General features: G+C 41.5%; 51 protein-coding genes, 2 tRNA genes and 3 rRNA genes (2 of these 56 cut by a window edge). 26 read left to right on the forward strand and 30 right to left on the reverse strand.

Annotation, left to right across the window (positions count from 1 at the left end; genetic code table 11):
• From ACR63T_RS12005 to ACR63T_RS12020, 4 genes are all read left to right on the forward strand, one after another.
• Positions 1-283: the end of a DUF72 domain-containing protein gene (locus ACR63T_RS12005; protein ID WP_472784131.1), read on the forward strand. Its footprint begins 575 nt before the window's first position; 283 of the gene's 858 nt are visible here — the last part of the coding sequence; its start codon lies beyond the left edge, outside the window; the stop codon is at positions 281-283.
• A gap of 171 nt (positions 284-454) precedes the next feature.
• Positions 455-1,609 (forward strand): metal-dependent hydrolase, encoded by a 1,155-nt coding sequence (locus ACR63T_RS12010; RefSeq protein WP_472784132.1) that lies wholly within the window; start codon positions 455-457, stop codon positions 1,607-1,609.
• A 186-nt stretch (positions 1,610-1,795) separates the two neighbouring features.
• On the forward strand, positions 1,796-2,845 hold the full coding sequence (locus ACR63T_RS12015; RefSeq protein ID WP_472784133.1) for a ParA family protein: 1,050 nt from the start codon (positions 1,796-1,798) through the stop codon (positions 2,843-2,845).
• On the forward strand, positions 2,846-3,718 hold the full coding sequence (locus ACR63T_RS12020; RefSeq protein ID WP_472784134.1) for an SIR2 family protein: 873 nt from the start codon (positions 2,846-2,848) through the stop codon (positions 3,716-3,718).
• A 109-nt stretch (positions 3,719-3,827) separates the two neighbouring features.
• On the opposite strand, the gene ACR63T_RS12025 is transcribed toward ACR63T_RS12020, so the two are convergent.
• Positions 3,828-4,457: a superoxide dismutase gene (locus ACR63T_RS12025; protein ID WP_472784135.1), complete on the reverse strand. Its 630-nt coding sequence runs from the start codon at positions 4,455-4,457 to the stop codon at positions 3,828-3,830.
• Between the two features lie 418 nt (positions 4,458-4,875).
• On the opposite strand from ACR63T_RS12025, the gene rdgB reads away from it, so the two are divergent.
• The 6 genes from rdgB (at position 4,876) to ACR63T_RS12055 (ending at position 12,241) form a co-directional block, all read left to right on the forward strand.
• Entirely contained in the window at positions 4,876-5,526 is a 651-nt protein-coding gene (gene rdgB / locus ACR63T_RS12030; RefSeq protein ID WP_472784136.1) for an RdgB/HAM1 family non-canonical purine NTP pyrophosphatase, read from the forward strand.
• A 329-nt stretch (positions 5,527-5,855) separates the two neighbouring features.
• Positions 5,856-7,202 carry a trigger factor gene (tig, locus tag ACR63T_RS12035; RefSeq protein WP_472784137.1) on the forward strand — a complete coding sequence of 449 codons (1,347 nt, stop codon included), beginning with the start codon at positions 5,856-5,858 and terminating at the stop codon, positions 7,200-7,202.
• Between the two features lie 393 nt (positions 7,203-7,595).
• Complete coding sequence (clpP, locus tag ACR63T_RS12040) at positions 7,596-8,216, forward strand: ATP-dependent Clp endopeptidase proteolytic subunit ClpP (protein WP_305900336.1); 621 nt, start codon at positions 7,596-7,598, stop codon at positions 8,214-8,216.
• A 149-nt stretch (positions 8,217-8,365) separates the two neighbouring features.
• Entirely contained in the window at positions 8,366-9,643 is a 1,278-nt protein-coding gene (gene clpX, locus ACR63T_RS12045) for an ATP-dependent protease ATP-binding subunit ClpX (protein ID WP_472784138.1), read from the forward strand.
• Between the two features lie 417 nt (positions 9,644-10,060).
• Positions 10,061-10,891 (forward strand): SDR family NAD(P)-dependent oxidoreductase, encoded by an 831-nt coding sequence (locus ACR63T_RS12050; protein ID WP_472785281.1) that lies wholly within the window; start codon positions 10,061-10,063, stop codon positions 10,889-10,891.
• Positions 10,892-11,272: 381 nt separating this feature from the next.
• Positions 11,273-12,241: a c-type cytochrome gene (locus ACR63T_RS12055; protein ID WP_472784139.1), complete on the forward strand. Its 969-nt coding sequence runs from the start codon at positions 11,273-11,275 to the stop codon at positions 12,239-12,241.
• An 83-nt stretch (positions 12,242-12,324) separates the two neighbouring features.
• On the opposite strand, the gene ACR63T_RS12060 is transcribed toward ACR63T_RS12055, so the two are convergent.
• From ACR63T_RS12060 to argS, 3 genes are all read right to left on the reverse strand, one after another.
• Entirely contained in the window at positions 12,325-13,416 is a 1,092-nt protein-coding gene (locus ACR63T_RS12060; protein WP_472784140.1) for a PTS sugar transporter subunit IIC, read from the reverse strand.
• 148 nt (positions 13,417-13,564) lie between these two features.
• On the reverse strand, positions 13,565-14,398 hold the full coding sequence (locus ACR63T_RS12065; protein ID WP_472784141.1) for an SPOR domain-containing protein: 834 nt from the start codon (positions 14,396-14,398) through the stop codon (positions 13,565-13,567).
• 154 nt (positions 14,399-14,552) lie between these two features.
• Positions 14,553-16,385 carry an arginine--tRNA ligase gene (gene argS, locus ACR63T_RS12070; RefSeq protein ID WP_472784142.1) on the reverse strand — a complete coding sequence of 611 codons (1,833 nt, stop codon included), beginning with the start codon at positions 16,383-16,385 and terminating at the stop codon, positions 14,553-14,555.
• A 347-nt stretch (positions 16,386-16,732) separates the two neighbouring features.
• Between argS and ACR63T_RS12075 the strand changes: the two genes are divergently transcribed.
• Positions 16,733-16,954 (forward strand): DUF2788 domain-containing protein, encoded by a 222-nt coding sequence (locus ACR63T_RS12075; protein ID WP_201570305.1) that lies wholly within the window; start codon positions 16,733-16,735, stop codon positions 16,952-16,954.
• Between the two features lie 80 nt (positions 16,955-17,034).
• On the opposite strand, the gene ACR63T_RS12080 is transcribed toward ACR63T_RS12075, so the two are convergent.
• From ACR63T_RS12080 to cmoA, 4 genes are all read right to left on the reverse strand, one after another.
• A complete protein-coding gene (locus ACR63T_RS12080; protein WP_472784143.1) occupies positions 17,035-18,264 on the reverse strand; it encodes a DUF1176 domain-containing protein in 1,230 nt (409 codons plus the stop codon).
• Positions 18,265-18,417: 153 nt separating this feature from the next.
• A complete protein-coding gene (cmoB, locus tag ACR63T_RS12085; protein WP_472784144.1) occupies positions 18,418-19,485 on the reverse strand; it encodes a tRNA 5-methoxyuridine(34)/uridine 5-oxyacetic acid(34) synthase CmoB in 1,068 nt (355 codons plus the stop codon).
• A gap of 196 nt (positions 19,486-19,681) precedes the next feature.
• The gene (locus ACR63T_RS12090) at positions 19,682-20,242 is read right to left on the reverse strand and encodes a hypothetical protein (protein WP_472784145.1); all 561 of its coding nucleotides are present in this window, start codon (positions 20,240-20,242) and stop codon (positions 19,682-19,684) included.
• 31 nt (positions 20,243-20,273) lie between these two features.
• Positions 20,274-21,104, reverse strand: a complete 831-nt coding sequence (gene cmoA, locus ACR63T_RS12095) for a carboxy-S-adenosyl-L-methionine synthase CmoA (protein WP_472784146.1) — start codon at positions 21,102-21,104, stop codon at positions 20,274-20,276.
• A 204-nt stretch (positions 21,105-21,308) separates the two neighbouring features.
• Here cmoA and msrA point away from each other — a divergent pair, with 204 nt between their 5' ends.
• From msrA to ACR63T_RS12110, 3 genes are all read left to right on the forward strand, one after another.
• Positions 21,309-21,830 carry a peptide-methionine (S)-S-oxide reductase MsrA gene (gene msrA, locus ACR63T_RS12100; protein ID WP_472784147.1) on the forward strand — a complete coding sequence of 174 codons (522 nt, stop codon included), beginning with the start codon at positions 21,309-21,311 and terminating at the stop codon, positions 21,828-21,830.
• 138 nt (positions 21,831-21,968) lie between these two features.
• Positions 21,969-22,652, forward strand: coding sequence for a thiopurine S-methyltransferase (gene tmpT / locus ACR63T_RS12105; RefSeq protein ID WP_201570312.1), 684 nt, complete (start codon positions 21,969-21,971; stop codon positions 22,650-22,652).
• On the forward strand, positions 22,649-23,374 hold the full coding sequence (locus tag ACR63T_RS12110; RefSeq protein WP_472784148.1) for a DUF1499 domain-containing protein: 726 nt from the start codon (positions 22,649-22,651) through the stop codon (positions 23,372-23,374). Before tmpT ends, ACR63T_RS12110 begins: the two co-directional genes overlap by 4 nt.
• A gap of 35 nt (positions 23,375-23,409) precedes the next feature.
• Here ACR63T_RS12110 and darG read toward each other — a convergent pair whose 3' ends face one another.
• Both darG and darT read right to left on the reverse strand, forming a co-directional pair.
• The gene (darG, locus tag ACR63T_RS12115; RefSeq protein WP_201570315.1) at positions 23,410-24,489 is read right to left on the reverse strand and encodes a type II toxin-antitoxin system antitoxin DNA ADP-ribosyl glycohydrolase DarG; all 1,080 of its coding nucleotides are present in this window, start codon (positions 24,487-24,489) and stop codon (positions 23,410-23,412) included.
• A gap of 133 nt (positions 24,490-24,622) precedes the next feature.
• Entirely contained in the window at positions 24,623-25,267 is a 645-nt protein-coding gene (gene darT / locus ACR63T_RS12120; protein WP_305898999.1) for a type II toxin-antitoxin system toxin DNA ADP-ribosyl transferase DarT, read from the reverse strand.
• Between the two features lie 395 nt (positions 25,268-25,662).
• On the opposite strand from darT, the gene ACR63T_RS12125 reads away from it, so the two are divergent.
• Complete coding sequence (locus ACR63T_RS12125) at positions 25,663-27,105, forward strand: lytic murein transglycosylase (RefSeq protein ID WP_472784149.1); 1,443 nt, start codon at positions 25,663-25,665, stop codon at positions 27,103-27,105.
• Between the two features lie 137 nt (positions 27,106-27,242).
• On the opposite strand, the gene ACR63T_RS12130 is transcribed toward ACR63T_RS12125, so the two are convergent.
• The 4 genes from ACR63T_RS12130 to ACR63T_RS12145 form a co-directional block, all read right to left on the reverse strand.
• Positions 27,243-27,542, reverse strand: a complete 300-nt coding sequence (locus tag ACR63T_RS12130; RefSeq protein WP_201570321.1) for a hypothetical protein — start codon at positions 27,540-27,542, stop codon at positions 27,243-27,245.
• A gap of 115 nt (positions 27,543-27,657) precedes the next feature.
• On the reverse strand, positions 27,658-28,701 hold the full coding sequence (locus tag ACR63T_RS12135) for a DUF4062 domain-containing protein (RefSeq protein WP_472784150.1): 1,044 nt from the start codon (positions 28,699-28,701) through the stop codon (positions 27,658-27,660).
• A 263-nt stretch (positions 28,702-28,964) separates the two neighbouring features.
• Positions 28,965-29,933, reverse strand: coding sequence for a glutamate racemase (murI, locus tag ACR63T_RS12140; RefSeq protein WP_472784151.1), 969 nt, complete (start codon positions 29,931-29,933; stop codon positions 28,965-28,967).
• Positions 29,934-29,987: 54 nt separating this feature from the next.
• The gene (locus ACR63T_RS12145; protein WP_472784152.1) at positions 29,988-30,722 is read right to left on the reverse strand and encodes a DUF1285 domain-containing protein; all 735 of its coding nucleotides are present in this window, start codon (positions 30,720-30,722) and stop codon (positions 29,988-29,990) included.
• A gap of 509 nt (positions 30,723-31,231) precedes the next feature.
• On the opposite strand from ACR63T_RS12145, the gene ACR63T_RS12150 reads away from it, so the two are divergent.
• Positions 31,232-33,217 carry an electron transfer flavoprotein-ubiquinone oxidoreductase gene (locus ACR63T_RS12150; RefSeq protein ID WP_371747888.1) on the forward strand — a complete coding sequence of 662 codons (1,986 nt, stop codon included), beginning with the start codon at positions 31,232-31,234 and terminating at the stop codon, positions 33,215-33,217.
• A 79-nt stretch (positions 33,218-33,296) separates the two neighbouring features.
• Here the strand turns inward: ACR63T_RS12150 and ACR63T_RS12155 are convergent, their stop codons facing one another.
• Positions 33,297-33,500 (reverse strand): hypothetical protein, encoded by a 204-nt coding sequence (locus ACR63T_RS12155; RefSeq protein WP_472784153.1) that lies wholly within the window; start codon positions 33,498-33,500, stop codon positions 33,297-33,299.
• Between the two features lie 789 nt (positions 33,501-34,289).
• Between ACR63T_RS12155 and ACR63T_RS12160 the strand changes: the two genes are divergently transcribed.
• The 3 genes from ACR63T_RS12160 to ACR63T_RS12170 all read left to right on the forward strand — a co-directional run bounded on the left by ACR63T_RS12160 (position 34,290) and on the right by ACR63T_RS12170 (position 37,150).
• Positions 34,290-34,550, forward strand: a complete 261-nt coding sequence (locus tag ACR63T_RS12160; protein WP_201570327.1) for a DUF4212 domain-containing protein — start codon at positions 34,290-34,292, stop codon at positions 34,548-34,550.
• A gap of 4 nt (positions 34,551-34,554) precedes the next feature.
• Positions 34,555-36,423: a sodium:solute symporter family protein gene (locus tag ACR63T_RS12165; protein WP_305899003.1), complete on the forward strand. Its 1,869-nt coding sequence runs from the start codon at positions 34,555-34,557 to the stop codon at positions 36,421-36,423.
• A 181-nt stretch (positions 36,424-36,604) separates the two neighbouring features.
• The gene (locus ACR63T_RS12170) at positions 36,605-37,150 is read left to right on the forward strand and encodes a hypothetical protein (protein WP_305899004.1); all 546 of its coding nucleotides are present in this window, start codon (positions 36,605-36,607) and stop codon (positions 37,148-37,150) included.
• Here the strand turns inward: ACR63T_RS12170 and ACR63T_RS12175 are convergent.
• The 3 genes from ACR63T_RS12175 to ACR63T_RS12185 all read right to left on the reverse strand — a co-directional run bounded on the left by ACR63T_RS12175 (position 37,128) and on the right by ACR63T_RS12185 (position 39,242).
• Positions 37,128-37,742 carry a rhomboid family intramembrane serine protease gene (locus ACR63T_RS12175; protein ID WP_472784154.1) on the reverse strand — a complete coding sequence of 205 codons (615 nt, stop codon included), beginning with the start codon at positions 37,740-37,742 and terminating at the stop codon, positions 37,128-37,130. The two genes, ACR63T_RS12170 and ACR63T_RS12175, sit on opposite strands and share 23 nt — an antisense overlap.
• A gap of 29 nt (positions 37,743-37,771) precedes the next feature.
• On the reverse strand, positions 37,772-38,824 hold the full coding sequence (locus ACR63T_RS12180; protein WP_472784155.1) for a 5'-nucleotidase: 1,053 nt from the start codon (positions 38,822-38,824) through the stop codon (positions 37,772-37,774).
• A 199-nt stretch (positions 38,825-39,023) separates the two neighbouring features.
• Positions 39,024-39,242, reverse strand: a complete 219-nt coding sequence (locus ACR63T_RS12185; RefSeq protein WP_305899007.1) for a dodecin family protein — start codon at positions 39,240-39,242, stop codon at positions 39,024-39,026.
• 213 nt (positions 39,243-39,455) lie between these two features.
• On the opposite strand from ACR63T_RS12185, the gene ACR63T_RS12190 reads away from it, so the two are divergent.
• Positions 39,456-39,668 carry a DUF1289 domain-containing protein gene (locus ACR63T_RS12190; RefSeq protein ID WP_472784156.1) on the forward strand — a complete coding sequence of 71 codons (213 nt, stop codon included), beginning with the start codon at positions 39,456-39,458 and terminating at the stop codon, positions 39,666-39,668.
• Positions 39,669-39,713: 45 nt separating this feature from the next.
• On the opposite strand, the gene ACR63T_RS12195 is transcribed toward ACR63T_RS12190, so the two are convergent.
• The 8 genes from ACR63T_RS12195 to ACR63T_RS12230 all read right to left on the reverse strand — a co-directional run bounded on the left by ACR63T_RS12195 (position 39,714) and on the right by ACR63T_RS12230 (position 47,729).
• Positions 39,714-40,613 carry a hypothetical protein gene (locus tag ACR63T_RS12195; RefSeq protein ID WP_472784157.1) on the reverse strand — a complete coding sequence of 300 codons (900 nt, stop codon included), beginning with the start codon at positions 40,611-40,613 and terminating at the stop codon, positions 39,714-39,716.
• 65 nt (positions 40,614-40,678) lie between these two features.
• A complete protein-coding gene (locus ACR63T_RS12200) occupies positions 40,679-40,894 on the reverse strand; it encodes a hypothetical protein (RefSeq protein ID WP_472784158.1) in 216 nt (71 codons plus the stop codon).
• A 221-nt stretch (positions 40,895-41,115) separates the two neighbouring features.
• Positions 41,116-41,230, reverse strand: a 5S ribosomal RNA gene (rrf, locus tag ACR63T_RS12205).
• A gap of 121 nt (positions 41,231-41,351) precedes the next feature.
• A 23S ribosomal RNA gene (locus tag ACR63T_RS12210) occupies positions 41,352-44,214 on the reverse strand.
• Positions 44,215-44,539: 325 nt separating this feature from the next.
• Positions 44,540-44,615, reverse strand: a tRNA-Ala gene (locus tag ACR63T_RS12215).
• 9 nt (positions 44,616-44,624) lie between these two features.
• A tRNA-Ile gene (locus ACR63T_RS12220) sits at positions 44,625-44,701 on the reverse strand.
• 82 nt (positions 44,702-44,783) lie between these two features.
• Positions 44,784-46,322: ribosomal RNA gene (locus tag ACR63T_RS12225) — 16S ribosomal RNA — on the reverse strand.
• Together the 16S, 23S and 5S rRNA genes with 2 tRNA genes alongside form the textbook arrangement of a ribosomal RNA operon.
• A gap of 837 nt (positions 46,323-47,159) precedes the next feature.
• Entirely contained in the window at positions 47,160-47,729 is a 570-nt protein-coding gene (locus ACR63T_RS12230; protein ID WP_472785282.1) for a DNA glycosylase, read from the reverse strand.
• Between the two features lie 236 nt (positions 47,730-47,965).
• Between ACR63T_RS12230 and upp the strand changes: the two genes are divergently transcribed.
• Positions 47,966-48,634 carry a uracil phosphoribosyltransferase gene (upp, locus tag ACR63T_RS12235; RefSeq protein ID WP_201570341.1) on the forward strand — a complete coding sequence of 223 codons (669 nt, stop codon included), beginning with the start codon at positions 47,966-47,968 and terminating at the stop codon, positions 48,632-48,634.
• A gap of 41 nt (positions 48,635-48,675) precedes the next feature.
• Entirely contained in the window at positions 48,676-49,422 is a 747-nt protein-coding gene (locus tag ACR63T_RS12240) for an SDR family NAD(P)-dependent oxidoreductase (protein WP_472784159.1), read from the forward strand.
• Positions 49,423-49,466: 44 nt separating this feature from the next.
• On the opposite strand, the gene ACR63T_RS12245 is transcribed toward ACR63T_RS12240, so the two are convergent.
• Positions 49,467-50,132 (reverse strand): hypothetical protein, encoded by a 666-nt coding sequence (locus ACR63T_RS12245; protein WP_472784160.1) that lies wholly within the window; start codon positions 50,130-50,132, stop codon positions 49,467-49,469.
• A gap of 141 nt (positions 50,133-50,273) precedes the next feature.
• On the opposite strand from ACR63T_RS12245, the gene ACR63T_RS12250 reads away from it, so the two are divergent.
• The 3 genes from ACR63T_RS12250 to ACR63T_RS12260 all read left to right on the forward strand — a co-directional run bounded on the left by ACR63T_RS12250 (position 50,274) and on the right by ACR63T_RS12260 (position 53,205).
• The gene (locus ACR63T_RS12250) at positions 50,274-51,185 is read left to right on the forward strand and encodes an ABC transporter substrate-binding protein (protein ID WP_472784161.1); all 912 of its coding nucleotides are present in this window, start codon (positions 50,274-50,276) and stop codon (positions 51,183-51,185) included.
• The gene (locus ACR63T_RS12255) at positions 51,169-52,152 is read left to right on the forward strand and encodes an alpha/beta fold hydrolase (RefSeq protein ID WP_472784162.1); all 984 of its coding nucleotides are present in this window, start codon (positions 51,169-51,171) and stop codon (positions 52,150-52,152) included. Before ACR63T_RS12250 ends, ACR63T_RS12255 begins: the two co-directional genes overlap by 17 nt.
• A gap of 216 nt (positions 52,153-52,368) precedes the next feature.
• Positions 52,369-53,205 (forward strand): alpha/beta fold hydrolase, encoded by an 837-nt coding sequence (locus ACR63T_RS12260; protein ID WP_472784163.1) that lies wholly within the window; start codon positions 52,369-52,371, stop codon positions 53,203-53,205.
• A 79-nt stretch (positions 53,206-53,284) separates the two neighbouring features.
• Here ACR63T_RS12260 and ACR63T_RS12265 read toward each other — a convergent pair whose 3' ends face one another.
• Entirely contained in the window at positions 53,285-53,515 is a 231-nt protein-coding gene (locus tag ACR63T_RS12265) for a DUF1653 domain-containing protein (protein WP_472784164.1), read from the reverse strand.
• Positions 53,516-53,611: 96 nt separating this feature from the next.
• On the reverse strand, positions 53,612-54,823 hold the full coding sequence (tyrS, locus tag ACR63T_RS12270) for a tyrosine--tRNA ligase (protein WP_472784165.1): 1,212 nt from the start codon (positions 54,821-54,823) through the stop codon (positions 53,612-53,614).
• 119 nt (positions 54,824-54,942) lie between these two features.
• On the opposite strand from tyrS, the gene ACR63T_RS12275 reads away from it, so the two are divergent.
• Positions 54,943-56,292 carry an anhydro-N-acetylmuramic acid kinase gene (locus tag ACR63T_RS12275; RefSeq protein ID WP_472784166.1) on the forward strand — a complete coding sequence of 450 codons (1,350 nt, stop codon included), beginning with the start codon at positions 54,943-54,945 and terminating at the stop codon, positions 56,290-56,292.
• A gap of 49 nt (positions 56,293-56,341) precedes the next feature.
• Here ACR63T_RS12275 and ACR63T_RS12280 read toward each other — a convergent pair whose 3' ends face one another.
• On the reverse strand, positions 56,342-57,671 hold the 3' portion of the coding sequence (locus ACR63T_RS12280; protein ID WP_472784167.1) for a WG repeat-containing protein. Its footprint extends 62 nt past the window's final position; the window shows 1,330 of its 1,392 coding nt (coding positions 63-1,392); its start codon lies off the right edge, out of view — the gene reads right to left on this strand; it ends in the stop codon at positions 56,342-56,344.

Here is a 57,671-nt window from a genome sequence, read left to right on the forward strand (position 1 = left end):
GAATGGTCTACCGCCATCAAGGCTAATATTTACCGAGCGCACAGGCTATCTGCGCATGCATGGCAATAACTTAGACTGGTGGGGCGCGATGAGTGCATCTGATCGTCATGATTATCGCTATAGCAAGCCTGAGATGCAGGACTGGGCACAGACGATTGCCAATCAACGCGAGCACTTCGATACGCTGTATATATTCTTTCAAAACACAGTTAATGCTCATGCTTATTATAATATTGCGATGTTGCGAGAGGCTTTAACAGCGTATGATTTTAAAGTTTTATAAAATTATAAATAAATTTTTTTGTAGGCTGTGGCTTTAGCCCAGCAAACCATTGTGCAAATTAATGATGTTTGATAATAGAAAATAGATTTAAGAAAAATTATGTAGCGTTCTATACACTTTACTAGCCGACAGCCGACCCTATAAAAACTATAAAAGAGCCAACTCAAACCTATGGATTCACTCAGTCAAATCGTCTTAGGTGCCAGCGTCCAAGGGACAATACTCGGTAAATATCAAGGCCGTAAAGCCTATCTATATGGCGCAATGCTCGGAACTTTACCTGATTTGGATGTGCTTATTCGTTATGGCGATCCTGTCAGCAACATGACTTATCATCGCGGCTTTAGTCATTCGCTAATTGTCTTGACTATAGTGGGAACATTAGGCTCTTGGCTAATCACCAGTTACCATCGATGGCGTGACATGCCTTTGCCCTACTCGGGTAAACGCTTAGCGCTGGCGATGACTTTGGCGCTCACTACCCATCCAATTTTAGACAGCTTCACGGTCTATGGCACTCAGCTATTTTGGCCGTTACAAGACCCCTTGCAAATTACTCCTATCAGTATCGCCTCAATATTTATTATCGATCCGCTTTACACTTTGCCGCTGCTTTTTGCGATGATCTTTGGACTAGTAAAAGGGCGTAGTCTTAGTGTTTTTAAACAGGGTTTATTAGCGAATTTTCAGCGTTTGGCAGTAATAATGCTTATGGTAAGTAGTAGCTATTTACTACTATCACTAGGTCTAAAATATCATGCACAAGATAAAGCCGAGCAAACCTTAGCAGCGGCTAATATTGATAATATCGTCCGTATCAAAACTATGCCTGTATTACCGACTATCCTGATGTGGCGTACTCTCGCAGAAGATAAGCAAAATAGATTTATTGAGCTGCGTGGTAGTGTTTTAGATAAGCGTTTGCCTGAATATCGTTATCTGACTCAATACAATAATTCGACTAGGCTAAATGCAAATTTACCAAGCGCTAGCCAGCCCTATGCAAAGAGGCTGGATTGGTTCTCTGGGGAATGGACAGGGTATCGAACGCAAACGCTTGCTGATAACTCTGATAAAAAAAGTACACAATTGGTCGTTGATGATTTACGGATGATGGCAGGCGATACGGCTTTCTTTAGTTTTGTATTAGCGGCTAAAGAAGCTAACAATAAGCAATGGCAAGCGGTTACACCGATAGATGCACCAGTGATCAATATCGATAATAAACCTGAACCTTCGCGCTTTGAGCTAATCAAGCAAGGCTTTAAAAGGGTGTTTGATGAGTCGGTTGTGGATGATGGTTGGGAGTTGGTTGATGAAGATTGAGAATTGGAATTTGGCGTAGGGTGCGCCATGCGCACCGATAACTATCCGAAATGTTATTATATATGAGTAGTAAAACTATCCTGAGATATATAATGACTCAATTTGAGCATTTATTTTTATAAATGGTGTGCAGGTCGCACCCTACGTAAACTAAAATTTAAGGCATTTTATTTAAGGAACAGAAAAATGGAAACTATTGCAATATTTAATAATAAAGGTGGCGTTGGTAAAACTACTTTTTGTGCTAACTTAGCTACACATTTTGCTATGAAGCACAATAAAAGAGTTTTAGTCCTAGATTTGGATCCACAAGCTAATATAACTCACTATATGTTAGGTGATGAGTTAGCGAGTGAAGTCATTGCACCATACTATGACCGAGAAATTCAAAAAAAGGAAAATACTATAGTTGATGCATTTGATAACTACGAAATGGGTGAGAGCACAATTAACATAGATGTTAAGCCAATATATTGTGAGAGATTTGAGGCATCAATCATTGCAGGAAATCCTTTTCTGGCCTCATACGAAGATATACTCAGTAAGAAGTGGAACGAATTATCTGATCCTGATAGTGTAAGTGGAATGAGAATATCAAACTGGATTAATACTCTTCTAAATACAGAAAAAGAAAACTATGACTATGTTCTTATTGATCTAAGTCCTAGCCTTGGTGCTATCAATCGAACTGCATTACTTGCTTCGGACTATTTTATTTCACCAATGAGCTGTGACATATTTAGTTTGGTAGCAATAAAAAATATTAAACAGTGGTTTGATAAATGGGTACCTTACTACAACTCCAAACATGAAGTATTTAAAAAGGAAAAAAGCCATATTTGGGAAAAAATTAAAGATGAAATTAAATCAGAGGTCACTGTGGATAAAGGATTTCTTGGTTACACAATACAGTCTTATATCTCTCGTAAGCATGCAGATGGTACGATTAGAACTACGCAGTCGTATCAGACTATTATTGATAACTTTGAGCCTGAAGTTAATAAAAATTTAAGCATATTTAGAAAACCAGAAATAACAGAACTTACTGAGTTAAATCTAGGTGAGATACCTCATATGTTCGGCATATTAGCTCTATCTCAATTCGTAGGTGCTCCAATCGCCAACTTGAAATCAACAGATGGAATGGCTGGTTCACAATACACTCAGGCAAAAAACTATATAAAGGCATTTGATACTATATCTGATAGGATTATGCAAAACTTGGGAGATGTTTAAATGTGGCCTGACTCTCTTGTTAGAGAAATAGTTGAAAAACGCTGTATTATTCATCTTGGTGCTGGAATGTCATGCCAAGCTTCAAATGAGGACGGTAATAGACCACCTAGTTGGGAGTCTTTGTTATATATACTGAAAGATTCAACTTTGAATAATAGTGAAGATAAGGCTCTAGTAAATGAGTTTATCTCTCAAAAAAGATATCTTGATGCAGCAGAAGTTATTAGAACAAAAGGAAGTCCAGCTGAATACAATGCTAAAATACGAGAAATATTTATCGATAACAACTTTCTTCCTTCCGATGCGCATAAGGACTTAGTAAATATTTCGCCAAGAATATTCTCAACTACTAACTATGATACTTTGATAGAGGGAGCCCTAATTGAAAATGCTGGCCATAATTCATTCACTCAATATGAACATACGCGAGATGGGTTACTTGATTCAATAAGGTCTCCAAGTACTATTTTAATAAAAATGCATGGCTGTGCTAAGCATGCATCAGATACTATACTTAGCCGTTCCGATTATTTCAATTTACGAAAAAAGAATAGGTCATTTTTTGAACTTACATCTTCGCTCTATAAATTAAATACAGTAGTTTTCATTGGTTGCGGTATTGAAGATCCTGATATCAACTTAATTTTGGAAAATAACAACATTGAAACAGGTACCACAAATCCAAGTTATGCAATGGTTGGCTCAAAATCTTATGCTGCAAGAATTAAAGATACCATTAAGAGTCAGTATAATATTGAATTAATCATTTATGAACAAACAGACGAAAAAGATCATAGTAATTTTCCGTTAAAAATAAAAGAATTAAGAGGCAAAGTCGACACAATAAGAGCAAAGCATGGTTTAACGAGCTAGCTAGCAATACATACCTGAGTGTCTATATTCTTTTGCTCCAAAAACCAAAAAAAGGACACCTCACGGCATCCTTTTTTATTTATAAAGCTAAGATATTAGTATTTAAAACTTACTCTTCAACACCAGCATCTTGACCTTTATATTTTGCGTTTGCGTAGTCCCAGTTCACTAGCTTGTCTAGGAACGTATCGACATAATCAGGACGACGGTTACGGTAATCGACATAATACGCATGTTCCCATACATCACAAGTCAATACTGCTACTTGGTCATGAGCCAATGGCGTATCAGCGTTAGCTGTTTTTGCGATTGATAGTGAGCCACCGACTTTATCAGCGACTAGCCATGCCCAACCTGAACCGAACTGAGTCAATGCTGCATTTTTGAACTCTTCACGGAACTTATCATAGCTACCGAAGTCTTCTTCGATTTTGCCTTTTAGATCACCAGTAGGTTCGCCGCCACCGTTCTCAGGCGTCATGCAGTTCCAGTAGAACGTATGGTTCCAAACTTGTGCCGCTTGGTTAAACATACCTTGCTTGCTGTCATCTTTAGACGTCGCTTCGATGATTTCTGGAAGGGTTTTGTCTTCCATACCAGAGCCTGGTAGCAAGTCGTTCAACTTATTAACATAAGCCGCATGATGCTTGTCGTGGTGATATTCTAGCGTTTCAGCGCTGATATGTGGCTCTAGCGCGTCTTTAGCATACGGTAATTCTGGTAAAGTAATATTTGACATAGTTATTTTATCCTTGCTGTTTTAGCCCTTTATAATATAGGTATTATAAAATAATAACTGTAAAATACTAGGCTAAGTTGGCTGAGTTTATTATTAGTGAATGAGCAAAGTACCAGTTAAAGCGGTACACTTTGCTATAAAGTAAATAGACAACCTAAAAACAACTTAGCTAATGATGTTATCGTTAAATATTGGTAATATCTATCAATATTCATCAACAACAAAGGTAAGTTGCATATTGTTAAATTTTAATTTACAAGCTATAAGCTATAATTCACTGTAGCTTGCCAATTAGTATAACAATAATCTTGTCTATTATCCGTTACCGAATGTTATAGCTTTACCCCATCTTACAACACCTAAAATTTATCCAAAACAAAAATAAAACTATTTACTTTAAATCATAGGCTTAACTTTTATGCACACCTCTCAACAATTATATGAAGCTAACAATATATTCACACAAGATTGGGTTTTAGCCAGCAATAATAAAGGTAAGTTGGCAGAGTTTAAACGCTTATTTACTGATGCCAATCTAAACGTTACTATCATTCCACAAGGTCAGCTGGATATAGAGGACGCTATCGAGGATGGTCTGAGCTTTGTTGAAAACGCTATTATCAAAGCCCGTCATGCCAGTCGTATCAGCGGATTGCCCGCTATCGCTGATGATTCAGGACTTTGTGTGCCAGTGCTGGGTAATGCACCAGGCATCTACTCTGCGCGCTATGCTGGTGAGCATGGTAATGATGCGAGTAATAACACCAAGTTGATTGCAGAATTACAGCCTATTCGTGCGCAAAATCCCGATAGTGCCATTAAAGGTATGTTTGTATGCATATTGGCAATGGTGCGTCACGCTGATGATCCGCTACCGATTATCGCTCAAGGATTATGGCAAGGTGAGATCTTGGAGCAAGCACATGGCGACGGCGGCTTCGGCTATGATCCGCTGTTTTGGTTACCAGATCTGCAGGCGAGTGCCGCCAGTCTTAGCGCGGATGATAAAAATAATATCAGTCATCGTGGACAAGCTATCAGGCAATTATTGCAGCAATTACAAGCCTGACTTATTTAAAGGTAGTATTTTTTGTTGAAAACAGTGTTTTTGCATTTTTTACTTTTATCTTAAAGCTAAGCGGATAGATAACTTTTACTTTAATTGGTAGATAGATTATACTAATCTACTTTTAAAATTTTATTATGAGCTACCATTTGTCGCGCTTATCTATGAATAAGACATTTTGGCGCTTTATTTATTGATATTTATAGCCTGATAATGCTATCTGCACTGTCAGGCTTTTGATATCCCCCATTCATTCTAATGGCAATCTGCTCATAGAGATCTGAGCTCAGTACACGATTGTCTGACATTTTCATTCTAAAGGTGTAATTAACATGGCAACAGATTTACAAGTCACAACCAACAAGCTGTCTAATAAAGAAACTCAGCTAACCGTAAAAGTACCCGTCGAAAAAATCCAAAACAAAGTCGAGGGTCGTATTCGCCAAGTGGCTAAGACTGCCAAGATTGATGGTTTCCGTAAAGGCAATGTGCCTATGTCACATATCCGTAGCCAATACGGCGCTGGTATTCAACAAGAAGTGATCAATGATGTGATCCGCGACACCGTATTTGAAGCGATCAAATCTGAAGATATCCGTGCGGTTGGCATGCCTAATATCGATGACGTTAAGCTTGAAGATGACTTCTTAGTTTATCAAGCGACGGTTGAGATCTTCCCAGAAGTTGACGTCCAAGGTATCGATGAGATCGAAGTTGAGCGTCATACTGCCAAAGTCGCTGATGCTGATGTCGACACCATGATCGAAAATCTACAAAAACAGCGTGAAGAGTTTGTAGAGAAAAAAGGCATGGCAGCTAAAGACAATCAAGTGACCTTTGATTTTGAAGGCTCAATCGATGGTGAAAAATTCGATGGCGGCTCATCAGAAGACTTCAAACTAGTCATCGGTAGCAATCAGATGATTCCAGGCTTTGAAGACGGTATCAAAGGCATGAAAGCTGGCGAAGAAAAAGTTATTGATGTGACTTTCCCAGAAGACTATCAAGCAGAAGAGCTTGCTGGTAAAGAAGCACAGTTCAAAATCAACGTTAAGTTAGTTGAAAAGTCTAAATTACCAGAGATCGATGATGCGTTCCTAGAGCTGTTCGGTGTTAAAGAGGGCGGCGTTGATAAGTTAAAAGAAGACGTACGCAAAAACATGGAACGCGAGATCAAAAGCGCATCTCGTAGCCAAGTTAAGCAAGCGACTTTTGATGCGCTACTTGAGAAGAACGAGTTTGACGTGCCAAATGCTATGCTAGAGCAAGAGATTGACCGTCAGCGTAGTATGATGATGCAACGCTTCTCTCAGCAGTTCGGCGCAGGCGCTGATAGCTTCGATAAAGACATGCTACCTAATGAGCTGTTCGAAGAGCAAGCATTACGTGCGGCCCGTCTTGGTATCATTGTTGCCCGTGTTATCGATACCAAAGGCTTAGAAGTCGATCAGGAGCGCGTTGAGAAGTTCATTCAAGAAGCGTCAGAGAACTACGAAGACCCAAGTGAAGTCATCGAATACTATACCAATGACAAGCAACAACGTGCGAACATTGAGTCAGTAGTATTAGAAGACCAAGTCGTCGATTATCTGATTGATCAAGGTAAAGTAACTGACAAAGAAGTCAGCTATCAAGACCTCTTAGCTGCGCAGCAACAGCAGCAGCAGCAAGCAATGTAATAAGCGCTATTCGCTACTAGCTTTTCATATGATGCCTCAACAAATATTGTTGGGGCATTTTTACTCTAGCTTTTTATTGCCTGTTTGCTGCTTTCACCCTTGATAAATGAGTAGGCACGCCCTATTAATAGGGAATAAATTATCATTTGTAAGGTAAGTATTTACTAGGTGCCAATAAAAAAGTTACTATTACGGCACTTATATTCTTAACTTTATTATCTAAAAACCGATGCATGAATAAATGACTGATAATTAGCTTTTTAGCTCATCTATTTTTATATTATACCTTTGCATTATTAATAGGATTTTTCCATGACAGATTATGATCGCATTACCTCCAATCCGCATTTTGATACGCTAATGAGTGCCCACAATGCTCAAGGTGCTCAAAGCATGTCACAGACAGCTCCCCATAATGCTTTAGTTCCTATGGTTGTTGAACAGTCTGCTCGTGGCGAGCGCTCATTTGATATTTTCTCGCGCCTATTACGCGAGCGCGTTATCTTTTTGACGGGCGAAGTTGAAGATAATATGGCCAATTTGATTGTGGCGCAGTTATTATTTTTAGAAGCTGAGAACCCTGATAAAGATATCCATTTATATGTCAATTCACCAGGTGGTGTGGTCACAGCAGGTATGGCCATTTATGATACGATGAACTTCATCAAGCCTGACGTATCGACGATTTGCTTAGGTCAAGCGGCTTCTATGGGTTCATTCCTATTGTCCGCTGGTGCTAAAGGCAAACGCTATGCCCTAGCCAATTCACGCGTTATGATCCATCAACCTTTAGGCGGTTTCCGTGGTCAAGCGTCAGATATCGAGATACATGCTCGTGAAATTATTGAGCTAAAAGCTAAGCTTAATCGTCTATTAGCTGAGCATACTGGTCAGCCTGTTGAGCGCTTAGAGAAAGACACTGATCGCGATAACTTTATGAGCGCTGCGGCTGCCAAAGATTATGGGTTGGTCGATGAAGTATTAGAGCGTCGCCCTGCTGAGCTGAAAATATAATTGAGTAGTCACCTATACTATATCTGTAAAGCGCTCAATTTTGAGCGCGATTACTGAGTTGATACTAAGTTTGCTCAGCTTTAGAACATCTGCTTTGAACACTATTAGCTCTAAACATTATTAGCTTTAAAAATCAGGAGTGCCGATATATGGCAGAAGATAAAACCCCGCATTGCTCGTTTTGCGGTAAAGCCAAAAAAGAAGTTAAACAGTTAATCGCGGCTGACGATGCCAATATCTGCAATGAATGTATTGAGCTATGCACAGATTTGATTGCTGATAGCGACACAGATGACGACGATTCTGATAGCGAATTAGATACTTCGTGGGTCAATAAAAAGTTACCAACGCCAAAAGAGCTACGCGCTAAGCTAGATGATTATGTCATCGGTCAAGACGCGGCAAAAAAGGCACTGTCAGTTGCGGTTTATAACCATTATAAGCGCCTAAAAGTCAGTCAGACACTAGCTCGTGATAGTAAAAAAGCCAAGATCGGCGCTGACGAAGCTATGGTCGAATTATCTAAGAGTAATATCCTACTGATTGGCCCAACAGGGTCTGGTAAGACGTTACTAGCACAGACGTTAGCGCGCCTGCTTGATGTCCCTTTTGCTATGGCTGATGCAACCACGCTGACCGAAGCAGGTTACGTTGGTGAAGACGTTGAAAACATTGTACAAAAGCTATTACAAGCCTCTGATTACGATGTTGGTAAAGCGGAACAAGGCATTATCTATATTGATGAGATCGATAAGATCAGTAAAAAAGGCGAGAACCCTTCTATTACTCGTGATGTATCAGGTGAAGGCGTCCAGCAAGCTCTACTAAAACTTATCGAAGGTACTGTTGCTGCTATTCCACCGCATGGTGGCCGTAAGCATCCCCAGCAAGAGCTGATCCAAGTCGATACTAGCAATATTCTGATTATCGTTGGTGGTGCGTTTGCAGGACTTGATAAAGTCATTCAGCAGCGTACTGAAAAAACAGGTATTGGCTTCAATGCGGATGTCAGCTCAAAAGACGATAGCAAGCGTAGCTCAGATCTGCTGCAAAAAGTCGAGCCTGAGGACTTGATTAAGTTTGGTCTTATTCCAGAGCTAATCGGACGCCTGCCCGTACTTGCCGCGCTGACTGAGTTGGACGAAGAAGCCCTAGTACAGATATTGACTGAGCCCAAAAACGCTTTGGTCAAACAGTACGAATATCTATTCGATATGGAAGGCGCTAAGATTACCTTTACCGATAAAGCGCTCGATGCCATTGCCAAAAAAGCTATGGAGCGTAAAACAGGGGCGCGTGGTCTTCGCTCTATCGTCGAAAATGTCTTGTTAGATACGATGTACGAGTTGCCCTCTATGAAAGACGCCAAAACCGTTACGGTCGATGAAAAAGTCATTAACGAAGGTAAAATACCTAAAATTGCATAGATTGCCCAAATCACATAGTTAGTCTATGTGGTTTTGATAGCAACACGTTGACAGTAAAGCAGTAAAAGCGTTTAACATTTATAATGTTAAACGCTTTTTTTATGGCTCATAATTTTATGAATCAGATTGCAAAATACTTTTTAGAAAGTGACAGCCGCGTTTATTAATCCTGATAACCGCTATTGGAAATCATGCTAAGGTAAATTATTATCAAAGTAGCTCATTAAAAGCAACTCTCTAAAAGTAACTTGTCATTATAAATTATTAGCAAAACAGGAACGGTTTATCATGCTAAAAACATTAGCTGCCACCAGCGCGTCACTACGCCAGCATTTACCTACTACATCAGTAGCAACTAAAGACATCGCGCCCTTTTACCAAGATCATGTGGCGGCTATTACTGGCGCAGGCTCAGGTATGGGTCGCGCCTTGGCTATTCATCTAGCAAAGATGGGCTGTCATCTTGCCTTATCAGATATCAACCCAGAGGAGCTTACGCAAACGCAAGAAATGCTAGTGGGTTATGATATCAAAACTACTATTACCGTACTTGATGTGGCTGATAAAGAGGCGGTTTATGAGTGGGCGAATAGTGTGATGGCAGATCATAACAAGGTTAACTTTATCTTTAACAATGCAGGTGTGGCGCTGTACTCTACTGTTGAAGGCAGTAGCATCAGCGAGCTTGAATGGGTGATGGACATTAATTTTTGGGGTGTGGTATATGGCACCAAAGCATTTTTACCACTGATAAAGAATAGTGTTAATCAAAGCCAAGCCGATGGCGCTATAGAAAACGGTCATATTATCAATATATCGAGCCTATTTGGTCTGACCGCTCAGCCCTCGCAGTCGGCTTATAATGCTAGCAAGTTTGCGGTGCGCGGCTTTACTGAAAGTCTGCGCCAAGAGCTAAACATTCAATGCTGCGGAGTTTCGGCGACTTGTATTCATCCAGGCGGTATAAAAACCAACATCGCCAATAGTGCGCGTGGTAATGATAGTATCAGCGAGCTGGGTATGGGCAGCAGCGAGAAAGCAATTAGAAGCTTTAATAAATTCTTAAAATTCGACGCAAACGATGCCGCTTGGGTTATTCTACAAGCTACTGCTAATGACCAGTCGCGCTGCTTAATAGGTAATGATGCCAAGGTAATAGATGCCGTTCAACGCATTTTTCCCTCAAATTATGGAACGGTTCTTTATCGCGCAACTAAAATTGCTCGTAGGCTCAAAACTAAGCGTTAAGGCATAGTTTTTGTTAATACTTTATAGGCTTAAGCCAGTTAAATTAATAGGGGCGCTCAAACGTTGACAATGTTTGAGCGCCCCTATTGGTTGTATGATTGTTAAATGAAACAACATTACAGGATTTTATATCTTATTTTTTGATATAATAACAATTGAAAATCGATGACTTTACTGTCTTCATTTTTGCCATTTTTTAGATAGGTTTATTCAAATAAACCTATACTTACTTCTTCTACAATTAGTCATTCTAAGCATTTAGTACTGTTAATATCAGTCATAAATTATAGATATTCTCAAACAAAGAGCTGTCCAAACTACTTAGTAAAGTAGCACACTACCAAGTGTTTACATATTATTTATTATCATAAGGATATGACAATGAAATCTTTTTCACTAGCCAAACCCTCTCTTCTTATATTGGCTATTCTCGCTGCCAGCGCTTGTAGCAATGAGCAAAATATAAAAGCGGTTGATCGGGTTGAGGAAGCGGCAGCGATAGCTCGCGTACAAAGGCTTGAGGCACGTGCTGAGCAATTAAAGAATGATATGCCAGCGGCTACTGAAGCTTCTGCAGGTGCAGCTACTGGTAGTACTGCTGGAGCAAAACCTACGATTCAAATGCCAGACGAATCTACTATCCCAGATGATGAGTACGGTGCGGCGGTAAGGCGTGGCTTGCAAATCGCCAATCATACTTATAAAGAGCTACCTGATAATGTCGGCAATCAGCTCAATTGTACTAGCTGTCACTTAGCCAACGGTTCAGAAGCTTTTGCCGCACCATGGCAAAATATGCCAAGTATTTATCCTATTTATCGTACTCGTGCAGGTCGTATCAACACTATTCAAGAACGTATCAATGGCTGCTTTGAGCGGTCTATGAATGGTACTGCGTTAGATTTAGGATCAGATGATATGAATGCTATGGTCTCTTATATGGCTTGGTTATCAAAAGATATGCCTTATGGCGTCTCACCAGAAGGTCGCGGTTTTGTCAAAGTGGATAAGTCATTAGAGCCAGATACTGTCAATGGTGAAAAGCTATTTGCTGAAAAATGTAGCGTCTGTCACGGCGCTGACGGTGAAGGTCAATATAATGATGACGGCACTTACGTTTTCCCAGCGGTTGCTGGCGACAAGTCCTTTAATGATGGCGCTGGTATGGCACGTACTTATACCGCTGCCAGCTTTATTAAAGGCAAGATGCCCTTTGGTCAAGGTAATACGCTTACCGATCAAGAAGCGGTCGATATTGCAGGGTACTTTACTCAGCTCCCACGTCCTGTAAAAGCCAATAAAGATAAAGACTGGCCAAATGGTGATGCACCGAAAGATGTCCGTCGTTAATTATTGAACCTATTAAAATTCAGCTATAAAAAAGCCCAGCTAATATAAGTTAGCTGGGCTTTTACTTATCGAACATAAACTAATTATGGCAACTTCATATCACCAGCGACCAGCCAGCCCATACGGCGCATAATATGGGCGACTACTCCTGCGATAATAGCAGGTAGTACGAACATCAATAATATGATCGCAGTCCATAATTCAGTGACACCCATCAGCTCTTGAGAGGCTTCAATCACTCCGAACACCCCGACTAGTCCTGCCGTACCCATACCTGCGCCAGTAGCTGTACAAGCCAATTGAAAGACGACGGTAGCAATCGGTCCGACAATAGCGCTGGCAATCACGGCGGGCAATAGGACTATCGGCTTTCTAAGGACGTTGGGTATTTGCAGCATACTCGTGCCTAAACCTTGGGATATGACACCACTCACGCCGTTATCTTTATAACTAGCGACAGCAAAGCCGATCATATGTGCTGCGCAGCCGACTACTGCTGCCCCACCTGCTACACCACCCAAACCAATAGCGATACAAATAGCGGCACTAGAGGTTGGTAGCGTCAACAAAATACCCACTACGACTGCGATCACTATACCCATTAATAAGGGCTGTAGCTCAGTGGCGGCTTGAATACCGATACCAATAGCGTTAACAGCTGCGACTACTGGCGGATTGAGCAGCGCACAGACCGCCCAAGCGACTGCGCATACGAATAAAGGCACTAGCAGGATATCAAGCTTAGTCTTGCCCGCTACCCAAGTACCTGCGCGATAAGCAAATACAGCGGCTAAGTACGCACCGATGGGGTTACCTGGCAATGCTAAAAACGTTGCTGGACCTGCCTCTTGCGGGATAAATAAAGTGCCCGCCATTAGTGCTTCAGAGTGCGCGCCTAGCATCCCTGCGACTAAGCAGCTAAGCATCACTAGCGTCGGTGCTTTTAGATAATAAGCGATGCCAACACCGATACCTGCACCCATGAGCACAGATGCCAGCTTACCAATCGAGACCAATACTGGCAAATTCAACCAACCACCGATTTGTGAGATGATAAGTCCTGCAATTAAGGTGACAAATAGTCCTAATGCCATACCTGTAAAAGCATCAATAAAGTATTTTTGAAAAAATGCCTTAATAGGTCTAGGTGGTGGTGTAGAAATAGCAGTCGTCATTAGAGTACTCTTTATCTAACAATTTGAGTTTTAGAACTTATCGCTTAGTCATTTACTAATTCGGTAATTCAAAATATAACACAGATAATCATCAATATTTGAGCATAAAAAAAGCGCCTTGTTGACGCTTTTTATACCTGATTCTATTTTAACGACGCTGCTCAACGATAATTGAGTCGATACCATTATTTTGCAGGCGTTGCTGGGCGTTGGTCACGACTTGCCGATTATTCATCGGACGTGAGATAACTTGATAAATAGGCGCACCGCTACCTGTCGTATTTTTGATTACTCTGGCATCAACCCCAGCCATCAGTACTTGCGCACGGCGGCGATCGGCTTCATCCGCATTGCCAAAGCTATTTATCTGTAAAATATAAGTAGTAGCAGCGGCAGGTTTTGGTACTGTGGCAGTCGCATTATTGGGTCGAGTTACGGTGCTACCAGCGTTAGTGGTACTGCTGTTACTATTAGGCGTAGTACCGTCATAAGTAGTGTTTTCTTCTACAATGACGATATCATTATCAGCGCTGGCATTGCCGCTACCAGCATTATTTTGTGCGCCTCGAGTAGGCTCGATAGTCGTATTCTCGGAGATACCAAAATTACCCGGATCATTATTATTAGCAGTGCTCTCAGGCTGAGTAATCACCACATCAGGCTCAAAGGCTTCAGTATTACCTATCTGCTCGCTATTTGAATTGCCAATAGCCTCATCAGGTATAGTCGCCATTTCTTGATTGGGCAAGATATCATAAAACTCATAATCACCATTATCAACATCAGTATTGACCCGTGGCTCAACTTGCCGATCACGATCAGTCTCAGACTCGCCTGCGGGGCTAAAGTCAAATAGTGGTGATAAATACAAAAACACGCCGATCATAAGGGTCAAGATAGCCCCTACAAACATCCATAATAAGCCTGAGACACTACTGGTCTTGCGCTTTTGAGTCGCGCCTTTAGGTTTTTTGGCCAACATGGATCAGATTCTCCCTACCAAAATGTTGATTTTGCATTCTATTAATTTATGATATTAGACGATTTGCAATAACGTTTATAAAGTTGACGCTATTGCCGCCTCAAAACCCTTTATCGAGCTAAATCCTGTGTTTTTCAATAGCTATCAATTACAATTACATACTAGCAGGTGCTGATAGGCCGAGTAAATTAAGTCCATTAGCCACTACTTGCCTGACCGCCTTGGATAGACGCAAACGGGCTTGCATCAGCTCAAGCTCATCCGCGCTTGGGGTCTCACCTGAGGTAAGACTCATAGGCAAAATACGATTGCCATCATACCAACCATGAAACAGGGCTGCTAACTCTTTGAGATAGTTAGTCAATATATGTGGCTCATAGCCTGTCGCAGCTCGCATTAGCGTCGCAGGATAAGCGGCTAATAGCTTAATGAGCTCCTCTTCACTATTGGCAATCAGTAGCTCTTGATGCTGTGCACCCACACTATCATCAACGCTAAGGCCACAAGATTCTAGCTTTTCAAGCACTCGGCAGACACGGGCATGAGCATACTGAATGTAGTAAACCAAATTATCTTTACTTTGTGATTTGGCCAGCTCTAAATCAAAGTCGATATGTACCTCAGGCTTACGCGCGACATAATAAAAACGCGCCGCATCATTACCAACCTCAGCACGCAAATCGCGCAAAGTCACAAAGTCGCCCGAGCGTGATGACATTTGCGCTTTTTGATCGCCGCGCCACAGAGCGACAAACTGCACCAGCACCACATCCAGACGGTTTTCATCAATACCTAAGGCCGTTAGTGCCGCTTTGACCCGTGGCACGTAGCCATGGTGATCCGCGCCCCAAACGTTAATGACTTTATCAAAGCCGCGATCGAATTTGTTTTTATGATAAGCGATATCAGAAGCAAAATAAGTGGTCTGACCGTTTGCACGGCGCACGACTCTGTCTTTTTCATCACCAAAGTCCGTCGATTTAAACCAGATATTACCATCCTTCTCGTATAGATAACCTTTGTCATCTAGTACTTGCAGAACAGGCGCAATCTCACTATCGATGGACTTTTCGTGGAACCAGCACTCATAGCTTACGCCAAAGTCGTTCAAATCGTCTTTGATATCCGCCAAAATGCCACTTAATGCAGCATTTAAAAACAGCTCGTAGTTATCATGACCGAGCAAGGCTTTACTATTGGCAATCAGCCCATCGATATGCGCTTCTTTGTCACCTGATATTAGCTCTTTGTCACCAGCTGCATTGAGCTCATACTGAGCATCCTCAGGCACATCTTTAGCAACTTGCTCAAAGCTATGCACATAACTATCGCCATGTTGCTGTTTTAATGTCGCGGCGATGTCACGGACATAATCCCCTTGATAAGCATTCGCTGGGAATACTACTTTTTCACTATTAGCGTCTAAGTAGCGCAGATAAGTACTCGTCGCCAAGATATCCATCTGCCGACCAGCGTCATTGACATAGTACTCACGCGTAACATCATAGCCAACCGCTTCGAGCAAATTGGCGACACTCATGCCAAATGCCGCGCCGCGTCCATGACCGACATGCAAACTAGACGTCGGATTAGCAGAGACAAACTCCACTTGCAGCTTTTGACCGTCGAACTTATCACTTAAACCAAAGCTATCTTGCTGAGCAAAAATGTCATCCAATACTGCAAACTTAGCTTCAGTGTTCAAAAACACATTGATAAACCCAGGACCTGCGATATCGACTTGGCGGATGTCTTTATTCTCTGGTAGCGCGGCAACGATTTTTTCAGCCAATGCACGTGGATTAGACTTGGCTGCTTTGGCCGCAGTCATCGCAATATTGCTGGCAAAATCACCATGACTAGTATCTTTAGTACGAGTGATTTGGCTATTATTTTGCCAATCAGCTGGCAACACGCCTTGTGTCTTTAGGACTTGGGTGGCAGCATCAAAAATGGAGGCTAGAGTATCGATTTGGGCTTGTGACATAAGAAGGTAAACTCGGATAGATAATACGAAAATATAAATAACCTGTAAATATAACAACCTTTGGGGGTTATTGCACTAACTGTAGCAAAATTATCTCAGGTATAGACTATTTACAACAACAAGAGGATATTAGCATAGCAAGGTTAGAATGACTTAGTAGTCGCGTATGACCGCTTATTTAGCTCGTATTACTAATTTCAAGCATTTATAGCTATACGGTTCTACGTTATAATAGCTTTCATTGCTGATTGTGCTACAAAGCTCTACTATAATGCGCTGCCATAAAACATCATTAGCAGATGGATCATTATAAAATAATGCGCATTAATACTATATAGGATAATGATATGTTTGCTATTGCCGCCAGTACCGTTACCAATTGGGGACTATACGTTTTATTACCAATGTTTATTGCTCTATTGGTGTTTATTATGTTCGATATCTCTAAAAAATCTGATGCAGGACGTGCGGGTACTTTTTGGATTTTCTTAGCGTTAGGCGCAGGCTTTGCTGGTTTTATATTCAAGCTATTGTTAGAGGTTGCCTTCAAAAAATGGTATATCGGCTAGAGAGTGGCTGATATTTTTTATATAAAACGATAGCTTAAACTCTCAATAGCCAATTAGACGATTTTTGACGAAAATCGGTGTTATCTTGTTGACTTATTAGGTTGAATAACTTCACTCACGTAGGTCAGCATATTCCAAGCGCCACCCGCTTGAATACCACGACACATGCCTGTTGATTGCTCAAGCGTTTTGGCAAAAGTTTTACCATCCCACACCCATGATTGCGTTGACCAGCAGTCGCCTAAACCTCGACCCTTTTGTGCTGAGAATATCTCGCCATTACCATATTCTGAACCAGAAGCCGTAATGAGCATAGGTTTGCTAGGGTAGTCATTAGCAATCAGCCAATAACCCGTTCCCGTATTGTACGCCGCTCTCCAACAAGGGAAGCTAGCTAAAGTATGCTTAGCATCAATAGGCATAAATCGCCAGATTTTATCTTTTTCATCTACCCATGGAGTGTCTGATGTTAAGATATTACAGGTATCCTTATCAGATTCGCTCAAAGATGCTGCGACCCAAGCACTCATTTTATCTTGCCATTGCTCACTATAACGCTCACTGAGCTGCTGGTAATATTTTTGCCCATCTGAGCCTTTTTCTTCTGCACTGGCATACTCAGAAATGGGATATGGTGCTACAGCATAAATCTTAGGGATAGACTTGGCGGGTTTAAGCGGTTGTCTCGTGGTACTATTTTTACTGACGAGTGCTAACGGCGATCCAACTCGACCTTGTACCTCATCAAGCTTTAATAGCACCGCTGCCATACCAACGTCAGAAACTTGCCACAATAGATCGCCTGATTTAAATTTAATGCTAGTATTTTGTCGGGCGCGTTTAACAAGCTGCTGAGTTTGCGATTGGCTTAATTCACCCATCCTATCAGCGGATAGTTGTATGATGCCGTGAGATCGACCATTTAATAATAGTTCAACCATAAAATCAGTCTTCGCTAACTGCTCATTAACCAGCTTTTCTTGCTCAGCATCCTCCCAGTTATTTAATTGTACTTGCCCTATTGCTGTCTTCTCGCCCGCCTTTATCGATAATAATAGGCTCGCGGCCCTATTGTTCTCGCTTCTTGTCATGTCATCTGTATAACCTGCTGCCCGACAAGTCAAAGTATTGTCACAGACCAGTTGCCAGTCGTCTTTCATGTAGCCCCATTCTGCAAACGGACTGTCTGGGTCATCTGCTTGATCGAACTCAGCGTGCACAGTGCTCGATCCCATTATTGCCAGCAATAACGAGATTACTCCTGCACTAACTAAGGTAGTTGATACTGGTTTTAGGGTTAACTTTGGCATGACAAAGATCCTTTATAGATAATCCTGTGAATTAAGATTTGGTAACATTGTAGTAGTGAGAACACGCTCAACGCTGGTTAGTAATCATCTATTAACTATACGCTCATTGCCGAATTAGGCATTCTATTTCTACTCCAAAACTAAAATTTTAATTTATCTAGTGGCAATCAAGGTGGCACGTTTTGGCGCAGGATAGCCTTCTATCGTTTTGCTATTATCATTGGGATCAAGAAAGTCACTTAAAGATTGATAAGTCATCCATTCGGTCGCACGTTGCTCCTCCACACTGGTCACATCCAAATCAACACAGCGCACATTGCTAAACCCTACCTTTTCTAGCCAGCCAATTAGTGCGGCGACTGACGGCAAAAAATACACATTATTCATTTGCGCATAACGATCATGGGGCACGAGTACCGTGTTGGCATCGCCATCAATCACTAAGGTTTCAAGCACCAGCTCGCCACCTTTTACCAGTTGTCCTTTGAGCTGTTGCAAATGCTCAAACGGCGACTGCCGATGATAGAGTACACCCATGCTAAATACCGTATCAAACAGCTGACTATGCGCAGGCAACGCCTCTAACGGCACAGGAATATAGTGAGTACGATAATGACCTAACTCACTGACATCCGCTGACCCGACAAAGTGCCGAATCGCCATAAACTGGTGATAAAATAAACATGACGGATCAACGATAATCACCGTCTCTGCACCCGCCCCTGCCATCCGCCAGCCATGATAACCCGAGCCACCACCGACATCTAATACACATCTACCTTTTAGCGGACTTAAATGCGCCGCGACTCGATCCCACTTCCAATCACTGTGCCATTCGGTATCGATAACTATTGGCTTACTTTGCTTATCTTCATTTTGATCGCTTTCAATAACATCGCTACCGATTTGAAATGGTCCTTTACGCCAAGGCATCAGCTGCTTCAGTAGCGCCAACGTTTGCTTGCGCTCAGAATTGTTTATTAACGCATTAATTGTAATAGCTGCACTATTCAAGTCCACATTATCAGCGCTAATATTTGGTAGGCGTGCAACAGAAGATTGATAAGCAGGCGCGTGAGCATAATTGCGCTTATCTTTAATAGCGGTTAGCCATTCAGGCAATAAAGTTAGCCACTCATAAGCACTGGGATGCGTCTGCGCTAACGTCAGCAAAGTTAAATATAATTCGCGTTCAGCTTGGGTGATAGTATCGTTAGTCATAGATAGTTCAATTTTCGTTAATTTAGATTTAAAAGGGATAAATATAAAAATATTGGCCTCAAGATTTGGGTTATTTAACAGTCGTGAAATATGCGGGTCATGGGCTATTTATTTTTAGTGGTTAGTTAAAATTATTAATGAGCAAATTTATCTCTTAAAAGTAAGCCAAGCTACATATATTTTCAGATATTGAACTCTACGCCTTTCCCTGCAAAACTTCAGCTTCACTACGCAAATCATCATACTCAAAGCCACCATACTCACTACTCTCATCTTTAAAAACAATCTTGTCTTCTTTTAGCCAACTTAATACATTTTTAGCATCGTCAATAATTTCAGGATAAAATTTATCTAAGATATTGTCCAAGTTATCACTTGCTATTAAAGTATCAAAGTCTATTAGAGAGACTCCATATATCATCCCTAGCTTTTCAAAAAATTTATAACCGTCATAATATAAATAATACATCTCATAAATCGCTTTGCTACAACCTTCATCTCTATTTATAATTGAGTATAAGTATTCTGCTATATGGTCTGCTTCAAATTTATAAAAATGGACGTATTTCGTAAAACTATCATAGAAGTTTTTGAAATTATTTTCAGAGCTATAATCAAAAGAAATCAATTCAAAATACAAATCAGGGTTGCTAGACTCTAATACATCATCTTCATATAACCATCGCTCAAATGATTGTATGCTCATCTTTTTGATTAGCACTTGGTGAATATTTTGTTCAGCTATAGATGGAATCATATTAATGCCTTGCTAGCTCTCAAAATAAACCCTATTTAAACGCCACAATCGACACAAAGTTTAAAAACTGAAACCACGTTAAATGTCGCGCAAAGCCAACTTGATCTAAACGCTCATGATGCTGGTCTAAAGTATCGGTAATTAGCACGTTCTCTAGCGCATTGCGCTTGCCACTAATCTCCATCTCGCTGTAGCCATTGGCGCGTTTAAAGTCATAATAGCGCTCCACCAACCACGCATCGTATTGCTCATCAAAGGCATGGGTCTTTTCGGTCAATACTAAAATACCGCCTTCGCTTAATGCCGCATGTATCTTTTCTAATACCGCTACCCGATCTGCTGCGGGTAAGAACTGTAGGGTTAGATTAAGAATAACCATATCGCAAGGCTCAAGCTCAATATCACGGATATCCGCAGTGATAACTTCGATATCATGTTTAGGGTAGTTATCGCTTAACAGTTTCTCAGCTTCACCAGTCATCGCAGGTGAAATATCGACGGCTTTTATCTGTAAGTCATGAGCAGCAAACTCACCTGCCAGCGCCATCGTAGCGCCACCAAGCGAGCAGCCCAAATCATATACTCGGCTAACCCGTTGACCTTTCTCATCCTGCTGGCGATACTTGCAATGACGTCGCGCAAAGAGTGGCAACATCGCCAGCACTTGACCGTAGCCTGGCACGCTGCGACGAATCATATCGGGGAAGCAGGCGACGACTTGCTCATCAAAGGAGAATCGCGACGCTTTATCCAGCGGCGTGGTAAACAAGGTGTCATGTAGTACAGCACTGTTTTGTTCAGCGTTTGGTTGCTCAGTGATAGGGTGCGCAGTAGACGATGATAAGGGATTAGTTTGGCTCATGGAAAGGCTCATTTTTTAATAATGTTTTTATACTATTTCAGAGGGCAGTACTATTAGCAAAATCCTATTATAACATTACTGTTTGTTACCCATGTTTATTAGCTTGCTTGCTATTCTAAATAAGTAAAATTAAGCTAACACGATTAGTGAACGTTGCTTAATTCCACTTGTTAATAATGAATATCAATAATAATAGGATTAATTATGCAAACCATTATCTTAGGCGGTGGCTGTTTTTGGTGCACAGAATCAGTATTTTTATCATTAAAAGGCGTCCAGTCCGTCGTTTCAGGCTATATGGGCGGCGCGGCATCTACAGCTAATTATCAAGCAGTCTGTAGCGGTACTAGCGGTCATATCGAAGTTATCAAAATCGAATTTGACGAGTCTGTAATGCCATTAGAGGTGCTACTCGATGTGTTCTTTGGCACGCATGATCCGACGACCAAAGACCGTCAAGGTAACGACGTCGGCAGTCAGTATCGCAGTATCGTTTATTACACGGATGAGGCGCAAAAACCAACCATCGATCGCACGATCAATAAATTGCGTGATATGGGCTTGAACATCGTTACTGAAGTGCACCCTGCTGTTGAGTTTTATAAAGCAGAAGAGGCACATCAAGACTTCTTTAACCGTAATCCAGGTCAGGCTTATTGCAACTTTGCAATACCACCTAAACTTGCCAAATTACGCAAAGAGTTTAGTAAATATATGGTGAGCTAACCCATAGTACCTCTTTAATGATAAGCTTAATAATAAGCCAAGTGTTAAAACGCTTGGCTTTTTTAGTCGCTTTGGCGTTACTATTGAATAGATAGTGAAACTTGAAATAAAAAGACTTTAAATAAAAAGGTATCTGGTATGAATGCTGAATTTTGGCAAGCGCGCTGGCAACAAGGTCGCATTGGCTTTAATCAAGCTACTGTTAATCCTTTATTGATGAACTACTTTGCAGAGCTTGAATTGCCTGTAGGCAGTTGTATCTTTGCGCCTTTGTGTGGCAAGTCTATCGATATGCTGTGGCTTGCCGAGCAAGGCTATCATGTGGTTGGCGCTGAGCTAGTAGAGTCAGCAGTGCAAGAGTTCTTTAGCGAGCAGCATATAACACCGACTATTTATGAACATGCTAATAATCCAGCTATTAAATGCTACGTAGGACGGCTATCAGATCAAGCCCCATCGACTAGCATATCTTTATGGGTTGGCGATATCTTTTCGCTGAGTGCTGATGATATCGGTCAAATAGATGCTGTCTATGATCGAGCCGCACTTATCGCTATGCCAGCTGATATGCGAGTTAAGTATATTGAGCAAGTCATAGCGCTGTGTGGCAATGCTCCACAGCTACTATTAACCTTAAATTACGATCAAAACGAATGGGCAGGTCCGCCATTCTCTATTAGTCGTGAGCAAATCCAGCAGTATTATAGCAACTATTATAATATCACTGAGCTTGAAGATAAGTCTGCAACGCTAAACGCTAATCCCGATATGAGCGTCACTGAGCATGTTTGGCTGTTAAAAAACAATAGAGAAAGTCGATGAAAATTTTGGTTATGCTAATAAGTTTTATCGCTTTTTTATTAGTCGCCTTATCAGGGCCTTTGCATAGATTTGGTGTTATTAATTTGGGCACGGCATTTACAGGATTTAAGTATGGCGTATATGTAGGCATTGCCGCGCTGGTATTATTAGCGCTAGTCTTTGTGGTGCAAATAGTATCTAAGCGCAAACTAATAACTCTGACTAGCTCAGTGGTCGTCGCTATATTCTCAGCTATAGCGATAATAATACCCGTAACTATGCTAAAACAAGGGACAAGCGCCCCGCCTATCCATGATATCTCAACCGATCTGATCAATCCGCCTGAATTTGATGCGGTAGCTCCGCTGCGCGCTGATGCGCCAAACCCGATCACTTATGCAGGTGTGGCTAGTGCTGAGCAACAGCGCCAAGCTTACCCTGAGCTTAAGACTTTGACTTATAATCAGTCCAAAGCTGAGCTGGTTATCGCTATTGAACAAGCAACCAAAAATCTAGGTTGGGACTTAGTAGATGCTGATGTTAATAAGGGTAAAATTGAGGCCACCGATACCACAACTTGGTTTGGCTTTAAGGACGATATAGTGATACGAGTCAATGATCAAGGAGAAAAGCGTGAGGTCGACATCCGTAGTAAATCACGCATTGGCGCCAGCGACTTGGGCAAAAACGCCAAGCGGATTCATGACTTTATTGAAGAGTTGGATGTGGTTTTGGGAGAGTGATTAGGGTTTGCTTTATAGCCTCGAACATCTAATTACTAATAACTAAATCCAGCTAAACGCTCAATCGCTATATTTACAGATTGGTCATCAAATATCTTAACTTTACGCTCACCCCATTGAGTGCTATTAGACTGTCGAAACCAGTTTTCTAGTCCTCGCTTAATATCACTAAGTGTTGGGGGTATATCTTCTTCATAAACTAACCAATCAACTGTTGCTAATAACTCCATACCATAAGGCGACTCAAACCCATCAATTAATTCACTAACTGCGTTCAAAATGGGTAAATACTCGCTCCCTTGATTTTCTAAATAATTTTGCACTTCATTTTTATGGTCGTAATTAAAACGAATTGTACTATCGAATGCCTTACTGTCTGCAATACGCTTATCTGACTTCAGATAGTACCCATCAAGACTGTTCAACAAGTGCCTTAACTCATCGGCATAAGGTCCATATTTATTGACTTCAAAAGTCAAATTAAAAGGATCTTTTGAACTTCTAGAGGCAGTACTTCGGTTTAATATATATACCAATTTTTGTACTTCAAGTGGGCTACAGTCCATACCAATAACAAGATAACGACGTATTAGCTCTAATACTAAAGCTCTAGCAGGAGTTAACTTTTTGACACCTGCTTGCTTTTTGACGTTCTGGTATTGTAGAGTCGGTTCATAAACGATGATATCAACGTCTTCCAACTCACCCAAAGCCTGTTCAATCCTAGGCTTTACTTGATACCAATTCAATCCTCCGTTACCTGCTCCTAATGGTGGAATAGCAATCGATTCAATGTTATTTTCTATGATAAAACGGCATAAATCTTGAAGACCTTCTTCAATCCAACTCATCTGTGACTTGGCTCGCCAATGCTGCTTAGTTGGAAAGTTTATAATCCATTTAACACCTATCAGCTCATCAGTGCTAGTGACAAACATTTTACCTGTTTGTACCTCATTTGATTCACATGCCTTAGCATACTCTCGCATATTTTTGGGAAAGCGTTCTTTAAACATTAAGGCGATTCCTTTGCCCATAATGCCTACCGTATTGACAGTATTTACCAGCGCTTCGACATCCGCTTCCAACAAATTGCCAGTCGTGTAGGTAATCATTGCTTCTCTCCGTTCACCTTCTAGGTGATGTTTATTCTACTTCCACGCTACCGTAATGGGTGCGAACAAAAAATAGACTCATGCTATTTTTTAATACTGATCGACATCACTACTAGCGTAGTGAAATATATTACTAAAAATACCAATCACTTCTTACTACCACTCGTATATTTGAATTATGTTGATTTAACCATCCTTGAATTTTTACTTTTACTGCTTCGCTATAACACACAATTGCCTTCAACTGCTCAATAGGATGATGCTGATAGATCAACGCCTCTGCCATATACCGATCCTTTTTTTGTGGATCGTTATTATCTCGACTAAAGTCACGCTTCTGTAAAATATTCCAATCAACATTATTTAAGTACGCTAAGTCTTTATAAAAATTTGCGTATTGCATATAAGCATGTCTATCGGTAAAAACAAAGTCAACATCATCAGTTTTCAGGTCGTGCAGACTAGCCACTAAAATGATAATATCTTCGTTGTTTACCTTATTGATGTCACCATACCCTGTATAAATATTATAAAACATCGGTGAAAATGGCGTAAAGTAAAAAGGCACGTAATCATTTAGCGTACCTCCGCTACCGATTGGCACCTGTCTTGTGCTACGTTTATCTATCAACTCTTTATCACCAATAGTTATCCAGCTATTTGATTGAAGTGTTGTATTGGCACAATGAAGTCCATTTTGGATAAGCCAAGGCATATTGTCGCAATGCACAATACGCCATATCAAAGCATATTCAGCATTTAAAAAATCGTAACTCATGAATTTCCTCTAAGCACAATTGAATAGCCCATATGGATTTTTTAAACACAAATTAATATCAAATGCACTATTAAAACCATACTCTGTATTAAAAGTTACGCTTACGTCTTCATTATCATTTATTGATAGTATAGCAACGCTATATTGAATAATGCGACCTTTTAATCCAATCAAACGACATCAGTTGACATAAGCTTATCATTGTACTTATTATAATTTTTGATGACGGCTATGATATATAACTCTCAACCTCACTCTTGCGTCAGCTTATAGTAACTAAGTACGTCTGCGCCTTTTCTTTATTATCAATATTGGTTACTCTAAACTATTCTAACCATCTTGAACTCTACTTTTATTATCGTTTTTGCTATCACTTATGCTTATAGGATATTTTCATGCGTTTGACCAAACTGTCTACCTTATCACTACTTAGCGCGGCTATTGGCTTGTCTCTTGCCAGCACCGCTCAGGCCGCTCGTCCTGATGCGCCTTATCTATCAAACTCTGAATTCCAACAATGCTTAGATGGTCTCAAGAACTCAAGCAAGTTTCGCGGTGTTGATAGCTATACCTTTAATAACTACCGTCCGAGTGAGCCCGATCCTAGCGTTATTCAATCGCTGAACTATCAGCCTGAATTTCAAAAAGATATTTGGGACTATTTATCAGTGCTCGTTGATAAAGAGCGCGTAGAGGATGGTATTCAAGCTAAGCGTCAGTGGGCAGATACCCTGCGTAGTATTGAATCTCGCTACGGTGTAAAAGCTGAGCATGTGCTTGGGGTATGGGGTGTGGAGTCGAACTTTGGTCAGACTTTAGGTAAGAAGCCTTTGTTTGAGTCTTTAGCAACCTTGTCTTGTTTTGATCGTCGTCAGAGCTATTTTCAAGGTGAATATGCCAATGCGCTAAAAATTGTGCAAAATGGCGATATTAACCCAAGCGATATGACGGGCTCATGGGCAGGCGCATTTGGGCAGACGCAGTTTATGCCCAGTACCTTTTTGGAGCTGGCAGTTGATTTTGATGGAGATGGACGTCGCGACTTAGTCAATAGCGTACCCGATGCGCTAGCTTCTACCGCCAACTTCTTGGACAATCGTGGCTATCGTTCAGGTGAGCCATGGGGTTATGAGGTCAAGCTCCCTAATGGCTATTGGGCGGCTTCTAATCGTAAAGATAAAAAGTCGATCAGTCATTGGCGGGGTCAAAGTTTGACGCTTGCTAATGGTAGTCCGCTACCCTACGATTTGAGTAGTGCTGGCTTATTACTGCCAGCAGGTGAAGACGGTCCTGCGTTTTTAGTGGGCAAGAACTTCGATACTTTTTACTCTTATAACGCTTCAGAGAGCTATGCGCTAGCGATTGCTCATTTATCTGATTTGATCACTAGTGAGAATAGTAGCAAGACTGACTTTGTTACCGCGTGGCCAACCAATGATCCAGGTATCAGTCGCCAGCAGTCTAAAGATATTCAACAAGCCTTATTAAATGCAGGCTACGATATTGGCGGTGTTGATGGCATTATCGGTGACAATACGCGCACTGCTATTCAACAGTATCAAACCAGCCGTGGCATCTTCCCTGCTGATGGTCGTGCAGGACAGAATTTTTATCGCACTATCGTTGGTAATGGTAACGCCGTCAGCAATACCAATAGCTATAACAATAGCCGTCCTTTGATTCCAGCCTCTGCTGATCGTATGGGACAGCTTATTCAACAGCAAACTGTTACGCCTGCTGCGAATACCTACCCTTCACCTGCTCAACCCTCTAGCAATATCCGTTATCGCCGTGTCCCCACTAGTGATGGTAGTATTCGTTTAGAGCGTATCAATTAAGGTTTATGATTAAACATAAATATAGTCAACCATAAAAAAACCTCGCTATTACTCATATTTAATTTTGAGTAGTAGCGAGGCTTTTTAATTTTAGACTTTAAATTTTGGACTTAGTAAATACAGTTCACTAAAATCAATTAGACGATCGGTGGCGGATTTGGTTTACCATTGTCGCCATCCCAATTCTCACGTGCTTTTTCATCAAGATCGGCTGGCGTCTTTGGCTCCCACTTGCCATTCTCTTTCCATGTTGCATCGCCCCAATCAGCATCTTCTTCCTTTCTATCTAAATCCTTATAGGCTTGACTAGGATCTATACCACGGCGTTTCATATCGGCAACTTGCTCCTCTAGAGTATGAAATTGATCCGCATCGTGCATCGTTTTCTCTAGACCATCGATCTCTTTTCTTAAGTCATCATGTTTAGGGTTAGTCATTGGATTCTCCTCAATAGAATTTAAATTATCATAACTTATTATCGGTAATCTACTTTGTTTTAACAACCTTAGACGCGTACGATTTGTATTACAGAACGTAGCAGATAAAGAAAACTCAAGACAACGATTGTTTTTGAGTCTCTAAAAGATTTTTTGCATAAAATGTAAGTTTCCATAACTGCTGAGTAGTACGCGAGGTAGAGGTAACTATTTGAATCCAGTTGGCAGCTACTAATAATTGTTGTAATCGATGAAAATCCTGCTCAGATATCTTATAGCGAGAGACCGCATGTACATTGGGCATCAAACTCTTTATCTCAGACTCAGCTTTGTCCGCAATTAGATGGTTGAAACAGCTTTGTAAACCATAATTTGAGAAAGCCAAAGGTATATTTGCTAGTGCAACTAAGATTTGTTGCCAAGTCAGCGCTGTTGACAACTCTACATCGCTTAAATTACCACCTTCATAGGCTTGAGCAGTATATTTAATAGTGATAGTTTCAGATAAAGAAATTGGCATGGTTAGATTATCTGTATCTGTATCTGTATCTTGCGTGCCATTATGACTGTTAACATTGCGATTAGTATCATGATTATTAGTATCATGGTCATAAGTATCGTAACCATAAGTATAATTATCTGTCTTGTTTGATGCTTGAGCATTCCTAGAAGCAGATTTATCAGTCGATTTAGAATGAGACGAAGTATTTTTAGAAGGATATTTAAATGGCTTGCCACTCTCATTTACTATATTTTGTGAATGATTAGAGTAGACTGTGTCTATATCGCTTTTCGTTGCCCAAGATGCTGCTATCTTGTGGCTTGCTAACATCTCATTATTAGCATAGCTCAATAGCTGACCGATATCAGTGCTACTATTATAATAGTATATATGGTTAGATTGGCGTTCGACCAAACGAGTAAAATCCTGCAATTGCCAGCTTACTTTTATCTCTTCATCACGAGTTTTAATTAGGGTAATCATCGGCTTATTCTTAGCCTTAGCACCCAAATAGCTCAAATGCATTTGACTGACCATTACATTACGAGATGCACCATAGTCATCACCTACTACTACTATAATATAGTCGCAAACCTCGATATTCTGTCGACTATAAAAAGAGGCTTGCGATATTTGGTTACCAACATCATAGGTCAAAAAAGCAAGTTTTTGAAAAAAAATTGCTAAGCTGTCTAATACCAGCGATTGATCATGCGCTGCGCATATGACGTGAATATGATAGCGACAATTCGACAAAGTAACCTCTATGTTGACAAAATCTTATTGAATAATATAACAATATTCAATTATAACCTGATTAATAGGTCTTTTGCTCTCATTATCGACTTTAGCTTATTAGTTTATCGTATTTTTAGGCTATAGCTGATCATCGTTAAAACAATAATGTTTGTATTTAATAATTAAAACTCATAATGAATAATAGTCTCTGCACCAAGCAAACGCGGTAACATGTCCATTAACTGGCTATCATATTTACTGGCATAAAAAGTTAAAGGCTGTATAAAGTCATCTCTTCTATCTAAAGCCAATATTTTATTGATAACCAATAGATGTTGTACGCGAGCAGCAATAGCTTGTCCTGAATCGACCACTTGCATTGAAAAATGATTATCAGTGATTTGTTTCAATAAAAACTCGCGAAAAAAAGGATAGTGTGTACAGCCTAAGACCAAATAATCTATTCCTTCAGCACAAAAATATTTTAGCATCTGCTTTAGGCGTTCGGCAGTTTCAGAGTTCTCAGGCATGCCAGCTTCTACCCATGGCACTAAATAGGGATCGAAATATTTAGTGACTGTATAGCCTCTGGGAGTTGCAACCTCAGTAATCACTTGATTCAACAGATCGCCCTGTAGAGTGGCCTTAGTTGCTAATACTGCAATTTTACCACTTTTACTATTGAGTACTGCAGGCTTTAGGGCAGGTACTAAGCCTACGATAGGCAACTGCGGGTAACGATAGCGCGCAATCTCCAACGCATAAGCTGAGGCGCTATTGCAAGCGATGACAATAAGCTTACAGCCCTGATGATAAAGCCAATCTATAGCATTGAGCGTTAAGTTTTCAATATCCCTGCTTTCTCTGTTGCCATAAGGGACGTGCTTGGTATCTGCGTAATAAATATAACGCTCGCTTGGTAATTGTTGTGCTAAATGCTTGTATACAGACAGACCTCCAACGCCTGAGTCAAATAATCCTATTGGCGCATCGCTCTTATTACTATAATTGATTATTTCACTATTGAGACGGGTATCTTGAAAAATAGGCATATCATAACTTTTATCGTGCTGACGATCTGCTTCATAAACTTCAAGCTTATTGACTACCTTTGCACTATATGTAGAAGTATTATCATCCAAATCAGCCATTTTCTGTCTGCCAGCAATTATAAATAAAAATCATAGTTAACCGATATTATACCTTTAACTTTTTGGCATCGATAAACAATAAGACTGACTGCCACTATGTAGCGTCAATATCGTTTCTCCTTGTTGCTCAGATAAATCACCGATTTCTGTGAGATGATAAAAAGTATTGCGGCCAATCAGTGCCGTCAAGCCATTACGTACAGGCATATAAGGTCTAACTTGTAACTCATCGGTGCTAGGTGCAAGCTTTGGCTCATAAGCGCGTAAGGTAATAGGATGGGTCTCATCTAAACGCACGATATCGCCAGTAGTCGTAGTAAATTCTAGCCAGCTTACTTGATGACCGTCAATGACCTCTTCCACGATACCGACATCATTAATCAATAAAGGCACATCTTCGACAGTAATTCGTAGTTTTTGTACTGGGGTTTTTAGATAGTATTCAATTTCACCATTATTTTGCTCTGCCCATAATACGGTAGAAAACAAAGCTACCAAGGACTGGCGAGTCATGAGAGCACCTTCATGCCACCATTCGCCATTGGCTTTTATGACTAAATCCATATCAGCAGTTTGTGTAGGGTGCCACTTATCTAAAGGGGGAATAGAGCGCCCTTGTCGAGTTCCAGCATCCACTTTTAGGTACTGACTAAGGGCTTCAGCTGTGGTGAGATCATGCTCTTGTGTCTCAAGACCATCTCGTTGATTATTGTCCTTTATTTTAGTACCTTCTACTTTAGTATTGGGTGTTTCGGCATTAAGGTTTTTGTCATTAGTAGCATTATTCATACTTAACTCTCCTAATTTACGGCTATCTAGTCATTAAAGTTTGCCCTATCTTCTATTACTATTCATTTTAGTTTCAGGTATTATAGGACAAATATATTTTGTAGACTTAGCCCTACCTTAACATCGATACTTATTATTGCGTATCACGTTTGTAGAGCATTTCTATTATAATAAGTAATTGTTACCGTAAAATAGACGCATGAGTATGCTTTTAATAGTCTTTTTTACGCTCAAAGCTACTAGGCTTTTTTCCAAAAGCCCCCACATAACAATACTCGATAGCACTTTTGTAATAATTTTTATTGTGACAGATCTTATATTAGTATAAGTCTACCATTAAAGTATTATTTCACTTGTCTCATCACGTTAACAAAACGTTGTCGATTGATTCCGTAAAAGCCGTTTTTCGGGCAGCTATATATCTAGAGGTAATTAGCGCTGCAAGCTTGGTTATTTAATTGCTAGGTTAATGAATCCTTAGATAAGCCATTATAAGTTTAGGAGTAGGTATGCAAGAGCAAGACCGTAAGACATCAGTGGTTGATACTGATATTGATACTATCAACACTGATGCGCCACTAGCAGTAGATACTGCTAAGACAGATATGACTAAAGCTGACGATATTCGCGATAACGATGCTGAAGCCGTTGTCACTGAAAAGTCTGTAGTAGAAGTCACTGAGCAACCTACTGTTGATACTTTGCCAGCAGCGACAGTGGTCGTTGAAGAATCAGTAGCTAATGAAGCTGTCACCGAAAAGCCAGTAGCCAAAGAAGCTATTGTTGAAGAGCCAGCAGTCGAACAAGTCGTTGTTGAAGAGCCGATTATCGAAGAGCCTGAGATTGAGCGCGAATCAATGGAGTTCGATGTCATCGTTGTCGGTGGTGGTCCTGCTGGTCTATCTGCTGCTATTCGTTTGCGTCAGCAAGCCATTGCCGCAGGTAATGACGAATTCATGGTCTGTGTGGTCGAAAAAGGCTCTGAATTTGGCGCTCATATTTTATCAGGTGCCGTCATTGAGCCGCGTGCTTTGGATGAACTCATTCCTGATTGGAAAGAAAAAGGCGCGCCCCTCAATGTGCCAGCGACTGAAGATCGCGTTTATATGCTCAATTCAGCCAAACGTTCTATTAAGCTGATTGACTCCGTTATACCAGAGAGCATGCATAATAAAGGCAATTACATTGTCTCTTTAGCCAACGTAGTACGATGGCTCGCTGAGCAAGCTGAAGAATTAGAAGTCATGATGTTCCCAGGCTTCCCAGCAGCTGATATCTTGTATAACGATGATGGCTCAGTCAGAGGTATTTTGACGGGCGATATGGGCGTGGCTGCTGATGGCGATGCTAAACCAAGCTTTGAGCCAGGTTATGAGCTATTAGCCAAATACACTATCTTTACTGAAGGTAGCCGTGGACACCTAGGCAAGCGCCTAATCAGTCGCTTCAGCTTAGATAAAGACGCTGATCCACAGCATTACGGTATTGGCCTAAAAGAGCTATGGGATATCGACCCTGCTAAGCACGAAGAAGGCGTGGTAATGCATGGTTCAGGCTGGCCTTTGACTGATACAGGCTCAACAGGTGGCTGGTGGTTATATTTTGCTGAAAATAACCAAGTCAGCTTTGGTATCGTGATTGATTTGTCCTACTCTAACCCTTATATGTCGCCGTTTGATGAATTACAGCGCTTAAAGACGCACCCTTTGATTAGCAATATTTTAGGGGGTGGTAAGCGCATCTCTTATGGCGCGCGCTCTTTGACTAAAGGCGGCTTAAATTCATTACCTAAGCTGACCTTCCCTGGTGGCGTATTAGCTGGCGATGATGCTGGCTTCTTAAATCCTGCCAAAATCAAAGGTACGCATACCGCTATGAAGTCAGGTATGCTAGCTGCAGAAGCTGTCTTTGAAGCGTTGCAAGCAGGTCGTCAGCATGATGAAGTCACTGAATATACCACTATGTTTGAAGAGTCGTGGTTATATCAAGATAATCACCATGCCCGTAACTTCTCACCATCAATGCACCGTATGGGTCAGTGGATGGGCGGTGCCTATAACTTTGTTGAGCAAAACTTGCTCGGTGGTCAGTCGTTCCTTACTATTCATGATAATCTAAAGGATTACGATCAGCTTGAGCGTGCCGCGCATGCTTATAAGCCCGAGTATCCAAAGCCTGATGGCAAATTGACCTTTGATAAGCTATCGTCAGTCTTTATCTCTAATACCAATCATGCAGAAAATCAGCCTGTGCATTTAAAGCTGACAGATGCGACTGTTCCTATTTCTATCAACTTGCCTTTATATGCTGAGCCTGCACGTTTGTATTGTCCAGCTGGCGTTTATGAAGTGGTAGAAGATGCTAAAGGTGCGCATTTTGTCATTAATGCGCAAAACTGTGTACATTGTAAGACCTGCGATATAAAAGACCCTTCGCAGAATATCACTTGGGTCACGCCAGAAGGCGGTGGCGGTCCTAACTATCCCAATATGTAAGCTAATTATTGCTTATTTCAATATTACTGCTTATTTTAATAAAAAACTCCGTTCACTATGAACGGGGTTTTTTGCTTTTCTATTTGTAGTCATCATAACTTACCAGCGCTACGGTACTGCTAGTATAGGTTTTTTGCAGCCACTGTCTGCTAGCACGCAACAAAAAAATCTTGTGGACATACCGACTATCGAGGTCATCCATATCCAAAAAACCGACCGCATCAGAACCACCCAAATAAACCGCGTAGCGATTGTAAAGCAAATACCAAACCAATAAGCACAAACATCAGTAGTCCATACCAAGGGTTATCAACGATTAATCACTCATTGCTACCTCAGCTCTTTGTTATTAATCCTTGAAATTGTATACTAGTGCTCTATAACATAAAATTATTATCAAGTATAGTCACTCATATCAACTATAATAGATAAAAGTTGGCTATAATAATAAGTAAGAGACCTACCTTTTACATAGATATTCACCAAATAAATAACAAACATTTATTTTAGAGATTTCGTTGATATAATCTCGGTTATCATGATAACTCTGTTACTGATGGTACAGTATATATGCCTTTGACTGGTTATCTGACAAATCTAGACTGCTCAATTTAGCACTCAAGCACTTAGTTACTGAAAAGTAATTTTAAATTACTTATTGTTAACTGGCGCAGTTTTGTATATATTCCTAATAGATTTATGACTGTTCCGTCTAGTCATAAACAAATGAGCAGGTAAACTGATATTAAAAATATTTGAATTTAAACGGTTGTTTTATAAATAATATCAGTAAGTGTTAAGCATGACTCTTAAGATAAATGTTATCTCTTTAATTTAGGAGTTTAATCTTATTAAGCAGTCACCAAACTTGCTCAGTTGGTTAACAAAATAGATTGGATGATTATTTGGTCATTCTGCTTTAGCAGCCTATGTAAAGTTCTAGAATATTGATATTCTAAAACTATAGCATAGACAACGATTAAATCGTATTAGGCGATAGATGCTAAATCACAGTGACTTGTTCGTCCTTGATCAAATATCTTGTTTTTATATCAGGCAAAGGAGTTGTCCTATGGAAAGTCACAACGACCCATCTGGTTATTGGAGTGCCAATATCCGTCTCATTATAGGTAGCTTAATCATTTGGGCAGTATGCTCTTATGGTTTTGGTATTTTATTACGCCCACTAATAGCAGGTATAAAAATTGGTGGTACTGACTTAGGTTTTTGGTTTGCACAGCAGGGATCTATAGGGATCTTTATTATCCTAATTTTCTTCTATGCTTGGCGTATGAATAAGCTAGATAAACAATATGGTGTAGACGAGGAATAGCCCCATGAGTCAATTTGTTATTAATATTATTTTTGTGGGACTGTCTTTTGCGCTATATTTTGGTATCGCGATTTGGGCACGTGCCGGTTCTACTAGTGAGTTTTATGTTGCAGGCGGTGGCGTCCATCCCGTAGTAAACGGTATGGCAACGGCTGCTGACTGGATGAGTGCCGCGTCATTCATCTCCATGGCAGGTCTAATTGCCGCCAGTGGTTATGGTGCATCGACTTATCTAATGGGCTGGACAGGCGGCTATGTTCTACTAGCCATGTTGTTAGCACCTTACTTACGTAAGTTCGGTAAGTTTACGGTTCCTGACTTTATTGGTGATCGTTTTTACTCTAAGACTGCAGCTATGATTGCTGTGGTTTGTTTGATTATTGCTTCGACTACTTATGTTATCGGTCAGATGACCGGTGCTGGTGTTGCCTTTTCACGCTTCTTAGAAGTTGAAAATACAACAGGTCTTATTATCGCCGCTGTTGTTGTCTTCTTTTACGCGGTACTTGGTGGTATGAAAGGGATTACTTATACACAGGTTGCGCAGTATGTGGTTCTGATGATTGCTTATACCATTCCTGCGGTATTTATTTCACTTGAATTAACAGGTAATCCGATTCCAGGCCTAGGCTTGTTCTCAAACCATGTTGAATCAGGCGTGCCTATTTTGACTAAGCTAAACCAAGTCGTTACTGATCTAGGTTTTGCTTCTTACACTGCTGATGTACCTAACAAGCTAAACATGGTGCTATTTACTTTATCATTAATGATTGGTACAGCAGGTCTACCCCACGTTATTATTCGCTTCTTCACGGTTCCTAAAGTTGCCGACGCACGTTGGACAGCGGGTTGGACACTAGTATTTATCTCGCTATTATACTTTACTGCTCCAGCAGTAGGGGCTATGGCGCGTTTAAACTTGGTCGACACTATCTATCCACAAGGTGTTGATGCAGAGCCTATTAACTATGATCAACGTCCAGACTGGATGAGAACATGGGAAGACACAGGTCTTATCAAGTATAACGATTTAAATAACGATGGCCGTGTTCAGTTCTATAGCGATGGTGGTCTTGGTGCTGCTGAGGCGGCTTTAGCTACTGCAACTACTGATGGTGGCGATGTTGCCGCAGCAACTGCAGCGGTTGATACTGCTCGTATTGCAAATGATTCTGTACTTGACGGTGCACTTGCTGCTCGTGGTTGGGCAGGTAACGAGCTGGATGTAAATGCTGATATTATGGTATTGGCGAATCCAGAAATTGCTAATCTACCGCCTTGGGTTATTGGTCTTATTGCCGCTGGTGGTTTGGCTGCAGCACTATCAACAGCCGCAGGTCTACTACTCGCAATTTCATCAGCGATCAGTCATGATTTGATCAAACGTAACCTCAACCCTAACATTACTGATGCGCAAGAGTTGAAATATGCTCGTATCACTATGGGTGTAGCGATTGTGATTGCGACTTACTTAGGTATTAACCCACCAGGGTTTGCCGCACAGGTCGTAGCATTAGCCTTTGGTATTGCGGGTGCATCCTTGTTCCCTGTACTAATGATGGGTATCTTCTCAAAACGTATTAACAACCTTGGCGCTATCGCTGGTATGTTAACCGGTTTGATTACTATCCTAGTCTACATCTTTGTATTCAAAGGCTGGTTCTTTATCAGTGGTACGGCTAGCTTCCCTGATACTGAAGAGTACTGGTTATTTGGTATCTCACCATTATCATTTGGTGCAGTAGGTGCCTTGCTTAACTTCATCGTAGCATTTGCGGTATCTTATGCAACTGCTCCACCACCTGCTCATATTCAAGAGTTGGTTGAGAGCGTACGTTCTCCACGTGGTGCTGGCGGTGCTGTTGATCACTAAGCTATCGATTAATAAGCTTAGATATTGAACGTATCGTTTGTTACTCTATCACTCACAAGCAGCTACTTGCTTGTGAGTGATTTTTTTATCCTATTATTGTTATAATTCAGATCTCTTAGAATAGATTTTATGACAAGTCATTGTTGTGTTAAATGCGCCAAGTGCGTTAAGGACAGAAGTTATGCTTTTTGAGTTTATCGCAACTATAGCAGCTGGATTTGGTTTGGCTGGGATAGCGCTAGTTATTACTCACCTTAGTAAAATGGCTGGCAAACGGGCGCCAAAATGGTTGATTCCACTATTCGCTGCTATAGGTATTTTTGGTTTTCAGATTAATCAAGAGTATAAATGGTATGGACAACAAGTCGCTCAACTACCAGAAGGCGTGGAAGTTGTTAAGACTGCTAAAGAGAGCACTTGGTTTCGTCCTTGGTCTTATATCAAACCACAGATTTTTCGCTTTATAGCTGCAGACAGTGGCAACGCTCGCGCTAATGCCAATAATGAAAACATGTATTTAGTTAATTTATATTTATTTGAGCGTCGTAGAAGTGTGCAACAGATTACACAAGTTATCGACTGTACAACCCCGGCTCGGGCAGATTATGTGTTACAAGAGAAAGATAGCACAATGACCATTGATGAGCATGTGAAGCAAACGACTGCTTGGCGCTCTTTAGCAAAGGACGATCCTTTATATACTACTATTTGTTTGAATGACGCTTAAAAAGCATTGAGTAATCATGTTTAGAGTTGGCTCCTAACAATAGACCGGCGCATAGACCACCAAAGTGCGCTGCAAAGGATATGCCCTGCTGCGGCATCAAGCCTTGCTTAATAGTAAACCAAAATCCAGCTCCCATAACGATACAGGCTAATAAATAGCCCCAACGCCGCGCAAAAATAGCCCCACCTATCATATAGCCTAGCATCGCAAAACATAACCCTGAAGCACCAATATGTATCGATAGTGGCGAGCCTAACAGCCAAGTCATAACCCCTGAAGCAATAATCAATTTAAGAATAGTGCGATAAGCATTACTTTCAAACAAACCAAATAAAAATAATATCTGCAATAATATAAAGCTATTACCTATGATATGAGTGATATCACCATGCATAGTCCATGAGGCAAATATCCCTATCATACTACGCAGATCTACAGTGCGCGGTGCTATACCAAATATATTCCACAGCCCAAACAAGAAAGTATTATTAATAAAAAACAGTACCCACATAGGGACTAAAACAAAAGCATATAACCCTATCACTTGCTTTAGGCGGGTCAAGATCAAAGCAAGCATGGATTGCCAGTTCATAGTTAACCTCTAGTGTTGTGCAGTGAAGCTCAATACTTTATAGAGCGCGGTTCGCATTTAGTAGGAGTAAACGATAATAATGAAGCTTGCTTATCTGCTATTGAATAATTATTAGCATGTAGTAAAGAAGTAGACTGATAAGGTACTAAAGCTGTCGGTACATAGTTACGAGCGGCATTAATATGTTTGATAGAATCATCAAAAAAGATATGAGGCGCAAAGGTTTTGAGTACCGCTGTTTTATCAAGACCGCCCAAGAAGAACGCCATGTCTACATCTACGCCCCACTGACGCAAAGTCTTTATAGCACGTAGATCCGCTGGCGCATTACGTGCGGTGACCAAAGCGATATTGATCGGACGATGCTGCATCCGCGCGGGCAATCGTGCTTGCAACTTGGACAGCTTAATAAGTAATTCAGCGTAAGGGCCTTTGTCAATTGGCAAATCACGCAATTGCGCTTCACGATCATGAAAAGCCTTTAAACCTTTTTGCTTGTATAATAGCTCTCCTGAATCGTCAAATAGCACTGCATCACCGTCAAAAGCGATACGTAGCTGCTCAGTATCGAGCTTATAAGTATTGACAGGTGTCGCATCTAAGATAGCGCAGGCACAAATATTGGCATCCGCTACTTGCTGAGCATCTTCTCTGTTGGTTGTCAAAAACAGGTCTACCTTAAAATCATTAATATAAGGCGCAACTGAGCTGCCTGATATAAACGCTGAGCGCGAAATATTAAGTCCTTTTTCACGAATAGCATTCAGTACTTGTATGCCTGTATCTGGGCTGCTCTTAGAGACAATAACCACTTCTACTAATGGCGTTTGAAGAGTTGAATCTGACGGCTCGCAGCTGTCACAATAATTATTTAAGTTTAGCAAAGCCTGGATGAGCGGATAACCTGCACCGATAGCTAAGGGATCATCTTCACGTTCTGCCATGTAATCGCGAAATTCTTTTATTGCACTATCTGGACGTTGTTTAATCAAATCAAGCAAATGATTCTCAGATTCAGACAAATCAAACAATGCCGTTGCCGATATAGCAACGATTAGCGTATTCGTAAAATCAACGGCCATAATTTTCTACTTTTGATATTAATATTTTGATTTATTAAGTTTACTGTATAACAAGATTTTTTGATAAGTAAATAAGTTAAGAGCGCGTCCCAGCTTTGTAATTCTACTAGCATGCTTTAGCTTTCAAATTATTATTATAAAAAAAGACCGCAAATGCGGTCTCTTTTGTGATACTAAATTTATCTCTAATATGAAAATACTAACCTATATCTGAATCTTCATTAATCACAAAGCTGACGATCATAATGACATGATATTTACTGATTTTACCATCAGTAATACCAACTTTTTGCTCTTTTACCCAAGCCCCTTGGACGTTTTTAACGGTCTTAGCGATACGCGCAACGCCTTTTTGAATGGCATCTTCAAAGCTAGTCTCAGAAGTACTACTTACTTCAATATTCTTTGCAATAGTCATAATTTACGCTTCCTTGTGTTATGAAATTTGAATGCTGAGCCACCTATCGTTGCAATCCTGCAAAAATTAAATAGCTCAATATTATCATAACGATATTTAGCTATATAAATAAGGCTTAACTGTTATTTTTATGTAGGATATATCATTCGTATAATCGTAAATAATGTAAAGCAATAGTATTAATAATTAGACATTCACAATCTCTGCGTTAGTGTGTGTAAGGTCAATAAGAAGGGCTATTACTTTGACTGTCTACGTAGCCGTACTGAGCGTCAGCTGTGGCTTAGCATGACTAATGAGCAGCGTCGTGACGTACTAAAACTAATCTTAGGACGCAAACAGCGTATCAAGCAAATGCGACTGCTTAAAGGGCAGCAACTGGGATTTGATTTCGAAACTGTGGCTGAAGCTGGGGAGTTGTTTTAATAAATACAAGCTTTCCAATAATAGTTTTACTAACGAAATGGTTGTTTATGGTTTTATACTCCACATTCCTAGTATTCGATTTTTCGGTTTTGCTTGTAAATATGGAGTATTTATACCTAGGGTAGCCGCAATGAGTTTTGTATTAAAAGATCTAAATTCAAGGCTATAATTTTCTTTTGGATATGAATATCCGATTGGATGTCCATCATACCTTGCTTCATGAACTAGTTCATTTCGTTGTTTACTAATTTTACTTTTATTTTTATTTTTTGTATCTGGCTCTGCCCATAAGGGTAAGATCAAACCATATTTCTCAGCAAGTTTTACTGGTCGCATTGAATGTGGAGTACGCTTATCTTTATAGTTCTGTATTTCTGAGATATTCCATATTCCATCAAGTACTTTGTATTGTGCATCAAATTGATCCCATTTGAACTCATAACTCTGACCTACTAAATACCAATGAATACAAGCAGACATTTGATTCCGCCTTATTTCATCCGAATTAATATAAAATTTATTGATAAGCTCCATTCCATTAACGTAGTCATTGTTAAATAAGCGCAAACCATTTAGCTTACTTTGCTCATATGCTGTACGTTCCAAATATGAGTAGCCTTCTGGAGTAAGATATAATCCTTGTAAGAACCCATATCCTAGAATAAGGAACCTCAAGTGATCTTCAGAATAGCTTTCAGTTGAAGTTATTTGGTGAGTAGAATTCATTTGAAAGAATGATCTATTAACTATAGGAGCATTAGCCTCAAAGTCCCTCTTCTCAGCAGATGATTTGCTAAGCTCTTTTTTCGGACCATAGAACCATCCTTTACTAACACATGCTGACTTATAGAAGTTTTTTAAAACAGAATCAAACTCTAAAACAGGAGCTATTTTAAATCCATCACATACGAAAGCTTTAGGGTCAATAAGAAAGCCAAAATTCATAATAATACCAGTTTAATTTCATGTAATTACAAAGATATAATCAAATTATTATTTAACTAATATGCTTAGGCAGATAAGTGTCCTGCAATGACCCCGATTCCAATAGCCCATGTACTTTCTACCATAGACGCAAAAAAAATACTAGAACGAGCTTTTAATGTTTTTACCATAGACACCTCCTTGATGCTGTTATGATCCGATGGAATCAATCTAATACTAATATAACGCAGCAAAACTAACCAAAGAGCTATAGAACCAACAATCATCATGGGAATTGCCAATCCCCCACCTATTACCCCTATCGGCCTAAGCATACTACGATATAGAACAATAATTTATTATTGCTTATATCTGGTACTAATATAACAATAATAGGCATACCGTGCACTATCTCATAATGGTAAATAGCGTAATGTCTAAAAACGTTATCAATTGTCCTTATTTCAAGCCAAAGAAAAGCCCCCTCCGACGTTAGTCGGAGGGGGCAAGTCTAGGAATAGAGAGCTGACGATGACCTACTCTCACATGGCCGGAGCCACACTACCATTGGCGCTAAGACGTTTCACTTCTGAGTTCGAGAAGGGATCAGGTGGTTCCGTCTTGCTATTGTCGTCAGCAAAGGGGGTTAGATATGAGTCTGTTTGTTTTACTTATTGACTAAGTATCACTATCCTAACTGAACCAAGGATAAGGTGATATCGATATAATGCTTTATATACAAAACCACTTGGGTGTTGTATGGTCAAGCCAAACGAGCAATTAGTACAGGTTAGCTACATGCATCGCTGCACTTCCACACCCTGCCTATCAACGTCGTAGTCTTCAACGGCTCTTTAGGGAAATCTTATCTTGAGGTGGGCTTCCCGCTTAGATGCTTTCAGCGGTTATCCCATCCGAACGTAGCTACCGGGCAATGCCATTGGCATGACAACCCGAACACCAGTGGTTCGTCCACTCTGGTCCTCTCGTACTAGGAGCAGCTCCTCTCAAATTTCCAACGCCCACGGTAGATAGGGACCGAACTGTCTCACGACGTTCTAAACCCAGCTCGCGTACCTCTTTAAATGGCGAACAGCCATACCCTTAGGACCTGCTTCAGCCCTAGGATGAGATGAGCCGACATCGAGGTGCCAAACACCGCCGTCGATATGAACTCTTGGGCGGTATCAGCCTGTTATCCCCAGAGTACCTTTTATCCGTTGAGCGATGGCCCTTCCATACAGAACCACCGGATCACTAAGACCTACTTTCGTACCTGCTCGACTTGTGGGTCTCGCAGTTAAGCGCGCTTTTGCCTTTATACTCTACGACCGATTTCCGACCGGTCTGAGCGCACCTTCGTACTCCTCCGTTACTCTTTAGGAGGAGACCGCCCCAGTCAAACTACCCACCATACATTGTCCTCGGTACTGTTATACCTGAGTTAGAACCCCAACATGACCAGGGTGGTATTTCAAGATTGGCTCCACCAACACTAGCGTGCTGGCTTCAAAGCCTCCCACCTATCCTGCACAAGTCAGGTCAAAGTTCAATGTAAAGCTGTAGTAAAGGTTCACGGGGTCTTTCCGTCTAGCCGCGGGTACACAGCATCTTCACTGCGATTTCGATTTCACTGAGTCTCTGCTGGAGACAGCGCTGCCATCATTATGCCATTCGTGCAGGTCGGAACTTACCCGACAAGGAATTTCGCTACCTTAGGACCGTTATAGTTACGGCCGCCGTTTACTGGGGCTTCGATCAAGAGCTTCGCTTACGCTAACCCCATCAATTAACCTTCCAGCACCGGGCAGGCATCACACCCTATACGTCCACTTTCGTGTTTGCAGAGTGCTGTGTTTTTAATAAACAGTTGCAGCAGCCTGGTATCTGCGACTGCCAACAGCTCAAGGAGCGTGTCCTATCACCATCAGCAGCGTACCTTCTCCCGAAGTTACGGTACCATTTTGCCTAGTTCCTTCAGCAGAGTTCTCTCAAGCGCCTTGGTATTCTCTACCTGATCACCTGTGTCGGTTTAGGGTACGATTCGTTTATAACTATTGCTTAGAAGCTTTTCCTGGAAGCATGGTATTTGCCACTTCACTGTACAAGTACAGCTTGCTATCAGATCTCAGCCTTGTTGTAGCCCGGATTTACCTAAGCCACAAGCCTACATCCTTTCACCTGGACAACCAACGCCAGGCTGACATAACCTTCTCCGTCCCTCCATCGCATTATAAACAAGTATCGGAATATTAACCGATTTCCCATCGACTACGCCTTTCGGCCTCGCCTTAGGGGTCGACTCACCCAGCCCCGATTAACGTTGGACTGGAACCCTTGATCTTCCGGCGTGCGAGCTTTTCACTCGCATTATCGTTACTCACGTCAGCATTCGCTCTTGTGATACCTCCAGCATGCCTTACGACACACCTTCACAGGCTTACACAACGCTCCCCTACCACTTGAAAACAAATTCAAATCCGCAGCTTCGGCTCCTAGTTTGAGCCCCGTTACATCTTCCGCGCGGGCCGACTCGACTAGTGAGCTATTACGCTTTCTTTAAAGGATGGCTGCTTCTAAGCCAACCTCCTAGCTGTCTATGCCTTCCCACCTCGTTTCCCACTTAACTAGGAATTTGGGGCCTTAGCTGGCGGTCTGGGTTGTTTCCCTCTCCACAATGGACGTTAGCACCCACTGTGTGTCTCCCGGATATCACTCATCGGTATTCGGAGTTTGCATCGGTTTGGTAAGTCGGTATGACCCCCTAGCCGAAACAGTGCTCTACCCCCAATGGTGTTCGTCCGAGGCGCTACCTAAATAGCTTTCGGGGAGAACCAGCTATCACCGAGTTTGATTAGCCTTTCACCCCTATCCACAAGTCATCCCCTGGCTTTTCAACGACAGTGGGTTCGGTCCTCCGGTGTCTGTTACGACACTTTCAACCTGCTCATGGATAGATCACTCGGTTTCGGGTCTATGCCCTGCAACTAATTCGCCCTATTAAGACTCGGTTTCCCTACGGCTCCCCTAAATGGTTAACCTCGCTACAGAACATAAGTCGCTGACCCATTATACAAAAGGTACGCAGTCACTCCAATAAATTGAAGCTCCTACTGCTTGTACGCACACGGTTTCAGGTTCTATTTCACTCCCCTCACAGGGGTTCTTTTCGCCTTTCCCTCACGGTACTGGTTCACTATCGGTCAGTCAGGAGTATTTAGCCTTGGAGGATGGTCCCCCCATCTTCAAACAGGATTTCTCGTGTCCCGCTCTACTTAATATGTCATCTCTAGAATTTAAAATACAGGACTATCACCTACTACGGTCAGCTTTCCCACGCTGTTCTTCTATTCTAGAAACAATCGGCTTCTCCCCGTTCGCTCGCCGCTACTTGGGGAATCTCATTTGATGTCTTTTCCTAAGGGTACTGAGATGTTTCACTTCCCCTCGTTCGCTTCCCATACAAGTATGGAATACCTATCTTATGATAGGTGGGTTTCCCCATTCAGAAATCTCCGGATCACAGGATATTGCCGCCTCCCCGAAGCTTATCGCAGGCTGTCACGTCTTTCATCGCCTCTGACTGCCAAGGCATCCACCATGTGCGCTTAATTACTTGACCATACAACCCCAAAGGGTCTTTGTCAGCAATTATAACGATATCACCTAATTTATACGCTTGATTCAGTTCTCTTTACTTTTTTAATAACCCACCCCTGGGATAACAACTGATGTCGTTAAGAGGTGAGTTATTAAGGTTAGAAAGAAACGCGTGAACACGCTCTTTCTAACCCAGACTCATATCTATGTTTTTAAATAGTTCCTACGCTCTCGTCGAGTCGTAAGCTCTGTATAAAACAGAAAGAAATAATCAATCTTACCCTCAGGTAAAGTGAATCATTTGTTTCTATTTATACTCATTGTCTATATTAGCATTTATTAATGTATGGTGGAGCCAAACGGAGTCGAACCGTTGACCTCCTGCGTGCAAGGCAGGCGCTCTACCAACTGAGCTATGGCCCCGTAATAAAATGGTAGGCCTGGGCAGACTTGAACTGCCGACCCCCGCGTTATCAACACGGTGCTCTAACCAGCTGAGCTACAGGCCTGTAAGAGGCATATACCTCATGCTAATATTTAAGCTAACTAAAGAACAACTTGTTGTGAATTCTTGCCAAGTGGATGCGTCTATAAGGAGGTGATCCAGCCGCAGGTTCCCCTACGGCTACCTTGTTACGACTTCACCCCAGTCATCAACCACACCGTGGTGAGCGCCTCCCCTAAGGTTAGGCTATCCACTTCTGGTGCAATCAACTCCCATGGTGTGACGGGCGGTGTGTACAAGGCCCGGGAACGTATTCACCGCGGCATTCTGATCCGCGATTACTAGCGATTCCTACTTCATGGAGTCGAGTTGCAGACTCCAATCTGGACTACGATAGGCTTTTTGAGATTCGCATCACATCGCTGTGTAGCTGCCCTCTGTACCTACCATTGTAGCACGTGTGTAGCCCTGGTCGTAAGGGCCATGATGACTTGACGTCGTCCCCGCCTTCCTCCAGTTTGTCACTGGCAGTATCCTTAGAGTTCCCGGCTTAACCCGCTGGTAACTAAGGACAAGGGTTGCGCTCGTTGCGGGACTTAACCCAACATCTCACGACACGAGCTGACGACAGCCATGCAGCACCTGTATTCTAATTCCCGAAGGCACTCCCGCATCTCTGCAGGATTCTAGATATGTCAAGACCAGGTAAGGTTCTTCGCGTTGCATCGAATTAAACCACATGCTCCACCGCTTGTGCGGGCCCCCGTCAATTCATTTGAGTTTTAACCTTGCGGCCGTACTCCCCAGGCGGTCTACTTATTGCGTTAGCTGCGTCACTAAGTCCTCAAGGGACCCAACGACTAGTAGACATCGTTTACGGCGTGGACTACCAGGGTATCTAATCCTGTTTGCTACCCACGCTTTCGAGCCTCAGTGTCAGTATTATGCCAGAAGGCTGCCTTCGCCATCGGTATTCCTCCAGATCTCTACGCATTTCACCGCTACACCTGGAATTCTACCTTCCTCTCACATACTCTAGCACGACAGTTTCAGATGCAGTTCCCAGGTTGAGCCCGGGGATTTCACATCTGACTTATCGAGCCACCTACGCTCCCTTTACGCCCAGTAATTCCGATTAACGCTTGCACCCTCTGTATTACCGCGGCTGCTGGCACAGAGTTAGCCGGTGCTTATTCTGCAGCTAATGTCATCGCATATGGGTATTAACCATATGGTCTTCTTCACTGCTTAAAGTGCTTTACAACCAAAAGGCCTTCTTCACACACGCGGCATGGCTGGATCAGGGTTGCCCCCATTGTCCAATATTCCCCACTGCTGCCTCCCGTAGGAGTCCGGGCCGTGTCTCAGTCCCGGTGTGGCTGATCATCCTCTCAGACCAGCTACAGATCGTCGCCATGGTAGGCCTTTACCCCACCATCTAGCTAATCCGACTTAGGCTCATCTAATAGCGAGAGCAGTAAACTGCCCCCTTTCTCCCGTAGGTCGTATGCGGTATTAATACGAGTTTCCCCGTGCTATCCCCCACTACTAGGTAGATTCCTAAGTATTACTCACCCGTCCGCCGCTCGACGCCTACTAGCAAGCTAGTATCGTTTCCGCTCGACTTGCATGTGTTAAGCCTGCCGCCAGCGTTCAATCTGAGCCATGATCAAACTCTTCAGTTTAATCTTGCTATGTAACCCTTTAAAGAGGTCACTAAACTTGGCTCATCTATTCTGGCAAAATCGCTAAAAATTATGTTCGTAATGAATTAACTTTGAGTTTTTCTGCTGTCTTAGATGATAAATTTTTATAGTTAGAATCAACTTCGAAAAGAAGTCTCAACCAACTTTATTTATGCATCCTGACTCAGCAAAAATCCACACAAGTTGTTCTTTAGTTAAGCTTTTAAATAGTAACCACTTCTGTCGTCCAGTAAGTAGTTTGTATCAGTATTCTTGTCTAGCTATTCGGCTCTAAACCATGTGGCTTATGCTGTTTAGCGAGCTGACTATCATAACACAATGCGCTAGTCTGTCAAGCTTTTATTTTAATTCTTTATAATTTGTTTCATCCGATTTGCTGTCATTATCACTAATATCTCTTAGTGTTTAACTTCTAGCTCGTCTTGATGAGGTGCGTATTATAGACGCTTTAATTATGTTGTCAAGAACTAAATTATTTTAATTAAAAGTAATTTAGCTGGGTGGGTTTGAATAAAAGTAGCAAGCTACTTAATCACTCCGCCTTCCCTTCCGACTGGGTGGCATTATACGCAGTTCTAGATGAGCGTCAAGCTTAGTTTGAGCTTTATTTTAATTTAATTTAACTGCGCTTTATTAGTGTCTATTTATCAATGGGTTAGAATCAATATTAATTATAAAGTATTAAAGAAAATACAGTCTGCGGATTACCACCTACGCTACTCGTGCTCAAATATATAGCTAAAGATAGGTTCTATGTAGATAGGTTATTAAATTGGTGCGCGGGGCGCACCCTGTGAAGCTCAGCATTTAGCCATGCTACAACTTTCCCATCTTCTCAAAGAATACTTTATAAGCCGCTGCCTTTTTCTCTAGTGCCAATGGATAGGCACGTGAGGTAGAAGGCAGTCTATATAGAGTGAGCCCATTCACCTTATTATCCTCTAGCTTCTGTTCATCATGCCACTGATAAGGGTAATCGATACTTTGATTGGTCTTTGGATGTTTTGACTTGATCGGTGGAGTCTGTAATAGATCAAGTAATACCTCCGTAGCTTTACCACCTGTAGTAAATAGCGCGGCGACTTTTGGCACCTGTGGCAGAATCAGATCCAAATTGACAGGGGTGACTACGGTTAGATTCTTATCAGAAGCGTTGCCTGTTTCGCGAATCGCTTGCTTAACGGTAGGGCAAGAAGCAATACCACGCTCAAACATAAAAGCGCGAATACGCTCAGGGTCAAAACGCTTCTCGTCCCCTACTCTAAAGTAGTCGACATCATCAAAGAACACTTTGCCATAAATACGCCACATATCATTATAGAAGTTGGGATAATGAAAACGCATCGCCCATTTATCGCTAGTCGGTGGGAATGTTCCCATCATCATCACTGTAGCATCAGGTGGTAGAACAGGCTCGAAAGGATGATCTTCGATTTCTTGTCCTATATTGTACGAGTTATCTGTAGCTTGCTCAGATTGATCATTATTAGTTTTGATAACAGATGTTTTATTTGTCATAACATTCTTCATTAGAAAAGCGATTTTTTGTTATCATAGCATACGATTAAAATTCAAAATTAAACTAAGGCTAAACGCCAAAACTAAAAGACAAGAGAGACCTTATGAGCGACCAAAACCGCAACCCAGATGACAAATTAGATATTACTGTCATTGATCATCCATTAGTACGTCATAAACTCAGTCTAATGCGCGAAAAGGACTGTAGTACTTATAAATTTCGTACGCTCACCAAAGAGCTAGCGCGTTTGATGGCTTATGAAGCGAGTCGCGATTTTGAGATTGAAAAATTTCCAATGCAAGGCTGGTGCGGGGAGATTGAAGGTGAGCAAATCGTCGGTAAAACCGCAACGATTGTGCCTATCTTGCGCGCTGGTATCGGCATGTTAGACGGGGTGCTCGATTTGATTCCTACTGCCAAAATATCTGTGGTTGGTCTACAGCGCGACGAGGAAACCTTACAACCTGTGCCGTTCTTTGAGAAGTTCGTCAGTCATATGGATAAACGCCCTGCGCTTATTATTGATCCGATGCTTGCTACTGGTGGTTCAATGGTCGCCACTATCGATATGCTCAAACGTCATGGCTGCAAAAACATCAAGGCTTTGGTATTAGTAGCCGCACCTGAAGGCGTACGCTTAGTCAACGAGGCGCATCCTGACGTGACTATTTATACCGCAGCGCTCGATAGTCATTTGGATGAGCACGGCTACATTATTCCAGGTCTGGGTGATGCTGGTGATAAGATATTTGGTAAGCAGTTGGGTCAATAATTAATCACTATAAAGTTTTGTGAAAATAGGGAGTACATATAATGAACGTATTAATCACAGGGGCGAGCGCTGGATTTGGTGAAGCGTTAGCTAGGCGTCTAGTAGCGAAAGGTCATAAAGTAATCGGCGCTGCTCGTCGCCTTGAGAAACTTGAGACTATGGCTAATGAGCTTGGCGAATTATTTTTACCCGTTAAAATGGATGTTAGTGATACGGCATCTCTACCGCAAATTATCGCCGACTTGCCTACTGAGTTCAGTCAAATAGATGTGTTAGTAAATAATGCAGGACTCGCACTGGGTACTGAACCTGCCTATAAAGCTGATCTCAATGATTGGATGCAGATGGCCGATACCAATATCAAAGGGCTAATAGCACTCACTCATGCTGTCCTGCCTGCGATGGTTGAGCGTAATAGCGGTTATATTATCAATGTGGGCTCTATTGCTGGCAGTTGGCCGTATTATGGTGGCAATGTCTATGGTGCAACCAAAGCCTTCGTCAAGCAATTTAGCTTAAACTTACGTGCCGATCTATTAGGTACACAAGTGCGCGTGACCAATCTTGAACCGGGTGCCGTGGCAGGTACTGAGTTCTCAAACGTGCGCTATCATGGTGATGATGGTAAGGCAGATAAGGTATACGAAGGCTTTAAAAACATGACGGGTGATGATATTGGCGATATCTTGTTATGGCTTATCGAGACTCCTGCACACATCAATGTCAATCGCTTAGAGGTCATGCCAGTAGCACAAACTTACAATGGCCTGACGATTGCTAAAGACTAACTGTTTTTAAAAGGTTTAGGCAGTCCCTAAACAACACATCAAACTTAACGCAATTCATAGCTACGTAGCAGTATAGGGCGATCCGTACTGCTACTTTCACTGCTACTTTCACTGCTTTTTTCAAAGCATTTATCAATACTCTGCTCATCGACCAGACGCAAATCATCGAACCCCAACAGTAATACTTCATTGCGGGTACGCTCGCTGGTGCGCTTATTATGACGTATCGGAAATCCTAATACTTGCTTACTGGTCACTCGTATTTGATTGATTACTGTCTGTGCAGACATTAGTTTTTTTGCGCCAACTATTACCGTCGCGGGATTTAGCGTCGTAGTAAGTAACTTTTCTTGTCGAGCCTTTTTTGGCATATCACCTGCTACAAACAGTACTTGGCTGGGCGGTAAATACTGCGCATGGCGCATCAGCTCACGACGAAACAGTACGGGTATATCCATATTAAAGCTGTCTTCACTTTGATGATAAATCGCGGCAAAGCTACGCTGGATATAGCGGCCAAATACTGAGGTATTGATCCATTCTTGATAAGCCTCATTATCTTGCAGCTGCTTAGTAAAGGCCAGCGGCTCTATACTTGTACGCTGAGTCAATAACGCCATCAGTAACGCTTGCGGACTCTCGAAACTCTGCTGTTCCCAAACTTGCGGATAAAGGCTGTTATCAAGATCAGGTAGCGTCTTTATACTCATCAAGCAATATCCTTTTATCAGATGATAACGAACAAAGCATTTTACGATTCTATTTTATGCTAAGGTCATTTACTATTTCTATGGTTATGACATCAACACTTTTACTATAACAAGCTCTTGATAATAAGATAAGGATATTTTATGACGAATAATACACCTGTTTTAACGCCGCTAACTTTAACATTGGAATGGTTTTTGAATCCTGATCACCTGCCTTTTATCGCAGGCATTCATACGGGCGCTTATAAAAAGTCAGGTTTGGATATTAAGATGATAGAGCCGACGGAACATTACGATGGCTTTAGCGAGTTGCAGGCAGGTCATATTGATTTGCATGTTAACGAGCCTATTCATCTATTTGAGCATCACTTTGATGATTTAAAAGCGCTAGGCTGTTTTTTCGTGACCGATGGCGGCGTGATGATGAAGCAAAGCAGTATGGATAAACTGCATGCTAATCAGCCTATTCGTATTACTACGCCAGCGGCTAATTCGATCACTAATAAAATTGGCTTTGAGATATTGCATCGTTATGCCAAACAAAATGGTTTTGAATTAGATCGTGATAATGTCGAGTTTGTAGAAACTGACTTTCAGCATTTAGAAAATTTGCAAAAAGGTGATGCGCATGGCGGCTTTGATGGCGCGTGGTTATGCTTTTATAACTTTGAGGGTATAGAAGCCAATCATATCGGGCTTGATTACACCTTTATCGATCAAAACTTGTCGCCTTATCCTAATTTTTCGGCATTGGAGCTAATGACAACACATAAGACTTTCAATGACAAGCAGGCAGCTATAGAGCAGTTTGTGCAAGTCAGCACTGAGATGGGTCAATTATGTATTAATAATCCAGAGCAGGCGCGCGAGATTTATTATGGCTACACTGGTGAGGAACCGTCTGCTTTGATGGATGACATTATCAATGACACATTGAAGCGTTTGATTACTCCTATTAAACCAGATAACGCGCGTTGGTTAGCACTGCGTGATATGCTAACGAAGCTAGATATCGCTGCCGTTAGTGACGCGCAATATGCCAAACTATGGTAATAGCGGAAGAATCGTTGTGATCAATAACATTGTAAAAAAGCCTAAACCTTACCACTTGCAAACTATCAGCGTTGCTGGCTCTGATGGTACGTTGTTACCAATCTCAGTGATTGGTCGCGGTCAACCTGTGTTAATGCTACATGCCTTTGGTATGGATGCACGGCAGTTTTTGCCGTTTATTTTACCTCTGATTAATCAGTATCAGTTTTATTTGCCACATTTTAGAGGTTTTGGTTTGGCGGATAATCTACAGATGCCGCAGTTTGACTTTATTGAGCAGTACGCGGCAGATACTAAGCAAGTTATTGACTATATCGTTAAGGCAACGGGCGTTAACAAAATATCTGTCGCTGGCATTTCGATGGGTGCGCTGGTGATGTGGGCATACTTTAAGCGCTTTGGTACAAATGATGTCAGCCGTTACCTCAATATCGATCAAGCGCCTATTATTCGTAATCAGCCCGACTGGCAAGGTGGCGTATTTGGAGCACGACAAGATGAGTTGTTTGCTCAGTTTGAGTCATTAATTAGTAAAACTGAGCCTTATATGCAGCTAAGTAGCTTTCGTCATTTACCTTATGAGTTAAAATTAGGTTTATTAGCTATGGAGCGCGCGTTTTCATTGCTATCGGTCAGTCGTCAGCACTCACAACTATTAGTAAAGACTTTGAGCCATCGCGCACCGCACAAAATGGCGTTAATGACTCATAGCACTTGGCAACATAAACTGCGTTGTCTAAATGCTTATGTGCAATTGCCCTACGATTATCGCGATGTTTTGCCAACAGTTAATGTTCCAACAACACTGATGATTGGTGGGCGCTCGAAACTATACGATCCAGAATGGCAATTGAAATTAGCTGATATGCTACCGAATGCAAAAGTAGAGATATTAGCAAAGTCAGGACATGCCGTACCGATGGATGCGCCTGTTGAGTTTTATCAAGCTTTAAAGAGATTTTTGTAAGAGAACTCGCAGGTTTATTGAAAGGTAAATATCGAAAGCATTGTAGGCAATAACTTCATAATCCACACTATAACTTTACAATAACTAATAGATATTTATTGAATCGACTTTTATACTAAAGAGCGAGTATTAGTGGTAAATAGTTATTAATCATGAAACCCAATATCAAATCAGAAATTTTAAAATCAGTTTTAAATAATTTTAAAAGGAGATTTTATGCCTTATGTTAGTGTTGCTAAGCAAAATGATCAAGCTGTCGAATTATACTATGAAGTTCAAGGTAGCGGAAAACCAGTAGTGCTCATCCATGGTTGGCCGCTGAGTGGACGCTCATGGGAAGCGCAAGTAATGGCAATCGTTGAAGCAGGTTATCAAGTTATTACCTATGACAGACGTGGCTTTGGTCAATCCTCTAAACCATGGGAAGGCTACGATTATGATACTTTAGCGCAAGATCTAAAAATGATGATGGATGAGCTTGATTTGCAAGAGGCTATCATCGTAGGATTCTCGATGGGTGGCGGCGAAGTAGCTCGCTATCTGGGCAATTTTGGCTCAGAGCGAGTGAGTAAAGCCGTACTTGCCTCAGCTGTGCCACCTTATTTATATAAAGCAGATGACAATCCTGACGGGGCGTTAGCAGATACCGATATTCAAGAATTCTTAGATGGTGTCAGCGGTGATCGGATTGCTTTTTTAAACGATTTTACTAAAAATTTCTTTACCCCAGCAGAGGGTAAATTACTCGTTAGTAAACCTATGCGTTTATATAATCGCGATATTGCCTCTTATGCTTCGCCAAAAGCGACTTATGATTGTGTAAAGTCCTTTGCTTATACGGATTTTCGTGAAGATCTTAAAAAGTTCGATGTGCCGACCTTGGTCATTCATGGTAATGCTGATCAAATCGTCCCCCTTGAAGTCAGTGGTCAACGCTCGCACGAGATGATCGCAGACAGTCAGCTTCATATCGTAGAAGGCGGTCCGCATGGTATCAACGTCACTCATGCTAAAGAGTTTAACGAAGCTTTGATTAAGTTTTTAGGTAGCTAATAGACTTCTGTTTTCATACAAGAAAAGCGACCTTACAGGGTCGCTTTTCTTGTTTTGAGATATTGGATACCTTTTGAGATTAGTCAACTAACGCTTTAACCAGCTTAAAGCGCGCTACTGATTTTCCGTCTAGCTCGACCGATTCTGCAAACATAGTAAGCGGTCGTACCCAAACGCCATACTCACCGTAAAGACAACGATAAACCACTAGTGCCTCTTCGGTTTCTGAATGATGCGCGGTATGCAATACTTGATACAGATTGCCTTTATAATGGCGGTAGATGCCCTGAGACACTGTTAAGTGATCCATAGAAAACTCCTAGTCTTAAAAAAATTGCTGCTAACTATCTATAAGAAAGGCCGACTATTACTGCCGACCTTATCTTTACTAAGCCTTATAAACCGTTTAACCCACCGTTACTTTAGCATAGCCTTTCTTGCCTGCCTGAATAACTACGGTCTGCCCAGACGTTAAGCTAAAACCGCCATCAATGACTTCACCCTCAACTTTTACTGCGCCGCGCTTGACCATATCTTTGGCAGCTGCGTTGTTTTTAGCAAGTCCGGCTTGATTCAATATTTGGGTAATAAATAGCGCATCCGCACCTTCTAAATCTAAAGTCATCTCTGGTAAATCGATAGGTAGCTCGCCGTCAGCTAGCACATTACCCGCTGATTTGTGCGCATTGGCAGCGGCATCAGCATCATGGAAACGCTCGATTAACTCTTCGGCAAGAATGCGTTTGATTTCTTGTGGATTACGACCTTTTTCCATCTCATTCATCAATCCTTCGACTTCTTCCATTGGCTTAAAGCTTAAGAACTCAAAGTAGCGACGAATCAGCGTATCTGGCATAGACAAAATCTTTTGATACATCGTGCCTGGCGCATCATAAATGCCGACATAGTTATTCAAAGACTTGGACATTTTATTGACACCGTCTAAGCCTTCTAGAATCGGTACAGTGATACAAACTTGTGGCTCTTGACCGTAGCGACTTTGCAGAGTACGACCCATCAGCAAATTAAAAGTCTGATCGGTACCGCCAAGCTCGACGTCGGCTTTCAACGCAATAGAATCATAACCTTGTACCAATGGGTAGAGAAACTCATGAATAGCAATTGGGGTTTGCGCGGCATAACGCTTAGAGAAATCATCACGTTCAAGCATACGTGATACCGTGAGCTGGCTAGATAATTGAATCATATCAGCGGCTGACATGTCCTTAAACCATTCTGAGTTAAAGACAATACGGGTTTTTTCTTTATCCAAAATCTTAAAAACTTGCTCTGCATAAGTCTGAGCATTGGCCTGAATTTGCTCATCAGTCAGTGGCGGACGGGTACTGTTTTTGCCCGAAGGGTCGCCAATCTTGGCAGTATAATCCCCGATTAAGAAATAAATCTCATGACCCAGATCTTGAAAATGCTTAAGCTTGTTGATTAATACAGTATGACCCAAATGTAGATCAGGCGCAGTAGGATCAAAGCCTGCCTTAATGCGTAGCGGACGGTTTTGCTTTAACTTCGCCACTAAATCCTCGGTAGATAAAATCTCTTGAGTACCGCGTTGGATAAGGGCTAGCTGTTCTTCTACAGTGTATGATGATTCAGTCATGGTGCTCTCTTTATTGTCTTTTTAAATGTTTAAGTCGTAATCAAGGTTTAAACCTTTGGGGCGGTGCAAAAAATGGTAGAATTTGGCAGATATATTAGCGTTTTTTAGGATAAATTGCCATGAGTAAGCCTGCACCAGTTATTAATAACGCTCAACAAGATACTTTGTCAGATGACGATAATCTAAATTATGCCACCCTTACCGATGCTTTAGAACAAACCCTATTCGAAAACTTCGACGATGGTCTGTATGTCGGCATGATGTCGGGTACCAGCCTCGATGGTATGGATGCGGTGTTGTGTCGGTTTAATAATGATGAAAACAACACCTCAGCGCCTATGACATTATTAGCAACTTATAGCCAAGACTTCCCACTGCGTCTGCGTGAGGTGCTATTGGCACTATGTCAGCCTAATGGAATAAAGCATCTAAAACCTCAAAGCAATGAACCATCTAGCGAACCAAAGAGCGAATTGGACTGGTTCGGTTGGGCAAGTCGGGTTTATGGTGAGTTTGCCAGCGAGGTGGTTAATAAATTATTGCAGCAAGCCGATATCGATGCAGAGAATGTATTAGCTATTGGCTGTCATGGACAGACCGTACGCCATCGTCCGCACATGGGATATACTCTACAATTACTCGATGCCAATATGATCGCTGAACGCACAGGTATCAGCGTGGTCAGTGACTTTCGCCGTCGCGATATGGCCGTTGGTGGTCAAGGTGCGCCGTTAGTACCTGCCTTCCATCAAGCGTTATTTGCTGATGCTAACACTACTCGGATTATGCTCAATTTAGGCGGTATCGCTAATATTGCTGTCTTGCCAGCGACTAATATTAATGCAGATGGACGAACTGAGCAGCAAGTGGTTGGCTACGATACTGGCCCTGCTAATTTATTGCTAGATGCTTGGACGCTGCTACATACCGGTAAGCATTACGATGCCGCAGGCGCATGGGCGCAATCAGGCCGCGTCATCGCACCACTATTGAATCAGCTGTTGAGTCATGCGTTCTTTGCTAAAGACTATCCAAAAAGTACAGGTCGTGAAGACTTCAATTTGGCTTGGCTGCAAGAGGAGCTGCAAACATTTGACACACACTCCTCCGATACTCGCTATTCATCAGCGGACGTTCAGGCGACACTGACGGAGCTGACAGCGGTAACGGCTAGCAATCAAATTAGACAATTCACCAAGTCTGAAGATACTGCTACAGAAAATGAAACAGCTGAAGTGTATGTCTGCGGTGGTGGCGCATTAAATAGCTATCTGATGGCTCGCTTGCAAGCGCATCTGCCACATTGCAAAGTGACCACTACTGCCAGCTTAGGTCTTGAGCCGACGTGGGTAGAAGCGGTCGCTTTTGCTTGGCTGGCACGGCAAACGCTAATGGGCGAAACGGGCAACCTGCCTGCGGTCACGGGCGCGAATAAAAGTGTGGTGCTAGGGCAGGTTTGTTTTGCTTAACTAATAAATACTGAGTTATACAAAGTATATTTTTATAATTCAGTATCTATTAAAAACAATGAAAGGGTGCAGTAATCATACCTTCATCGTTGATGTCATACCATTCACCATCTACAAGCAATAAACGATAAGAATGGTTTGAATCTTTTGGATCATGATAGCTTCTAACGTCGCTGTAGATTATCGGCGTTTTTATCTCATTGTTTGCGTTAATAAAGCCAAACTTATCTTCGTTTTCAACTACAGCCAAACCATTATAAAAACTGCCAATACTATCGTATATTAAAGGTATGATTATCTTACCAGCCGTATCAATAACGCCCCATTTATTATCTTTCATAACAGAAGCCAAACCGTTGTCAAAGCCATATACAGCATCGTACTGTAGTGCAATGACGAGTTCGCCACGTTTATTAACAAAACCATATTTATTATCAATAATGACAAATGCTAAATCGTCAGAGAACATATCAATGTAATCATAGATAGTAGCTACGACAGTCCTACCTTGGCTATCAACATATCCCTCTTTATTACCCACCGTTACGTGGAATAATTGGTCGTTAGTATAGGTGATATTATCGTATATCGGCTCAATGATGACCTCGCCTTGCTGATTAATAATGCCACTTTTACCTTTTTCTAAAATTACCGCATAGCCATTATCAAAAGCACCGACGTAGTCGTAGGCAGGCTCAATCACCACTTGGTTTTTTTTATTAATGTAACCATATTTACCGTTGATCTCTACAGATGCGAGCCCTTCGGAGAAAGATCCTATGTAAGTATCAGTAAGCTCAATCTCATACTGACCTGACTGATCAATAAAGCCTGTTTTTTCATCACGCACTACCGCTGCTAAGCCTTCAGAAAACGAGCCTGCATAATCAAACTCAATATCAGTCACTAATTGACCTTGTTCATTGATAAAACCGTATTTGCCAGCCTTAGTAACCACAGCTAGACCTTCAAAAAAAACACCAATAGTTTCATAATCTAAGCGTAGGATTTGACCTGTTTTATAGTTTACCGACCATTTTTTATTATCTTCCTCAACTAGCGCAGTGTTATTAGATACATTTAGAATAAGATCGTATTTAGGGTTGATGATCTCACTACCCGTTAAATCGATAAGCCCCCACTTATTATTGTTAGCGACTTTTGCTTTGCCTGCCGAAAAAGGGAGAGCCTGATCATAAATCAGCGCTGTTATCGCTTTACCTTGTTGATCTATATAACCATACTTATCGTTCTTGACGATAACGCCTCTATCTTCAAAAAACTTTTGAAAATAGCCAAACTGAGTGCCTTTAGGTAAGCATCGATAACTATCAGAGGTTTTAGCATAGCTGCTTTGGATAACCAGTGAAAAGCCCAAT

It is taken from the genome of Psychrobacter sp. M17(2026), from assembly GCF_055699815.1.

Excerpts from the sequence above, each read along its gene's own strand:
- ACR63T_RS12165 (WP_305899003.1), top strand. The coding sequence starts at position 34,555 with ATGAGTCAATTTGTTATTAATATTATTTTTGTGGGACTGTCTTTTGCG.
- ACR63T_RS12130 (WP_201570321.1), bottom strand. The coding sequence starts at position 27,542 with ATGACTAACCCTAAACATGATGACTTAAGAAAAGAGATCGATGGTCTA.
- clpP (WP_305900336.1), top strand. The coding sequence starts at position 7,596 with ATGTCACAGACAGCTCCCCATAATGCTTTAGTTCCTATGGTTGTTGAA.
- ACR63T_RS12180 (WP_472784155.1), bottom strand. The coding sequence starts at position 38,824 with ATGGCCGTTGATTTTACGAATACGCTAATCGTTGCTATATCGGCAACG.
- tig (WP_472784137.1), top strand. The coding sequence starts at position 5,856 with ATGGCAACAGATTTACAAGTCACAACCAACAAGCTGTCTAATAAAGAA.
- ACR63T_RS12125 (WP_472784149.1), top strand. The coding sequence starts at position 25,663 with ATGCGTTTGACCAAACTGTCTACCTTATCACTACTTAGCGCGGCTATT.
- ACR63T_RS12015 (WP_472784133.1), top strand. The coding sequence starts at position 1,796 with ATGGAAACTATTGCAATATTTAATAATAAAGGTGGCGTTGGTAAAACT.
- ACR63T_RS12025 (WP_472784135.1), bottom strand. The coding sequence starts at position 4,457 with ATGTCAAATATTACTTTACCAGAATTACCGTATGCTAAAGACGCGCTA.
- murI (WP_472784151.1), bottom strand. The coding sequence starts at position 29,933 with ATGGCTGATTTGGATGATAATACTTCTACATATAGTGCAAAGGTAGTC.
- cmoA (WP_472784146.1), bottom strand. The coding sequence starts at position 21,104 with ATGAGCCAAACTAATCCCTTATCATCGTCTACTGCGCACCCTATCACT.
- ACR63T_RS12110 (WP_472784148.1), top strand. The coding sequence starts at position 22,649 with ATGAAAATTTTGGTTATGCTAATAAGTTTTATCGCTTTTTTATTAGTC.
- ACR63T_RS12010 (WP_472784132.1), top strand. The coding sequence starts at position 455 with ATGGATTCACTCAGTCAAATCGTCTTAGGTGCCAGCGTCCAAGGGACA.
- ACR63T_RS12240 (WP_472784159.1), top strand. The coding sequence starts at position 48,676 with ATGAACGTATTAATCACAGGGGCGAGCGCTGGATTTGGTGAAGCGTTA.
- ACR63T_RS12050 (WP_472785281.1), top strand. The coding sequence starts at position 10,061 with ATGGGTCGCGCCTTGGCTATTCATCTAGCAAAGATGGGCTGTCATCTT.
- ACR63T_RS12055 (WP_472784139.1), top strand. The coding sequence starts at position 11,273 with ATGAAATCTTTTTCACTAGCCAAACCCTCTCTTCTTATATTGGCTATT.
- ACR63T_RS12195 (WP_472784157.1), bottom strand. The coding sequence starts at position 40,613 with ATGAATTTTGGCTTTCTTATTGACCCTAAAGCTTTCGTATGTGATGGA.
- ACR63T_RS12250 (WP_472784161.1), top strand. The coding sequence starts at position 50,274 with ATGACGAATAATACACCTGTTTTAACGCCGCTAACTTTAACATTGGAA.
- ACR63T_RS12185 (WP_305899007.1), bottom strand. The coding sequence starts at position 39,242 with ATGACTATTGCAAAGAATATTGAAGTAAGTAGTACTTCTGAGACTAGC.
- ACR63T_RS12075 (WP_201570305.1), top strand. The coding sequence starts at position 16,733 with ATGTTTGCTATTGCCGCCAGTACCGTTACCAATTGGGGACTATACGTT.
- darT (WP_305898999.1), bottom strand. The coding sequence starts at position 25,267 with ATGAGTTACGATTTTTTAAATGCTGAATATGCTTTGATATGGCGTATT.
- ACR63T_RS12160 (WP_201570327.1), top strand. The coding sequence starts at position 34,290 with ATGGAAAGTCACAACGACCCATCTGGTTATTGGAGTGCCAATATCCGT.
- ACR63T_RS12090 (WP_472784145.1), bottom strand. The coding sequence starts at position 20,242 with ATGATTCCATCTATAGCTGAACAAAATATTCACCAAGTGCTAATCAAA.
- rdgB (WP_472784136.1), top strand. The coding sequence starts at position 4,876 with ATGCACACCTCTCAACAATTATATGAAGCTAACAATATATTCACACAA.
- upp (WP_201570341.1), top strand. The coding sequence starts at position 47,966 with ATGAGCGACCAAAACCGCAACCCAGATGACAAATTAGATATTACTGTC.
- clpX (WP_472784138.1), top strand. The coding sequence starts at position 8,366 with ATGGCAGAAGATAAAACCCCGCATTGCTCGTTTTGCGGTAAAGCCAAA.
- ACR63T_RS12060 (WP_472784140.1), bottom strand. The coding sequence starts at position 13,416 with ATGACGACTGCTATTTCTACACCACCACCTAGACCTATTAAGGCATTT.
- ACR63T_RS12230 (WP_472785282.1), bottom strand. The coding sequence starts at position 47,729 with ATGATGATGGGAACATTCCCACCGACTAGCGATAAATGGGCGATGCGT.
- tyrS (WP_472784165.1), bottom strand. The coding sequence starts at position 54,823 with ATGACTGAATCATCATACACTGTAGAAGAACAGCTAGCCCTTATCCAA.
- ACR63T_RS12020 (WP_472784134.1), top strand. The coding sequence starts at position 2,846 with ATGTGGCCTGACTCTCTTGTTAGAGAAATAGTTGAAAAACGCTGTATT.
- ACR63T_RS12170 (WP_305899004.1), top strand. The coding sequence starts at position 36,605 with ATGCTTTTTGAGTTTATCGCAACTATAGCAGCTGGATTTGGTTTGGCT.
- ACR63T_RS12150 (WP_371747888.1), top strand. The coding sequence starts at position 31,232 with ATGCAAGAGCAAGACCGTAAGACATCAGTGGTTGATACTGATATTGAT.
- ACR63T_RS12255 (WP_472784162.1), top strand. The coding sequence starts at position 51,169 with ATGCCAAACTATGGTAATAGCGGAAGAATCGTTGTGATCAATAACATT.
- cmoB (WP_472784144.1), bottom strand. The coding sequence starts at position 19,485 with ATGACTAACGATACTATCACCCAAGCTGAACGCGAATTATATTTAACT.
- ACR63T_RS12265 (WP_472784164.1), bottom strand. The coding sequence starts at position 53,515 with ATGGATCACTTAACAGTGTCTCAGGGCATCTACCGCCATTATAAAGGC.
- darG (WP_201570315.1), bottom strand. The coding sequence starts at position 24,489 with ATGATTACCTACACGACTGGCAATTTGTTGGAAGCGGATGTCGAAGCG.
- ACR63T_RS12065 (WP_472784141.1), bottom strand. The coding sequence starts at position 14,398 with ATGTTGGCCAAAAAACCTAAAGGCGCGACTCAAAAGCGCAAGACCAGT.
- ACR63T_RS12175 (WP_472784154.1), bottom strand. The coding sequence starts at position 37,742 with ATGAACTGGCAATCCATGCTTGCTTTGATCTTGACCCGCCTAAAGCAA.
- argS (WP_472784142.1), bottom strand. The coding sequence starts at position 16,385 with ATGTCACAAGCCCAAATCGATACTCTAGCCTCCATTTTTGATGCTGCC.
- ACR63T_RS12080 (WP_472784143.1), bottom strand. The coding sequence starts at position 18,264 with ATGCCAAAGTTAACCCTAAAACCAGTATCAACTACCTTAGTTAGTGCA.
- msrA (WP_472784147.1), top strand. The coding sequence starts at position 21,309 with ATGCAAACCATTATCTTAGGCGGTGGCTGTTTTTGGTGCACAGAATCA.
- ACR63T_RS12245 (WP_472784160.1), bottom strand. The coding sequence starts at position 50,132 with ATGAGTATAAAGACGCTACCTGATCTTGATAACAGCCTTTATCCGCAA.
- ACR63T_RS12275 (WP_472784166.1), top strand. The coding sequence starts at position 54,943 with ATGAGTAAGCCTGCACCAGTTATTAATAACGCTCAACAAGATACTTTG.
- tmpT (WP_201570312.1), top strand. The coding sequence starts at position 21,969 with ATGAATGCTGAATTTTGGCAAGCGCGCTGGCAACAAGGTCGCATTGGC.
- ACR63T_RS12145 (WP_472784152.1), bottom strand. The coding sequence starts at position 30,722 with ATGAATAATGCTACTAATGACAAAAACCTTAATGCCGAAACACCCAAT.
- ACR63T_RS12260 (WP_472784163.1), top strand. The coding sequence starts at position 52,369 with ATGCCTTATGTTAGTGTTGCTAAGCAAAATGATCAAGCTGTCGAATTA.